Below are 57,671 nucleotides of genomic sequence, written 5' to 3'. Positions count from 1 at the left end.
GGGATACGACGTCGAGCTCCTCTCCTACGACCCGGGCGACGAGCTGCCCGGCGACGTCGACGTCCTCGTGGGCGGCGGCGGCCAGGACTCCGGTCAGGACCGCATCAAGGAGGACCTGGTCGAGGTCGGCCCCACGCTCAAGGCGTGGGCCGCCGACGGCGTCCCGATGCTGGCGATCTGCGGCCTCTACCAGCTCTTCGGGCACGGCTTCACCACCGCCAAGGGCCAGGAGATCCCCGGTATCAGCCTCATGGACGCCCACACGGTGGCCGGCGACACCCGCCTCATCGGGAACATCACCCTGGACACCGAGGACTTCGGCGCGGTGGTCGGCTACGAGAACCACTCCGGCCTGACCACCCTGGGGCCGGGCGCGCGCCCCTTCGGCACCGTGCGCGTGGGCGATGGCAACAACGGCAAGGACTCCACCGAGGGCGGGCGCGTCCACCACGTCATCGGCACCTACCTGCACGGCTCCCTGCTGCCCAAGAACCCGACCGTGGCCGACTGGCTGCTGGCCCGCGCCGCCGAGCACGCCGGCACCGCCTGGGAGCCCGAGCCGCTCGACGACGCCTGGGCCGAGCGCGCCCGCGCCGTGGCCATGTCCCGGCCCCGCTGATTCTCGGCGGCGAGGCGGGACCGGCAGAGGGTGACGAGCCCCCAGCACACCGGCCCGTCGTCACACCCCCTTATTTTCACAAGCGATAACGGACCTAATAGCCGAGAAGAGTACAGAGATTCATGTCACTCTTATTGGACATCGAGTATTTTCCAAGGTTCGTCTCATGGAACCAGAAGGAATCTGCGATCACCCCGCCATTGAAGGGCGTCGAAGTCTCACATTAGATATATCCACCACCCAGTCACCCACTGTTGGACACTGATTTATTCAGACTGAGACTCCAACGTGACACCAGCGCGTCGGGCATTGCAGAATATCTGCCATGACAGCACAGAATTCTTCTGGTTTCGATTGGCCCGCCCGTTCCGCCGACAAGATCTGGCTCGGAGTCTGCGGAGGTCTCGCCAACAAATGGAACGTCAACGCCTGGTTGGTTCGCATCGCCTTCTTCTTCTTCGTCGTGCCGCTCGGCTACGTGTACTACCTGGGCGCCCAGAACATGCCCGACCCCTCTGCCCGCTAACCCACCACCACCTCACCAGAAGGCCTGAGAGCCCTCAAGACTCTTGAGGGGAACAAAAAGCGGTGAAGCAGCTCCCCGCTTCAGACAGAAACATCCCCGCACAATCATCCCCACATATCGCCAACAAATCACTTCCTACTTCCACAAGAAAAGCATCTTGCGGAAGTAGGAAGTGATCGCACTATATTTTATACGGCTCGACACCATTGCCACCTCCTGCCGATAACAACCGCAGCCCCCGCTCTCAGGCTCCGATAAGGAATCGAGCCCCCTCCCCGTCGCGACTCCGGGCAGACGCGCCACACTGAAGCAGAACGGCCTCTGACCTGCTGCGAGATAGAGAAGCGTTGTCTTAGACTCATATCGACGAAGCCTCTTCATGTCGATCTGAGGACACCATGGATTTTGCTGTTCCACGACACCGCGCCCCCGAGGGCACCACATACTTACCCGAACCGGGCACTGCCACCTTCGCACTGTCGGACCTGAGCCCCGGCACCAGCGGACGCATCACCGGCCTGCTCGACGACGGCATCGGCGGGGTCCTCGTCAAGCGCCTGCGCAACCTGGGCTTCGTCCCCGGTCGGATCGCCACGCCACTGCGCCGCGCCCCCTTGGGAGACCCGGTGGTCTACCGCGTCTCCGACTACGAGGTGTGCCTGCGTCGCCAGGAGGCCCGTCTCATCCAGGTCACCACCGTGGAGGCCGAGAACCGCATCATCCTCCAGCCCAGGCCGGCCGGACGGCACGCGGCCGACGACCCCGCAGCACCGAACACGGGAGAGACTCTGTGAGCACCCACGACATCACACAGCACGCCACCGGGCAGTCGCAGCGCTGCGAGCACCCCTATGACGGCGCCGACTGCCACTGCGGCTCGGGCAGCTCCAAGACCCTGGTGTCCGGCGCCCCGCGCGTCGCCCTGGCGGGTGCCCCCAACGCCGGCAAGACCTCCATCTACAACGCCCTGACCGGTCTGCACGCCAAGACCGGCAACTACCCCGGCGTCACCGTCCAGCGGTCGCTGGGGACCTGCAAGGTCGGCGGCAAGACCCTGACGATCGAGGACCTGCCGGGCGCCTACTCCCTGGACCCGATCAGCCCCGACGAGCAGATCGTCCACGACGTCCTCACCGGGACCTCGACCACGGTCAGCGCCCCGGACGCCCTGGTCATCGTCGTCGACGCCACGACGCTGCAGCGCGGCATGAACTTCATCGCCGAGGCCCTCGCCCTGGAGCTGCCCACCTGCCTGGTGGTCACCATGACCGACGAGCTCAGCCGCCGTACGGGCCGACTCAACGTGGCCGCCCTCGGACAGGCCCTGGGGATCCCCGCCGTGCGAGTCATCGGGCACCGCGGCGTCGGCATGCCCGACCTGCGCGCCCAGCTCGCCCAGGTCGAGAACTGGCAGCGCACCCCGCTGCCGCCGCCCACCGACCCCGACGAGATCACCTCCTGGGCCGACTCGGTGCTGGCCGCCGCGGACTACCAGGCGCCCCAGAACGACCAGATCACCTCCGCGGTTGACAAGGTCCTGCTGCGGCCCATCCCCGGAACCATCGTGTTCTTCACGATCATGTTCCTCTTCTTCCAGGCGATCTTCACCTGGGCGGCCCCCTTCCAGGACGCCGTCGAGAACGGCTTCGGGTACCTGGGCGGGTTGGTGCACGGCTGGCTCGACGAGTCCCACCCGCTCATCGCCGGGCTCCTGGGAGACGGAATCATCGGGGGTGTGGGCTCGGTGCTCACCTTCATCCCCCAGATCATCATCATGTTCCTCATCATCGCCGTCCTGGAGGGCGTGGGGTACATGTCCCGAGCCGCCTTCCTCATGGACAAGGTCATGAGTATCGCCGGGCTTGAGGGGCGGGCCTTCGTGGCCCTGCTGTCCTCACTGGCCTGCGCGATCCCCGGGATCATGGCGACCCGCACGCTGCCCTCCACGAAGGACCGGGTGGCCACGATGCTGGCCGCCCCCCTCATGACCTGCTCGGCCCGCCTGCCCGTCTACGTCATCATGATCTCCTTGACTGTCGACGGCGACGCCAAGGTCGGCCCCTTCGGGACGCGCGGTGTGGTCATGTTCGCCCTCTACCTGCTGGGGGCGGTCTCCGCGATGGCGGCCGCCTGGGTGGTCAAGCAGCTCACCGACCGAGGCAACATCCTGCTGCCCTTCTACATGGAGATGCCGCCCTACCGCATGCCCCGCGTGCGCACGGTCCTCATCATGGTGTGGGACGCCTGCAAGGGCTTCCTGAAGAAGGCCGGTACGATCATCACCCTGACCACTGTCATCCTGTGGGTGCTGCTCAACGTCCCCATGCGCTCGGACGCCCAGTTCGAGGCCTTCTGCTCCTCCGACAAGCAGTGCGCCGCCATCTCGGCGGCCGTGGAGAACCCGGCGTCGTCCACCGTCAAGGGGGATGACGGACAGGTCATCACCGACGCCGAGGAGCTCGGCAAGCTGCTGGAGGCGCAGAAGACCTCCTACACGATGGACAACTCTTGGGCGGCCAAGGGGGGCAAGGTGGTCCAGCCGGTCTTCGAGCCCCTGGGCTTCGACTGGCGCATCAACGTCGCCACCCTGTCCTCGCTGGCGGCGCGCGAGACCTTCGTGGCCACCCTGGGACAGATCGCCGCCGCCGAGGACCCCGAGGACCCCGGCGCACACCTGGCCACGATGACCTACCAGGAGGACACCCTGACCAACAAGGCGGGTGACCAGCTGTTCAACCCGGCCACCGTCATCGCGATCCTCGTGTTCTTCGTCTACGCCCTGCAGTGCATGGCCACGGCCGGTGCGATGCGCCGCGAGACCGGCACCTGGAAGTGGCCGATCATCGCCTTCTCCTACATGTTCGTCACGGCCTGGGTCATGGCGGCGATCAGCCGCGCACTCGTGGCCGCCTTCATGTAGGTGGAGCAGCACGGACCAGTGACCCGGACGGCGCCCCACCGATGGCGGGACGCCCAGAGCAACAGGAGTAGGTGAGGCAGCAGTGCCCGTCGTTCCCACGCACCCGACAACCACGCCGGACCCCGACGTGCTGCGGTGGGTCGTTCCCGACGGCCTACTGCCCTTCACCGGGGAGGTCGCCCACGCCCCTGCGCTTCTTCAGAAGCTCATGGACGACGGCACCCTGCGCTCCGTGAGGGTCGACGGCGGCGGGGTGCTCACCCTCCTGGGTGCCGGCCACGACTGGCGCACGGAGGGAGCCCGGGTGCGATCCGCGCTGGTGGACGCCCTGGGCGCCCCGACGTCGTGGAAGGGCGCCTCCACCTCCCACGCCTCCGGTCCCGACGACGCCCTGGAGGCCGCCGCCCGGCAGATCGCCGACGGCTCACTGGGGACCTTCATCAACAGCCACGGCGGCGCGCTTGTGGTGCAGTCGGTGCGCGACGGCGTCGTCGAGATCGCCATGGAGGGCTCCTGCGACCACTGCCCGGCCGCGGAGATCACGATGCACGCGCGCTTCGAGCACCTGCTGCGGCGCCGTTGCCCCTGGATGGTCGAGGTTCGCAGGGTCGACGAGTAGCCCTTCACCGAGCAGACCCTCCCCGAGCCGGGCGTCTTTCGCGTAGCCCCACCATTTTCCCACCCGGCTACACGAGAGGCGCCCGGCTCAGCGCGTTGTGCGGCGTGGGCCTACCACCCCTGATCTGTGTCGGTGACGCCCCAAAAACCTGACGGTAGTTAAGCCTCACCTTAGACTGTCATGGTCGGTGCGCGAGCCCGCGCCGCGACCGAGCACAGACTTAAGGATCCGAGGAGCTCCGAGGGCAACATGGCGACTGCAGTCTCACACCACGGCACGACGACGCCGGCCGGCACCGGCGGCACCCCACCTTCCGCGCACAGGTCCCTGTCCGATCTGCGCCTGGGGACCAGCGGCCGAGTCATCGGCCTGCAGGAGGACGCGACCGACGACCCCATCGTCAAGCGGCTGAGCAACCTGGGCTTCGTGCCCGGCCGGACCGTGACGCCGTTGCGCCGCGCCCCGCTGGGCGATCCGGTGGTCTACCGCGTCGCCGACTACGAGCTGTGCCTGCGCCGCCAGGAGGCCCGCATGGTCCAGGTCGAGGTCCTCACCGAGGCCGACGTCGTCGTCGGGCCTCTCGCCGAGGAGCAGGCCGACACCCCCGAGCGTCAGGAGCAGCTCCCATGAGCGACCACTGCGCAGCCTCCGAGGTCGCCGGCGCCCCCGACTGCCACTGCGGGTCCTCCAGCTCCAAGACCCTGGTGTCCGGCGCCTTGCGCGTCGCCCTGGCGGGTGCCCCCAACGCGGGCAAGACCTCCATCTACAACGCCCTGACCGGTCTGCACGCCAAGACCGGCAACTACCCGGGTGTCACCGTGGCGCGGTCGCTGGGGACCTGCCGGATCGGCGAGACCAGCCTGACGATCGAGGACCTGCCGGGCGCCTACTCCCTGGACCCGATCAGCCCCGACGAGCAGGTGGTGCGCGACGTCCTCACCGACGCCTCGCAGAGCATCTCCGTCCCCGACGCCCTCGTGGTTGTCGTCGACGCCACGACGCTACGGCGAGGGCTGAACTTCGTCGCCGAGGCCCTCGCCCTGGAGCTGCCCACCTGCCTGGTGGTCACCATGACCGACGAGCTCACGCGGCGCGCCGGGCGGCTGGACGTGGCGGCCCTCGGGCAGGCCCTGGGGATCCCGGCCGTGCGGGTGGTCGGCAACCGGGGCATCGGCATACCCGAGCTGCGCGAGCACCTGACCGATATCTCCGACTGGCGGCGCCCGCCGCTGCCGGCGCCGACGTCGCCCAGCGAGGTGGCCTCCTGGGCCGACTCCATCCTGGATGCCGCCGACTACCAGGCGCCGCAGCAGGACCGCATCACGACCGCCGTCGACAGGGTCCTGCTCAACCCCGTCCTGGGGTCCCTGGTGTTCTTCGCCATCATGTACGTCTTCTTCCAGGCGATCTTCACCTGGGCGGCCCCTCTCCAGGACGCCGTCGAGGGCGGGTTCAGCGCCCTGGGGGAGCTGGTGCACGGCTGGCTCGACGAGTCCCATCCGCTGCTGGCCGGGCTCCTGGGTGACGGGCTCATCGGGGGTGTGGGCTCGGTGCTCACCTTCGTCCCCCAGATCATCATCATGTTCCTCATCATCGCCTTCCTCGAAGGCGTGGGGTACATGTCGCGCGCCGCCTTCCTCATGGACAGGATCATGAGCCGGGTCGGCCTGGAGGGGCGGGCCTTCGTGGCCCTGCTGTCGTCCTTCGCCTGTGCGATCCCCGGGATCATGGCGACCCGTACGCTGCCCAGTGCCAAGGACCGGGTGGCCACGATGCTGGCAGCCCCGCTCATGACCTGCTCGGCGCGGCTACCCGTCTACGTCCTGCTCACCTCCATCATGGTGCCCGCCGACGCGAAGATCGGGCCGCTGGGTGCACGTGGCACCGTCATGTTCGCCCTCTACCTGCTGGGAGCGGTCTCCGCGATGGCGGCCGCCTGGGTGGTCAAGCGTCTCACTGACCGAGGCGGGGTGCTGCTGCCCTTCTACATGGAGATGCCCCCTTACCGGCTGCCTCGACCGCGCACGGTCCTCATCATGGTGTGGGACGCCTGCAAGGGCTTTGTGAAGAAGGCCGGGACCGTCATCGCCCTGACCACGCTCGTCCTGTGGGTGCTGCTCAACGTGCCGATGCGCTCCGAGGAGCAGTTCGACGCCCACTGCTCCGCCAGCACCGAGTGCGCGGCCGTGTCCGCGGCGGCGGAGGACCCGGCGTCGTCCACCGTCAAGGGGGATGACGGGCAGGTCATCACCGATGCCGAGGAGCTCGGCAAGCTGCTGGAGGCTCAGAAGACCTCCTACACGATGGACAACTCCTGGGCGGCCGCCATCGGCAAGACGGTGCAGCCGGTCTTCGAGCCCCTGGGCTTCGAGTGGCGCATCAACGTGGCGATCCTGTCATCGCTGGCGGCGCGCGAGACCTTCGTGGCCACCCTGGGGCAGATCGCCGCCGCCGAGGACCCCGAGGACCCCGGCGCCCACCTGGCCACGATGACGTACCAGAAGGACACGCTCACCAACAAGGCCGGCGACCAGCTGTTCAACCCGGCCACGATTGCGGCGATCCTGGTGTTCTTCGTCTACGCCCTGCAGTGCATGGCCACGGCTGCGGCGATGCGACGCGAGACCGGCACCTGGAAGTGGCCGATCATCGCCTACACCTACATGTTCGTCACGGCCTGGGTCATGGCGGCTCTCACGAGGTTCGTCGTCGCCATGCTCATCTAGGCGCGAGGGCCGGGCCGGGGCGGGGCGGGCGCGCGGGCCGGGCTAGGCCGCACCCGCACACCCGATACTCACCACGCACCACACCTCCGCTCACTCACCCCCGAGCACTTCGACCGAATCTTCATAAATGACCCGGAGCCGCGTCGTTTATGAAGATTCGGTCGAAGTGTTGAGCGAGTGCCAGCGCTTGGCGGCCGTCTGCCCCAGCTGCCGCTTCCCACCTTCGCCTCCGCGGTAAGTGATCGTCTAGGCTCGCGGCATGGCGACTCCGGAGTTCATCGTCTCCCTGCGGCAGAAGATCGGGCACGACATGCTGTGGCTGCCGGGGGTGAGCATCGTCGTCGTCGACGCGGCCGGCCGGCTCCTGCTGGGGCGGCGCGCCGACAACGGGCGGTGGGCGGTGGTCTCCGGCATCCCCGAGCCCGGCGAGCAGCCGGCGGTGGCGATCAGGCGCGAGTGCCTGGAGGAGACCGGCGTCGACGTCGAGGTGCTGGCGCTCACGAGCGTGACCGCGGGCGAGCCCTTCGCCTTCCCCAACGGGGACAACTGCGTGTTCATGGACATCAACTTCGTGGGGCGGGCGCGGGCAGGCAGCGCGGATCGCGCCCATGTGGCCGACGACGAGTCCACGCAGGTGGGCTGGTTCGCGCCGGACGCACTGCCCGAGCCGCTGCTGAGCTCGACGCCAGGGCGCATCGAGGCGGCCCTGGCCTGGTTGGCCGACCCGACGTCGGGCGCGCGCTTCCACCCAGCGTCCTGACGCCGGCCGACGCCCTCCGGACGGGGACATCCGCGCGGCAGGGCGCCGTCTCTTCCAGCCTGGGACGGTGGGGTCAGGCCTCGGGAGCCTCGATGCCGATGCGCCGGAGGCCCTCGGCCTGCGCACTGTTCGGGTCCAGGGGCCTGGCGGCGGTGAGGATGACGTGTACGCCCTCGGGGGTGATGACCTCGACCTCGCGGGAGTTCCACGGGGTGATGCGCGGGCCGGTGACGCTGCCCGGCCGGCGCTGCTCGCAAGCCTCGGCTATCTCGTCGATCTGGGACAGGACGCAGGAGAAGCTGACACTCACCGAGGGGCCGTCAGCTGGAGCGGGTGCCTGCGGCGTCGGCACCAGGAGGACATCCTGGAAGGCCCAGCGGCGCAGGTGCACCAGCTGGCCGGGAATGCTGAACAGAGTGAAGAAGCCCAGCGCCTCGGTCCAGAAGTCGACCGAGGCGTCCAGGTCCGACGTCGGGACGGTGACGAACATCGGCATGCCGTAGATGCCGCGGAAGGGCTCGGGCGGTTGGGCGTCCTCGCTGGGCGCGGGCACGGGGCTCATCTCGAATGCGTTGAAGGTGCTCATGCGGAGCAGCCTCGTCCCTCACGCTACGTGAGGGTCAAGGCCGATCCGCGTTACTGCTGGCCGCACTGTCGGGGACATGCCACGCGGCGGGGTGCGGTCCCCTCCGGCCGGGGACATCCTGCGTGTACGGGAACGGGAATTCCGTCCCCCCCCCCCCCCCCGTACGCGTCGATGGCACCCGGCGGCGGCAGAAGGTCCCCGACGACCACCACCTCACCTTGGTATGATTCTGGTATGACTCAGAAGATCGCGGTGAGCCTCCCTGATGAGCAGGTCGTCTCGATTCGTCGCGCGGTCGCACAGGGCAGGGCGCCGTCGGTGTCGGGCTTCATCAGCGCGGCGGTCGCTCGCGTACAGCGGGAGGACGACCTCGCCCAGCTGCTGGACGACCTTGATCGCGAGCTCGGCCCCGTCGACGACACGGACCTGGCCTGGGCGGACAAGGCGCTGGGACTGGCGTGACCGCCACGGGCAGGAAGAGGGTCACGGGCCTGACTCTCGACACCGGCGCCCTGCTCGCACTTGAGCGCGGGGACTCTCGGGTCCGCGCGCTCCTTCGGCGGGCACTGGAGACGGGTCTGCCCCTGAGCGTTCCCGCCGGCGTCGTGGCGCAGGCCTGGCGGGGCGGCCCTCGGCAGGCCCGCGTCGCGCGCCTGCTGGCGGACCCCAGCGTGCACGTGGCGCCGCTGGACGACACGACCGCGCGAGCCGTCGGCCTGCTGTGCGGACGCAGCGGCCATCGGGACATCGTTGATGTTCACGTGGCCCTGCTGGCGGAGGAGCTCGGCCACACCGCGGTGACCTCCGACCCCGAAGACCTCAGCACCGTCCACCCCGGCCTCCCACTCATCACGGTGTAGACAGCCGTCGATGTCCCCACCGGTGCGAGGGTCCCTCACTCCACGGGCGGCTCGACGACGAGCGGCGCCTCACCGGGTGCACGCACCTCGGCGCGAGGCACCGGCTCCAGGCTGAGACTCACGTGCAGCCGTTGCCCTTCCTCACCGACGGCGTCGTAGGACAGCCGCGGATTGTCCAGCTCGGTGACCTCGGTGCGGGCGCGCACGAGCCAGGGGTGGCGGCGTCGCAGTCCGATGAGGTCCTGGTGGAGCCGCAGCATCCAGGCGCCCTGCGGCGCGAGCCCGGACGGCGCGGCCGGCAGGGCGGGGCGGACCTCGTCGTCGCCGCCGAGGGTCTCGGTCTTCACCCCGCGGAAGGCCTGCTCATCCCCGTAGTAGACGCTGGGCACACCGCCCACGGTCATGAGCAGGACGACGGCGAGCGCCGCCCCGCCGGCCCCGACCCTGCTGGCGATGCGGGTGACGTCGTGGTTGCCGACGAAGGTGGCCGGGACGAACCGGTCCAGCAGCTCGTTGTGGCGCTTGAGGCACCAGTCGAGCTCGTAGAAGTTGACGTCGGCCAGCGAGCTCCAGGTCGCCTTCCACAGCTCGTACTGGGTGACGGTGTCCACGGTGGAGGCCTTCACGAAGCCGGCGTAGTCGCCGTGGATGACCTCCCCCATGAACCAGGCCTCGGGGTGGTGCTCGCGCACGGCGGGCAGGACGCTCGCCCAGAAGGCGGGGTCGACGGCGTAGGCGGCGTCCAGGCGCCAGGCGCTCGCTCCGCGGTCGAGCCAGTGGGTGAGCACCCGCACGGCCAGGTCGCACACCTCGATGGAGTCGTGGTTGAGGGCGGCCAGGGACTCGTGGCCCTCGAAGGTGGCGTAGCCGGGGCCGGACTTCCCGGCGCCGTCGCCACCGTCCCCGCCGGCGGCGGCGTCGAAGCGGAAGAGGCTGCGCTCCTCTCCCCCGGCGCGGGCGGCCCGGAAGAGGGGGTGCTCGGTGCCGACGTGCCCGAGGACGCCGTCGAGCATGAGGGCCAGACCTCGGGCGCGGCAGGCCTCGGCGAGGCGGTCGAAGGCGGCGTCGTCACCCAGGCGGGGGTCGATGCGCAGGTGGTCGGTGGTGTCGTAGCCGTGGGTGGACGAGGCGAAGATCGGGCCGAGCGACAAGCCGTTGACGCCGAGCTCGACGGCGTAATCGAGCCAGGGCTCCAGGCGGTCCAGGCGCGCAGGGGCGCCGGGCTCGGTCAGCGGCGTGCCCGGTTCGGGGCGGATGGGGGCGCCGGTGGCGCCCAGGGGGTAGACCTGCCACCAGATGGCGTGGTCGATCCAGGCAGGGCTTGCAGGACGGCTTATTCCAGACGACTCACTAGTCATGCCTCCAAGGGTGCCGCCGCGCCCGTTAGCATGTCAAGGTGCCGTCCCGTACCGATAAGCGCCCACGCCTGCGCATGGACCCCGCCGAGCGCCGCGAGCTGATCCTGTCCGCGGCGAGGCGGGCGTTCGCGAGCCACCCGTATGAGGAGGTCTCGCTGGCTGAGGTCGCCCAGGAGGCTCAGGCCTCCGAGGCGCTGGTGCACAAGTACTTCGCGGGCAAGGCCGGCCTCTACGCCCAGGTCCTCCGGCACGCCGCTGACGAGCTCGCCGAGCGCACCCGGCGGGCCGACGACGCCCTGCCGGAGGGATCGTCGGCCCGGGACCGGGTGCGCACCTCGATCCTGGCCTATTTGGACTTCATCGCCGAGCGCTCCCCCGGCTGGGTGACCTACCAGGTGCTGGCCGGGCACGACCCGGGCGACGAAGCGGCCCGGGTGAGGCGGGCGGCGCGCGAGGCGGCGGTGACGGCCCTGGCCCAGGTGGTCGGCGGCCGTCGGGGGCACCGCGACGACTTCGCCCTCTGGGGCTACCTCGGCTTCCTCGACGACGCCTGCCTGCGCTGGGTGCACGCCGGCTGCCCCGATGACCAGCGCCACAGCCTGGTCGACGCGGCACTGGGCTGCCTGGAGGGGGCACTGGGCGACTGGCGGAAGTGAGATCTGGGACCGCCCCGGCGAGTACGACACCCCGGAGTCGGCAGTCCGGCCCGTAGACACGAATGTGGGGCCCACCTCGCAAGGAGGTGGGCCCCACGTGATGGAGTCAGCGCGTCGGCGCGAGCCTCGGGCTCAGCGGACGGGCTTGCGGACCTCGGAGGAGAGGAACCAGGCCTGCTGCTCGAGCTTGCCGATGAGGTCCTCGACGATGCCGGAGGAGGTGGGGTCCTCGGAGTCGACGTCCTCGTCCACGCCGCGCAGGGTGGCGACGACGGCCTCGATGGCGGAGACGATGTAGGCGACGCCCTCACCGGTGAGGATCTCGCCCTCGGGGGCGGCCGGGACGGTGGTGGCGGCGGAGACGGTGGCCGGGCGGCCGTCGGGGACGGCGTTGATGGCGCGCATGCGCTCGGCGACCTCGTCGGAGCCCTCGCGGGCGATGTCGACGACGTCGTCCAGGTTGAGGTGGACGTCGCGGAAGTTCGGGCCGACGATGTTCCAGTGGATCTGCTTGCCGACGAGCTCGAGGGCGATGAGGTCGGTCAGGACGCGCTGGAGGTTGTCGCTCAGGGCGGCAGAGGCGGTGAAGGCGAGGTTGATGGACGGTGTTGTCATGGTGTCTGCGTTCATGGCCATCACTTTACTACGTCGCAAGTCTCTGTGGGTGTTACTTATGATTCACAGGCAAGCCATGCCTCACCTGGAACCAAGGCTCACCTGCCTGGACGGGTTCTTCTGGCAGCCCACTCAGCCGACCTTGCAGGTGTTCGGCTCGCCGGTCTCCTCCTCCTCGGAGGCGAGCCAGTGCCCGCCGCTGCCGGGCACCATGGTGTTCTTCGCCGGGATCCGCGCCTTGTTGGTGGGTTCAGTGACGTCCTTGCCCTGTGCGTCGATGTAGGTCACCTGTGTCAGGTCCACGCAGTAGGTGACGGTGGCGCTCTGGCCGTCGGCGCTCATGGTGACCTCGGAGATCGCCACCTTGACGGGGGTCTTGGCCTTCTGCCCCTTGTTCTTCAGGTTGGCGGCGTCATCGAGGAGCTGTTGCTGGAGGTTGCCGGTGGTGACGGTGGGGACCTTGCTGGTGTCCTGCCCGCCACCGACCCACAGCTTCCAGGACATCTGGTCGTAGGCCACGAAGTCCTGGAGGATCGCGACCCGCTTGACGTCGAGGCCGGCAGGGATCGCGGTGACGGTGTACCCGAGCTGGGAGTCGGACAGGGAGGCCGCGGTGACGGTGCCAGCAGTGCTCGACGCCGTGGCGACAGCCGAAGGGGCCGATGTCGGCCGCCCCGTGGAGGTGGCCCTGCTGGCGGGCGCCTTGGCTCCGGGCTTGGAGTCCTTGGAGGAGCACCCGGCCAGGGCCAGTGAGCCGGCGAGCAGCAGGCAGCCCAGTGCGGCGGCTCGACGACGGGCTCCGGCTCGACTCGCGGGGCAGTTCTCGGCATGTGCCACGGGGGCTCCTGACTGTCGGCCGGATTCGACCCGGCGGAAACCAACCCGTTGACACTACCGCGAAGGTCACGGACGTGTCTCAGCCTTCGTCGCCCCCGTTCCGGCCGAGTCAGTTTTGTCGGGGGTTGTTTGCGTTGGTGGTGAGGGTCTGGACCTCGGCGACGGGGAGGTTGATGGTGCTGGTGGTGGTGATGGCGGGCAGGGTGCCGCTGTTGCCGTCGGTGGCGGTGTAGGAGGCCGAGTAGGCGACCTTGATCGTCAACGGCGTGCTACCACCCAGGTGGGCTGAGCTGCGGTTGAAGGAGATGGTGCAGGGGCTCGAGCCCTCAGGCATCCCCTGGTGCCAGGCAATACCGAACCCGGTGCAGGAGGCCTTCGCGTCAGGGGCCGACAGCTGCAGGCCGGAGGAGCCGGCCGTGATGGTGGCGGTGGTGCTGCCGGCGGTGGCTGTGGCGGTCACGCTGGTGGGGGTGTTGCCGGTGGCCCACACCCAGGTGTCCATGCCCACCAGGGTCGCGCCCTGGGTGCCGACCTTGGGGTTGGTCTCCACCGTCGGGGCCGGGATCTTCACCGCATCCCAGGCCACCTTGGCCAGGCGGGTCCCAGAGATGTAGGGCTTGGGGGCCTGCTGACCGGCCGGGACCCAGATGTTCTGATCAGGGTTAGCATCGAAGAACGCCTTGCGCTCCTTGGCGAGGTCCTCCTTGAAGGTCGGGTTGTTCTTCGGGTCCAGCCGGGACGCGTCGCAGTAGCGCCCGTACCAGCGGCCCTGCGCGTCATCCTTGTGGGACTCGTAGTCAGGGTAGTTCTTGTCCATCTGCTGCTTGACCTTGTCATGGCGCTCTTGGACTCTTTTGTTGTCACGCGCAGAGGCCTTCTTCGCGTCGGAATCGAGGTATTCCTTCACCTTCCCGATGCCCTGCGCCGTCTCCGCTCCCGTCCTACCGGGCTTGTAGTAGCACACCGGCGCCACCGTCACTTCCGTGCTGGACGACGACGAGGACGTCACCCCACCACCACTACCGTCGCCCCCGCCAGAGCCGGCCGTGGTCACACTCGACTCCACAGAGATAGTCACCTGACCACCACCATCACCAGTCCCCTCAGCAGAACCAGACACCTCAGACGGTGCGCTTTCACTTACTTCCGCCAACCCTTCCGGAGCAGGCGCAACAAGAGACAGCAGAAGCAAGCCTGCCAGCCCAGTTCTTACGATCCTGACACTCGACACAACGCCTCCCGACTTCCTTCTTCACTTCCCAGCTTCAGCAGTACACTCATTGTGGGATAAAATCGTTTCATTCTCAGCGATCCACTCACCTTGGCTATTTGACGCCATCTGGACAAGCAATTTAACTCGCCACTGCTTTTCCTTCTTGGTGACATCATTTCCTTGGAAGTCAGTGCGCGTCACTTGCGTCTTGTCGATACACGCCGTTACGTCCATGCTCTTCGTGTCTTTCGACACCTCAACGCTTCCGACACCAACCCTGATGGGAGGGTTGGCGCGATCGGTCATGGCATCATATCCATCCCGAAGCATCCCTTGCGCTGCCCCCGTTGTGCGATTCAGGGCATCGTCATACCCCTCACCGGTCGACCAAAGGCGCCAGGTGGCCTTGTCATAGGCGACGTAGTCCTGGAGGACCTTGGTCTTGGTGGCGTCCAGGCCGTCGGGGATGGAGACCACCGTGTACCCCAGGTCGGGGTCGGACAGGGACTCAGCAGTCACCGCACCAGCACTGGCAGCACCGCCCGCACTGGCCGACGTCCCACCGGAGGCCGTCGAGCCACCACCGGCACCCGCAGTATTGACGGGCGGGATCGTGCCTCCGCCCTTTGGGCTGCTCGATGAGCACCCCGCCAGAGCGAGCGAGCCGGCCAGCACGCCCACCCCCAGGGCACCTGCAACACGGCGGCGACCAGACAGACCAACAAGGGAACGAGCCATAAGGAAGCACCTCCACAATCAGGCCGAGCACAGTCGCCCGGCACGATAGGAACCACCCCGACCCTACCGGCCAGATCACAACAAAGTCACGGCCCGGACGAAGGCCACACTCCACCTCCAGCCGAGGCACACGTCGACCGCCGCAAGCAGCAGCGCGAGGGCGGTACAGGCTCCAACTCAGCAGAACCCGCCCGACAGCATGAATCACACCGGGTTTAATGGAGGCGGCGATGACACTGAAGGAGCACTGCCTTCATCAAACCCGGGGCGATTTACTGGGGTCAGCTCGCGGCGGCCATATCGATGGTCAGACGCAGATCCAGTGCGCGGGCGATACGCCAGAGAGTCGAGACGGAGGGAACCTGCCCACCGTTCTCGACGGCTGAGATGACCGACTGTTGGGTTCCCATGCGCCCAGCCAACTCGGTCTGGGTCAGCCCCGCACGCGTACGTGCGGCGTAGACGAGCTCAGCGAGCTGCAAGCGGGCCTCCTCCTCAGCCTCCGCGGCGTCGAATCGGGCACGCTCGTCCGGAGTCATAGCAGCCAGGGCCTCAGCCTCGGCCTGCCGGAACGGTGTGGTACTCATGATTACTTCCTCTTCTTTCGGGCGCCCTTGGTTGCTGCCTGAGTGGCCTGATAGGCCGCCTGGGCCCGCCGGGCTCGCAGGATCTCCCCACGCTCGTTCTGGCGCTGCTTGCGGAAGGTGGTCAGCGTGATGGCCTTCCGTTCGGGTTCGAGAACGTACGTGATCCGTCTTGCCACGCCCTCGCAGGTGAACCGCAGTTCGCGCAGGCCTCCGCCCACCTGTTTCGACAACGGCATACCGAGCATATGCCCGGCATCCTCCAGCCGCGTCAGCACGCGACGGGTCGCCGCCTTCCCCTCGGGGGTCAGGCCCTGATACCAGGCCAGAACCTCGTCGGAGAACTCAACCGTCCATCGCACAGCCCCATTATGTCATTCATGTGATATCGCGACAAGGCGATACTCTCATTCTTACTATGACTGGATTGCGGTCACGCCGCTTGCACCGCTTCAGTTCTGGCGGGGGTTCTTTTTGTTGGTGGTCAGGGTCTGGACCTCGGCGACGGGGAGGTTGATGGTGCTGGTGGTGGTGATGGCGGGCAGGGTGCCGCTGTTGCCGTCGGTGGCGGTGTAGGAGGCTGAGTAGGCGACCTTGATCGTCAACGGCGTGCTACCACCCAGGTGGGCTGAGCTGCGGTTGAAGGAGATGGTGCACGGACTGGAGCCCTCAGGCATCCCCTGGTGCCACGCAATACCAAACCCGGTGCAGGAGGCCTTCCCGTCAGGGGCCGACAGCTGCAGGCCGGAGGAGCCGGCCGTGATGGTGGCGGTGGTACTGCCGGCGGTGGCTGTGGCGGTCACGCTGGTGGGGGTGTTGCCGGTGGCCCACACCCAGGTGTCCATGCCCACCAGGGTCGCGCCCTGGGTGCCGACCTTGGGGTTGGTCTCCACCGTCGGGGCCGGGATCTTCACCGCATCCCAGGCCACCTTGGCCAGGCGGGTCCCAGAGATGTAGGGCCTGGGGGCCTGCTGACCGGCCGGGACCCAGATGTTCTGATCAGGGTTAGCCTCATAGAAAGCCTTGCGCTCCTTCTCGAAGTCCTCCTTGAAGGTCGGATTGTTCTTCGGGTCCAACCGGGACGCGTCGCAGTAGCGCCCGTACCAGCGGCCCTGCGCGTCATCCTTGTGGGACTCATAGTCAGGGAAGTTCTTGTCCATCTGCTGCGAGACAATGTCATTGACCCCTCGGACCAGAGGTCCGGTAACACCAGAGGCCCTCTTTGAGCTTTCGGCGAGCTCCTTCTTTGTGTAGTTGATTCCCTGGGCAGTCTGAGCCCCCGTGTCGCCGGGCTTGTAATAGCACACTGGGGCCACGGTCACCTCCGTGCCGGACGACGACGAGGACGTCACCCCACCGCCACTACCGTCGCCCCCGCCAGAGCCGGCCGTGGTCACACTCGACTCCACCGAGATAGTCACCTGACCACCACCATCACCAGTCCCCTCAGCAGAACCAGAAACTGCTGCCCCATCATCTTCTACACCGTCTGCGGCGAGCGCCTCGGAGGGGAGGAGGGTCAGGCATAAAAGTGCACACGACAGGGCTACGACTCGACTTCTCACCTTGTTCATCACTTTTGCTCCGTGCTGCACTCGTTGGAAGATAATGTTGTTTGGCTCTCGGCAAGCCAAACATCAGATTCACCGTCAACTAAACCGATGAGATACTCTATTTTATTCTGAGAGGAATCCTTGGTGACGTCATTTCCGTTCTCGTCGACCACCGTCATCTTCGTGCGATCGTAGCACACGGTCACGTTAGCGCTTTTCCCGTCGGCACCCACCTCGACGTCACTAACTCCGATTGAAATGGGAGGTCGAGCATAGCGCGTCGTTTTGTTGTAGTTGTTTCGAATATTTTCTCTGGTTGTGCCAGTTGAAAGCGCCAGGGCCTCGTCCAGTCCCTGTCGTGTTGACCAGAGGCGCCAGGTGGCTTTGTCGTAGGCGACGTAGTCCTGGAGGACCTTGGTCTTGGTGGCGTCCAGGCCGTCGGGGATGGAGACCACCGTGTACCCCAAGGAGGAGTCAGACAAAGACTCAGCAGTCACCGCACCAGCACTGGCAGCGCCACTGGCACTGGTCGACGTCCCGCCCGAGGCAGGCGCAGATGCCGTCGAGCCACCACCGGCACCCGCGGTGCTCAGCGGCGGGATCGTGCCGCCGCCCTTCGGGCTGCCCGACGAGCACCCCGCCAGGGCCAACGAGCCGGCCAGCACGCCCGCCCCCAGGGCGCTGGCGAGACGACGGCGACCAGGAAGGCTGACGCGGGAACGAGCCATGAGGAAGCACCTCCACAGTCAGGCCGAGTACAGTCGCTCGGCGCGGTAGGAACTACCCTGACCCTACCGGCCAGGTCACAACAAAGTCACGACACCCCGACGAAGGCCACACCCCACCTATCCGGCGGTGCAGACGTCAACCGCTACCGCCTCTGGCTGATGAAGCTTCCGCTGCTGGAGTTGCTCCGACCTAGAGTCTCAGGAAAGTGTGTTCGTGGGCGGGCTCAAGGCGTTGGCGGCGACGTCGGTGTCGCCGTGCCACTACGTGATGCCGGCGACGACTGCGCCGGCGCGGTCAGCTGGGCGGAGTCGATGCGGGCGTCGGCGCGGTGGAGCGCCTTGTTCAGCAGCCCGACGGCGTCTTGCGAGCCAGTCTTGCCTTCCGTTGCGGCAGTACGAATCATGAGGATGCCCAGCTGGTCTCCGCGTCTGACAGGGGCGTAGACCATGTCCACGACAACGACGCTGGCTCTCGTGGTGGCCCGCTGCCTGAAACCGAAGGCGCCCCTGGGCAGGGAGTCTGGTTCCAGCGCCGACATTGCCACACTCACTTGCTCCCCGGGGGCAGGGACGGGCTTGTCGGGCCAGGGACGATTCTCAGTCGACTCGACACCGTCGCAGGCCACGACATCCGCTTGCAGACCACGAACAGTTTCACCCTTTTTACTCTCTATGAGATTAAAGATCATCACCTGGGTAACGGACATCCCATCACCCTCGAAGCGTCCGACGCTCAACTGATTCTCAGGCTCTGACGACAACGTCAGATTGAGGCCATTATCCGCGGCAGCACAATTACTCTGATACCCAGAGATGTCCGACCACTTCACGTCAGTGGCTCCAGGAACGTCCTCACGAGTCAACATGACTGACCGCAATGGCGCGACCTTCTTAGGAGTCACCTCCCCTCCACCAACCACCGAGCACGACACATTCAGAAACACCATAGCGACACTCGCAACAACCAAGCACCAAGAACGAAACACCATGAAAACCTCACCTCAAAACCAGCTCGGAAAGTAGTCTTAACCGTTGCTCCAGGAAGACAAGCACCCCACCAGCGACAACGAACCGACCAGCAGCCTCACTCCCAGTGCGCTTGCAACACGACGACGAGCCCGTTACCTTGTTGATGGTCCTGGGGGCGGGCGCCCGATGATGGGAGCCGCTACACCACCCAACTGAGAGACTAGACTGCTGGGCGTATTTCGAACTAGCAGAGTGCTCCTCTCAGCCCAAGAACCAACACGCACCCCAGGCTTACTTAGAAGGTGTGTGCAACCAGTCAGGTTCGACGCTTTTCATTGTGACTCCATCGGTGCCCGGGATCGGTTGATCACCGCACATCCATGGAAGTGTCGACTGTATTAAATTAGTGAGCGCCTCCTGCGTGTCACCAACGCTGTGTTTGATGCCAGCATAACCATAGTCCAGAGCGATAAACCGTCGCCCGCACTCGTACGTCCCTTTACGAATCTTTCCATCAGAGCCTGGGTGTAGCTCGCCACTTCCAGCATATCCTGCATACTTCAACGTGACACGTGGTTTCAGTCCTGCCGTATGAACGAGCTCGTTCGGAGGGTAGTTGTCAGTATAGTATCCGTAATATATTTCGAGAGCCAATCCATCCTCGATCTTGTAACCACATCGAAGAGGTGCTTTGTTGCCATTAACGATGTCTCGTTTAATTTTAGATATGGACACATCGAACATCATCCTCACGGATGCATCCGGAATACCTGGACAGTAATATTTGTCCGCATCTGTCGACACAGCGGTGGGCACAGTACCTGCCGAAGCTTCCAGCCGTCCACCTTCTTTGCCCGCCGAGAATATAGCGCACGCCCCGGCGGTTGTCGCCACCAGAACGAACACCAGAAATGCACACATCTTCCTAGCATGACGCAATTGGGGTCTCCATCACTCATCGTTAACTGCACACAACGAGCGCCACGCCGTCGTTACGATATCCATCGATCCATCACTTTGGCTTGCTAACTCCAGGTTTGGCTATGCCAGAGTGTTTTCCCTTCGGATCTGGCAGGCTGCTGTACGGAGCTTTTCTCGGCTCGGGACGGTTAACGCCTCCATCCTTGGTGATGTTGCGATTAAGTTCCGTTTGAGGCTCAGTGCTACCATGGGTATCCGGGTTAGCTGCCCGGTAACCTCCATTGAAGGTTATTCAGGGGCGTGTATGGGGGTTTAGGGGTTCGGTGTGTTGAATGGGTGACGGCTCGTTGGTCTGAGAGAATCAGATTGCTACATGAAACCTCTCAGGAACGAGCCGTCATGGGTAAGGGTATCACGGGCCTGGACAGAACGCAGTTGAGCTGCCTGGTGGAAATGGTGCTGGGTGATACTGAGATCTCCTTGGCGCCAAGAATTCTTGGCCCACTGGCCGCGGTGCGGGCGACGTTGATGTATTTGCGCACCAACACCTCCCAGGAGGCGATCGCCGAGATCATGGGGGTGTCACAGCCGACGATCTCGCGGGCGATCTCGGTGGTCACCCGGATCATCGCCAGGGTCCTGGGGCCTGTGCTGACGACCGTCGAGGAGGTCCCCCATGGGGGCGTGCACATCATCGACGGTACGCTCCTGGCGTGCTGGAGCTGGAAGGATCGGACGGACCTGTGGTCGGGCAAGCACAAGCGCACCGGCCTGAGCCTGCAAGTGCTGGTCAGCCCCGCCGGGCGCCTGCGGTGGGCCTCAGACCCGCTACCGGGGGCCACCCACGACACCAAGGCCATCACCACCTCCGGTCTCTTGGAGGAGATCGACCCCTCCTGCTGCATCGCCGATAAAGGCGACATCGGAACCGGGGTTCTCACCCCCTACAAGAAACCTCCCAACAGTGAGCTCACCAAGGCCCAGAAGCAGGCCAACAAATCCCTAAATGAAATCCGGTATGTCGTGGAGAGAACCATCGCGCACATCAAATCCTGGAAGATCCTGGCCCACGACTACAGGCGCCCCCTGCACACCTTCAAAGAAACTATCACAGCCACCCTAACCCTCTACACCTACACCAACCCCTGAATAACCTTCATTGAGGCTTATTCATAGGGTGTAGGTGAATATGATTCCGAGGACTGCTGTGATGGTTGTCTTGAAGGTTTCTAGTGGTCTTTTGTATCCGGTGTGCAGGACTCTCCAGGTCTTGATGTTGGCGATGACTCTTTCGATCTTGTAGCGGACCTGGTTGACGGTGATGTTGTAGGCCTTGTCATCAGGGTGGAGCGGTAGGTTCGCGGGTTTTTTCTTTGGGGTGATCATGCCCAACCCGATGTAGCCCTTGTCGCCGATATGCCGCGGTGGTGATGCCCCTTCCGGGAGGTCGGCGGGTGGCACGTCAAGCAGGCCACGGCGGCGTAGGGCCTCGGTGTCGTGGACCCTTCCGTCGTGGGGGTCGGACACCCAGGCCAGGTGGCCCGTGAGGGTGCAGGCGACCTGGACGTTCAGTCCGGTGGTCCTGTGCTTGCCGGAGTACAGCTCAGGGTGTTCGGCCCAGGACCAGCACTGAAGGAGGGTGCCATCGACGATCAGCTGCACGGTGGGATCCAGATCCTCCACAGTCGGCACACTGATTTCCAAAGCCTGGGCAATCAGGGGTGTGTAGGCGGTGATGACTCGGGAGGCGGTGGCCTGGGAGACGCCGTAGAGCTCGGCGAGTAGCTCCTGGGGTAGGTTGTGCCTCAGGTATGTCAGTGTCAGACGCACGCACAGGTACAGCCCCAGCGCCCGGGCCCCGAACGCCGGCAGGTCGGGGTTCTCGGCGAAAATGGTCTCGCACAGGTCCACAACCTCGCCGCGAGTGATCCTCGTGCTACTATTCATCATGGCGGTTTGTTCTTGGTTGAGTTGGCTTAGACACCAAAACTCTCTCAAGAACAAGCCGCCACCTTACTCAGCGACACACCCCCCTCCTTTGAACACCCTAAACACCCCTATGAATAAGCCTCATTATACGAGTCGTCCACATCTCCATTCTTTTTCAAATCCAACTCATTCAGTTCAGGTTGTTTGGAGTTGCCCATGTGTTGGCCTATGTCACTCAATGCGCCACCTTTATTCTGCAAATCTGTAGCACTCACACCTGACGTCCCATTTGGCTTGGCCAGGTCCTTGAGGCTTATTCATAGGGGTGTTTGGGGTGTTTGTTGGTAATAGTGTGTCGCTGAGCGAGGCGACGGCCCGTTCCTGAGAGAATCTTTGGTGTTCAATCCAACTCAATCAGAAAACGAGCCGTCGTCATGAATAGTAGCACGAGACTCCCTCGCTGTGAGGTTGTAGGCCTGTGCGAGGCCATTTACGCTTCCGGCCGTCTGCCGGCCTTCGGGGCGAGGGTGCTGGGGGGTGTTCCTGTGCTGCGCCTGACCGACCTACCTGATGCACAACCTGCCCCAGGAGCTGCTCGCCGAGCTCTACTGCGTCTCGCAGGCCACCGTCTCCCGCGTCATCGGCGCCTACACGCCCCTGATCGCCCACGCCCTCAGTGACCAGGTGCCAGTCGTGGAGGACCTGGACCCCACCGCCCAGCCGATCATCGACGGCACCCTGCTTCAGTGCTGGTCCTGCAAGGGCCATCCCGAGCTGTACTCCGGTAGGCACAGGACCACGGGGCTGAACGTCCAGGTGGCCTGCCCCCTGTCAGGGACCCTGGCCTGGGTCTGCGACCCTCAGGACGGGTGCACGCACGACGCTCAGGCCCTGCGCCGCAGCGGCCTGCTCGACGTTCCCACTACCGACCTCCCAGACGGAGCCTCACCGCCCAAGCACATCGGCGACAAGGGATATATCGGACTGGGCATGATCACCCCGAAGAGAAAAGCCTCGAACCCGCCTCTTCACCCCGACGACAGGACCTACAACCGGGCCGTCAACCAGATCCGCTACAAGATCGAGAGAGTCATTGCGAACATCAAGACATGGAGAGTCCTGCACACCGGCTACAGAAGACCACCAGAAACCTTCCCGGAAACCATTACCGCCGTCCTCAGACTCATATTCACCTACACCCCATGAATAACCCTCCTTAACTTCCTGATCGGTTAATCGTGCGCTAATAGACTCCCAATCCTGCATCGCATGAGGCGGCCACCGAGGCGATCGTGCGGTCCTTCTCGATCACCTCGCGCACTACTTGGGTCTTGAACTCGTCTGAGTATTTCACTGCTGGCATGGTCTCCATCCTATCGACTCAGGGGATGAAAAGCTCCCCAGTCCGAGAAACACCACGCACTCCACTCCCATCCGGTTGGAGACGATAGGTGCCACGCACCCCGCCCCAGCCGGTTCCTGCGGTGAAGAACCTGCATCGTTCTCACTGCTCAGGCCCAGCAGGTCGAAGCTGAGCTGGCCGGCGTTGAGCCGTTGCCTGGCGACCTCTTTGAGCACCGCCAGCTCAGCGTCATCATGGGCCGAGTCAATGTGCTCGATGCTGCGCGCCCCCTTCCGAAAGGAGTGCACGATCTGGACCGCACGGGCCCCCGACGCCGTCCTGACCGTGCGAACGTACGGACTCATACCCCCCACGTTAGTGCGCACCCCAACCCACGCAACCCCTGTAATCCCAACAACAACCAGCCCCCAGAAACCCAACCGCCCCACAATGAGCCAAGTCAGGACATAGGCCCCCAGGCACCCCATGCCTACAACAGTAGACCGCCTCAACTGTCCATCAGAACTCAAACCTACGAAGGCTGACTTCCAGGTGATACAACCCCGGCTGGCGCAGCCCGGTTGACCGAATCCCACGACAATCCTTCCAGAGGAACCGACAACCCTGGTATATTCTGACCGTCACACACCCACGGCGTCATAGATTGAGCCAAGTTAATTAGATTATTTTTCAAATCCCCTTTCATTGAACTTCGAGGATATACCGACACCATCACGTAATACTGACCACCCGAACATGTCAACATCGCAGCCCCTCCTCCCTGTTCTTCAGAGTATCTAATCTCGCCTGCCCCACTGTCGTTATGAAAGTGTTCTACAGTCTCCCCTTCGTAATACCTTGAATCACCCCAAGGGTCGAGGCCAACGACCCATTTACCGAATGTTGTTTCAAGTCCTGCCGGACCAGTACCAGGGCCATTTACCGAACAATAGACTCTCGAAATGGAATGATTATCTCCAATATAATTCCTAGTAAACCTAGGCGAATCAAACATGGAACGTACAGACGAATCCGGAACCCCTGGACAGGTAAATGTAGTCCCGCCCGGAGAAATACTTTTAGGTACACTATGACCCGTCTCCGCGCTGCCTAGACCATCCACGTCACGTGAAGCAGAACATGCGCATAATAGAATGCATATCGGAACCACTAATAGACTTCCTTTTGAACGGAATCTCATTACACTTCTTCCTCAATTGATGTCCCTACTTGTGTTTGCGTGGGGCTGGCGACCCGCTAGCCGCAGTGTCGTGAGCCTTAGTGTACTCGGTATCCACGCTAGTAACTGGCCCCAAACCCGGCCTAGCTCCATTGGGAAGTTGATTCGACAGCCTTGCGACGCCGTCATATTGTTCGGCGCTAGGAGAAGAAGACAGAGTTAGATTACCGTTTTCGTCCACCACCGTACCCACCGTTTCTGGAAACTCCGCATCCGCGCGCATACGTTTCAACTCATCTTTAGTATATAGCCCACTCTTAAGAAGTGCCATTGTAGTGGTAACCTCGTTCTCATAGTATCCTTCCGCATAATCGTGATCATTCTGGCTATTTGCGCTGGCTTCGGCATCCGCCAAAGCTTTCTTCACAGACACCTTTCCAGCGTTTATCGATTGCGCTTTAAGGAAAGAATGTGATGCTTCAGCCACTTTACCCACATTAGATACAACTGGAATTGCCTGTATTGCTGCCGCTGCTGTATCAATATACGCGTTGGTGCGAGCATCTGCGTCCGCATTGATCTGTTTACTGGTTCGAGCGATAGCCCCCGCAAAGAATCCATTGGTTTGAGCCTGCTTGTTCAATACGGCCGCTAGCGGGGTGTACTCTCCTGTTGCCTTGCAAGCCTCGACCTGTTGGGCAATTTGTTGATTATTGTAGGCTGTTTGTGAAGCGATGAGTGGTGTCATCGATCTATCATCCTGTCCAATTTGTCCAAGCAAATTGGACAACGCGAGGTCAGACAAGAATGGTTGCGCACCATTCTCCGTTTTACCGGTGTAAAGGCCAGAGTTTCCAATCTTGGCCGAATCCGCCACTCCCGCAGGATACCGTTGGAGGGTTTTAGAGAACATCATTCTCGCAGTTTGAGACAAGGCGAGTTTGTCATCACTTTCTCCTACCGCATTTAGAATACCAGAAACGGCTGCAGCTGATCTTTCCCCATCTTTATCTGAAGAACTGCGGGTCCCCGACGTGCCATTGTCAGAAATGACCTCCGACAGAATCGCCCAGTCGTTGGTCCATGGATTATCTCCGACCGCCGATTTCCCTATAAGCCGACGCGTTCTGTCGGCAACCGACTCTGCGTCGACCTTACCGTCTGATGTTTGCGGCGCTACCCATTTCAATGCGGCATCAGGGTTTCCTGTCATTGCATGAACAACACCTTGAAGTGCATTAGCCTTATCAAGTGCGCTCTGTCTCCCATCAAACCCTCCCTTTGGTTTAAAATTCTCGAGTTTGTTAGCGAGTTCCAGCACAAAAGCATCATTGTAGTCTAGGCCTATTGTTTCTTTGCTGCCGTCACCATCTACATCTTGCTGACGAGATGCTGAGAGTATTTTGTTTAGCGATTCGATCCGTGCGCCTTTGTTTTTTTCCTCGGCATAAAACGCCAATCTATCTGCGTAATTCTTAGCTTCGTTGTCATCCCAGCCTTGGGAGCGTGTTGCTAAAAGGTGACCGAGGACGGTCGCCAACTCAGATTCCGCATCCCGAGTGTTCCCTGCAGCCTCCCTACTAGAGCTACTCGCAAAATTACTTTGGATATCAAGAGGGAGATCGAGGAGGCGGCCCGGACCAATTTCATCAAACACAGCGACCGCATACGATGGGTCACTTTGGTATTGCTTCATCCTTGCCAGAAGTGCATCATACTGTGCGGGGGTGCAACCCTCTTCAGAGTACTTTACTAGAAGTTTCGAGTCTAGCACCCCTCGACTCCACGTTTCAAAGCCTGCATATCCTGCATTCTCGACTGAATCCGGCACACCTTCTATAACAATGTCACCATTTACATGAGAGGTTCCTACTCCATTTTGGTTTAGCTCAAGAATTCGGCGCTTCATTGCCTTCAATGTATCTATTCGACCTTGAACAACCCCCATTTTTTCGTTTGCTTGCCTGTAAAATTCAGCAACGGACGGGGATGGATCTCCCTCCTCATGACTTTTATTGTTGATACTGTCCCTCACCTTTCTGCAATCGAGAAGTAAATTCTCGAGCATTCCGATAGACTTGTCGACGTTAACATGATTGAACTTTATCTCTACCACCCTAGTTCTCCTTACCTTATAGGATAATTCGTCATAGGTCGAATTACTGAGGTTTCTTCGCAGCAGCTTCCGCTTTTAGCGTTGCATGTACGCCCGTAAAGACAGCCACGAGCGCATCGACCTCCTTCTTCGTGTACTCAGCCTGATCGTCCGCTGCTTTCGATGTCCAAGTATCAGGTGCGTTAATTTTTTCGGATATAGTTTTTCCTCGGCCAGACTCAGGAGCATTTCCTGCATCATCGTAAAATCCGGCCGACTTGCACTGACTATAAGCGTGATTTGACAATCGGTTTAACTTTTCATACTCTTTTTCTTCTTGCGTTTTACTGTCAGCCATTCTATCTACTCCTTTAATTTCCTGCGCTCAGAGACGTTCATTAACTTGCAATGCCGCGTCGAGTTATGCGCCCCTACTGCACGGAGGACATTCCTTCGGCCTAATGACTCCTGAGTACATCTAACCCCGTCTGAATTAGCGCACTATAACTCTTGCCCTTAATGGCGCGGCACTTGTACCCAGGTCCATCCTGTGGTGGAGATCTGGACGGCTCTGCCTTTGGGGACGGGTCCTCCGATGGATCTTGGGAGTCGGGCTGAGAAGTGGGAGCCGTCGTCGGCTCCTCGGGGGGCGAGGATGAGCCCGGTCCGCGTCTTCCTGGCGGTGGCGACAACGCCGCGGTACATGCCTCCAACCTCGTCGATGCCGCAGGCCACCAGCACGCCCCCGTGGTGGTCGCGGCAGGTCTTGATGTGCTCCTCAATCCTCGGATTCATGTTGTGGTCGTTCGTCAGTGTATCGAAATCATCCACCACAATGACAGTGTTCTCCACATCCTCCTTGAGCAGCTCACTCAGATCATTCGGCCCTGCATCCATGCCCAGGACCCCCAGCACGCTCGGGTTGTTGGCGAGCTCCATGAGCGGGGACTTGCGGGGCAGCACCAGCACGATCCTCTGCCCATTCTCCAGCAGCCGGCTGGTAGCGAAGTGCAGCGCCGTCGACCGCCCAGAACGCCGCGGGCCCGTCACGAGGAAGGCGTTACCGATGTCCTCCAAGGACACCGGCAGCAGACGCAGATCATCGCCGCCCACGGCGAAGGCGATCTCACCCGGCTCCAGAGCGGGCTCGAGCCTGAGCGCCTCCTCGGCGGAGATCGCCACAGGCAGCTCATCGACGTGCCCCGGACGCAGAGCGCGATCAATGACACCCCACCTTGCGTTGGCCTGCTCAGCCGCCTGGTGAACCGCAGCCACCTGCGCCGTGCCGGCAGAGTCATCGGTCAGCATCACCAGCTGGACCTCACGGGGCCGCTCCCCCGAGCGAAAGGCCCGCCCCTGCGGCATGGACAGGGGAACATCCCGAGCACGCATAGCAATGAGATCGAAGTCGTCCGGGCTCGGCATACGCAGCACCAGACGATCCTCCAGCATCATCCCGAACCGCCCCCGGAACACAGTCCGGTCCCCAGCGATCACCACACGCAGCCCCACCGCCGGGCCCTCACGCATCAGCGTCTCCACCATCCCCGGGATCGCACCGGCGTCGGTGTTCTCAAAGGTCGCCATGAAGTTGTCCCACCGGTCAATGAGCAGCACCAGGTACGGCAGACGCTCAGACGGAGGGGTAGCGGCCCGCTGCTCAGCCACCGACGCGTAACCGTGCGTGGCCAGGTACTGCTGACGGTAGGCCACCTGGCCACCCAGCAGCGCCAGCACGCGACGGATCCGGTCCGCCTGATCACGCGTGACCACCGCCCCGAAGTTCGGCAGACCAACGCACGGGGCCAGCGCCCCATTCCCCGCGTCAATACCGTAGACGTGCACCTCAGCGGCCGAGGCCGTCTGCGCCAGAGCCACCGCGATCCCCCGCAGCACACTCGAACGCCCCGAGCGCGGGGCACCGGCGACCCCCAGGTGACCGGCACGCGTGTAGTCCCACGTCATGGGCCGCTGCGCCTGCTCGCCAGGCAGGTCCTCCAAGCCCAGCGGCAGCGCCGGCAGGAAACCGGCCGCCCGCGGATCAGACCCACCCAGACCACCCCCGCCCCCGGTGGCCTGTGCCGCCTCCATGCGCTCCTCAACCTGCGCCAGCGTGATGAGCTCCGGCAGCGGGGGCAGCCACGGGCTGTGCGGATCAGGCCGACCCGTGGCCGTGTGCGCCGCCCCCATCGCGGAGACCAGGGTGGCCAGGTCGGTGGGGATCGTCGCGTCCTCCTCCACCTCCGGCGGTTTCATCTCCGGGCGGGAGAGCTCATCCAGAGTCAGCGTCGCCGCCCGCACCGCCGCCTGCGGCAGCGCCCCACGGGGCCGTCCCCCCACCCGGGAGGACTGGAACTGGCGCAGGCTCGCATGCCCCAGCCGCGCGTAGGCGCGCCCCGGGATCGACGGTGGGATGTAAGCCGAGTTAGAGGCCTCGATAACGTCCTGGGAGTCGTTCTCATCAGTGACGCGCAGGGCGATGCGCAGGTTCGTGTTCGACTTGATCTCAGCCGACACCACACCCGCCGGCCGCTGAGTCGCCAGCACCAGGTGCACCCCCAACGAGCGCCCACGCCGAGCAATATCCACCAGCCCCGTCACGAAGTCCGGCAGCTCAGACACCAGGGCCGCGAACTCGTCAATGATGATCATGAGCCGCGGCATGGGCTCATCACCGGGCTGCATGGCGGCCACGTAGTCCTCAATGTCCTTCGCGTCCGCCCCCGCCAGCTGGTGCTCGCGGCGGCGCAGCTCGGCCCCCAGGGACTCCAGGGCCCGGGAGGTGAGGTGCCCGTCCAGGTCCGTCACCATGCCCACCGTGTGCGGCAGGCGCGCACAGTCCTTGAAGGCCGCGCCACCCTTGTAGTCCACCAGCACGAAGGTCATTGAGTCCGGCGTGTTGCCCACGCACAGGGAGGCGATGAGCGTCTGCAGCAGCTCGGACTTACCCGAACCGGTCGTCCCGGCCACCAGGGCGTGCGGCCCGTCAGCGCGCACATCCAGCCAGAAGTGCCCCTCGGCGTCCTCACCGATGACCGCCTTAGTCGTCCGGCTGCACCGGTCCCAGGCCGCCAGCACCGCCTCCGCATCCGGATCCGGCATCGGCAGGACGTCCAGGAGCCGTGAGGAGGTCGGGATCGTCGAGTCCGCCCCCGAGGCGGAGACGTCGTGGATCGGCGCCAGCGCCCGGGCCACCCGCTCGCACCAGCCGCTCGGCAGCAGGTCCAGGGTCACCCGCTCGACCTCGTCCACATCCGTCTGCGACACGCTCGCCGCCCCCACCTCAGCGGTGACCACGGCGCGGCACTCCTCTGGCAGGGCCGTACGATCCCGGTCGATGCACACCAGGCGCACCCCCGCGGCCGGCCCCCGGCGCAGCACGGAGATGAGGCCCGGGCGCAGACGCAGGCCCCGGGCGCCGTCGAGCACCACGAGGATCTGCTCCTGCGGTCCCGTGGAGGGGCCCCGCTTCTCCGGGTCCAGCCTGCGCTCCACCAGCTCGGAGATCTCGTTGATGCGCCGGGCGATCGTCTCATCGTCCAGCCCCACACGCGCCCGGGCGCCCATGCCCTCCAGGTTGCGCAGGTGGGGCAGCCACCTCGTCCAGGCCCAGCGCCCCGCGCGATTCTCGCCGCGCGCCGGCTCCACCAGGAGCACCATCTGCAGCTCGGCCGGCGAGTGCAGCACCGCTGCCTGGGCCGCCAGCCAGTCGGCGACGTCGTGGCGCCGCGTGCCGCACACGCCCACCACGCCCAGCTCACCCAGCGGCACCCGCACCGGCACGTCCGGTGCCGTCCACCGCAGTGGCTCCTCGTGCTTGGCGCGCTGGGAGTCCTCGATCTCCACGTCGCTGGGCAGGTCCGCCACCCCCACCCGCAGATCCAGCCAGTCCGGGTCGGTGGGCCGCCGCTCCCACAGCTGGGCCCGCGGTCCCGTGGCGCGCAGCAGCAGCTCTGCCGCGTTCGGGTGGTCCCCGCGGCGCACCCCCCGCTCCGCGGTCAGGGCCTTGAAGGCCGCCTCCTCGGTGGCCTCACGCTGCTCCTCGTACTTGCGCAGCCTGTCCCGGAAGTCCTTCTTCTGGTTTGAGCGCCCCTGGATCTGGTTGGCGATCATCATGATCGGGGAGAACACCATGAACATGAGCGAGTAGAGGCGCCCCGTCACGAAGTACATGCCCGCACCCATGACCAGCGGGGAGATGAGCATCGCGAAGGGGAAGGGCGGTTTACGCTGTTCGGCCGGCTTAGACGGCAGCGCGAACTTCGTCTCCCGCACCGGCCGGGCCAGACGCGGCGGCCGGTTGAAGTTCAGGGTCGGGGCGCCCGCCGTCGGCGAGACCACCGCATTGGCCTCCGGCACCGGCCCGATCGACAGGAGCGTCTCCCCCACCGTGAGCAGTGCGTCCGGGGACCAGGCGGAGGCGCCGACGCCCAGGGGCCGCCGATCCAGCTCGAGGTAGTGACGCACCCCGTCCGGCTCCAGCGTCTCGCGGCTGGAGAGGATCGCCTCGGAGTCCAGGCCCTTCTTCTTGGCGCGGCGGCGCTTGCGCGCCTCCTTGCGTCGACGGCGCCTGGCGGCTCGTCCCTTGGCCTCCTGCTCCTCGCCGCGCTCCGGGGCTGCCAGGACGAGGGGGCCCGGCAGGGGGCGGCGCCTCGGCAGGGGCATCGGCAGCTCGCGCTGGGCGACCTCCGGCACCGGGGTGATCGTCACGTGCCCCCCGACGGCGACGGCGAGGTCGGCGATCCTGCCCTCCACGCCCTCCAGGACCAAGTCGCAGCCGGGCCCGCCCAGGGTGTATCCGCCCAGGCTCAGGCGGTGGACGGCACCGGTCCCCTGGCCGGCCACCACGCGCAGCTCGACGACGCCCACCGGTTCGACGTCGTCGCGCACCGGTCCGCCCAGGCCCAGGAGCATGCCGTTGCGGACCACGTCGACCAGGTTGTCCGCGGGGGCCAGGCGACGCGGACCGTCCCACACGCCCATGGGGGGCGCGCCCACCTGCTCGCCGGCGTTGACGACGAGCCGCAGGGCGGACCCTGGGGCGCTGCCCTCAACGGCGGGCTCCAGGCCCGCCACCATGTCCCCGACCGTGGCGTCCTCGGGCGCGATGACCAGGAGGTCACGAGCGGCTGCATCGGCCTCACCGGGCCGCAGGACACTGATGAACAGCTGCACGCCTGCGCCTCCTTACGCGGGGCGTCGGGCCACGGACAGCCCCGGTGCCAGGTCCTCCACGAGGGCGGCCGTGGCCGGGTCGACCTGGGCCAGGTCGTCGGCACCGGCGGCCGACAGGAGCCCGTGCACCTCCCGCTCCAGCTCGCCGCGGCCGCGCCGGGCCGCCAGGCGCAGGCGGTCGCGCCACAGCCCCTGGTCCAGGTCCACGACCGCCAGGCCCGTGGCGATCGCCATCCCCGCGCCGTCGGGGTCGGTGTCCCCGATGAGCTCGACGACGCGGTGCGCGGCATCCACGACGAGGGCGTTGTACTGGTGGGCGGCGCGCACGCGCGCCATCCAGGTGTAGCGGCCCTCCTCGGCGCCGGCCACCATGGGGCCGCGCACCAGGCGCAGGGCCTCGATGAGCAGCTCGACCTCGCGCTGGGGCGGGCAGCCGCGGGAGGAGGCCAGCAGCGAGCGCAGCACGTCCCAGTCGACGACGACCCCCGGCCCCATGACGAGGCGCCCCTCGGCGTCCTCCCGCAGGTGGGGCAGCCCCTGGGCGTCATGGCCCAGCCAGGCGCGCAGCCGCTCCACGGTGCCGGCCACCACGTCCGCGGTGGCCCCCAGCGGCCAGAGCATGGTGCCGAGCACCGCCGGGCGGATGCCCTCGGGATGGAGGGCCACGCAGATGGCGGCCTCGGTGAGGATCGAGCGGCGCTCGGGATCGACCGCGCCGGCGGTCTCCACGAGCGTCTGCCCCAGCACCTGGACGCGCACGTCGGCGGTGCGCAGGGCCGCGGTCATCATCGGCGGCGTGGGCGGGTCGGGGATCGGCGGGCGCGTGCCGTCGTCGGTCACCTGGGCCGGGCCGAAGAGGTGCGCCAGCGCCAGGACCTCGTTCTCGGTGGCACGCGTGGCCCGCACCGCGATGCCCAGCTGGTCGATGCGTGCGGTGCCGGAGGCGTCGATGTCGATGGTCCAGCGCGCCCGGCCGTCCCCACCGGTGCGCACGACGGCGTAGTCGCCGCCGGGCGGCAGGCTCGGCGTGGCCTCGCCGTTGCCCACGAGGACGAAGGTGGTGGCCGCCCCGGGACGACGGCCGGTGATGACGTCGGCGCGACCCGGCAGCGGGTTGTCCGCCAGGAGGGCCTCCGGGGACTGGATGCGCCCGCCGGCCACCTCGCGCAGCGCGGTCGGCAGACCGGCGCCCACGACGACGGCCTCCTGGGACCAGGGGTTGGTGCACAGCTCCAGGGCGAGGGCGGTGACGACCTCGGCGGCCATGGCGGGGTCACCGGTGACGGCGACCTCACCGTCGGCGAAGGCCAGGTCGATGAGGATGTCGGCGCCGCTGGCGATGCGACCCACGGTCACCAGGCCCGGCAGTAGGGAGCCGTTCGGGGCGGGGGCCGGCTCCTGGCCGGCGCGCATCACCCACGTGAGGCCCTCCTCCTGAACGCGCCAGGGGGCGGGGGCCTCGGGCACGGCCTGTGCCAGGCGCAGGTAACAGGCGTCGTCGTCGATGGCGACGGCGTAGGGGCGGGGGCTGCCGGGGATGGAGTCCAGGGAGCGCAGGATGGCGTTGAGACGCTGGGCGCGGCGCTCGTCGGCGCCCACGCGCAGGAGCCGCTCGAGCTCGCCGGGCCCCTCGTCGAAGACCCCGCCGGAGAGCTGGCGCCGGCGACGCACGAGCACCGAGACGAGGGAGGCGGCCAGGAGCGCGCCGACCGCCGGCATCTGGACAGGCGGGACGTCCCGCAGGGTGGAGGCCAGGCCCTGGTCGATGCCGGCGCCGGAGCGGGCCTCCTCCGGGTTGGGTGTGGCCGGGGCGGGGGTGGCCGGCGCCGGTGCCACCGGGACGGCCTCGACCCGGGGCACGGAGGCGGCCTCCTCGGGCATGACCATGAGCCAGCCGGGCTGGATGAGGCGGGCCAGCTCCAGGGAGCCGCCGTCGGGCTGGACACGGCCTGCGTTGAGGTCGTAGATCTGGGTGTAGGCGCGTCCGTCACCGAGGTTGCGCTCGGCGATGTCCCAGAGGTTGTCGTGGTAGCGGCCCTCGGGCGGCTGGACCACGTAGACGCGCTGGCCCACGAGCTGGGAGCCGAGGGCGGGGTCGATCTCGACGCCGCCGACCATGTAACGCATCTGCTGGCTGCCGTCGGGGTTCTGGGCCACGGTCCCGGAGGTGACCGAGGCGCCCGAGGCGTCGGTAGTCCGGGTGGTGGCGCGGGCGGAGTCCTGGGCGGCGGCAACCGCGGGGGTGGGCTCCTCGACCACCGGGGCGGCCGCGGCGGCCAGCGGGCCGCTGACGGCGCCCAGCAGCAGCACGGAGGCCACGAGCCGGCGGGCCACGGCCTGCACCCCGCCGGAGAAGGGGACGTGCCCGGGGACGCTGCGGCCGCGAATCGCGGAGACGGTCTCCACCAGGGTGCAGAAGGTGAACTGCATCCAGGCCAGCCAGATCACCCAGATGAGGACGCCCAGAAGGGCATCGACGGAGATCGCCTGGGTGAGGGTGTCCAGCCCCAGCTCGGTGGGGATGGGGGGAAGGCCGACGGTGGCCAGCAGGAGCACCGGCAGGCCGATGATGACCAGCATGAGGAGAAGGGCGGCCAGGAGTGACTTCCACACCGGGGGGCGCGTGCTGCGCACCGGTGCGCGGAAACGTTCGGGTCCGGCGGCCTGGGCTCGTTGAGCGGCGCGGCTCACTGATCCTCCTCAAAGATACCGACGGCGTTACGGGCCTCGCCGGTGACGGTGACATGAATGGATGTGACGCCGACGAGTCGCAGCATCGTGGTGGGGACGTCGCGCTCGACGGTGACGGCGACCCCCCGCGAGGTGACGTCGACGGTGGAGCTCTGGGCCAGGCCGCCCTGGGCCAGGTAGGTGCGGGCGGCGGAGGTGGCGGCGGCACTGTCCACCGAGACGCTCGCGCCTCCGCGCACGTCGTCGGTGGACAGGTGCTGGGCGCCTGCGCGGGCGGCCTGCTCGGCCTGGTCGGCCAGGGTGGCGCGGGCGTTGAGGACGCGGCCGCCCTCGATGCACAGTCCGGCCATGAGCATGAGGACCGCGGCGATGATGACGGCGTAGACGGAGACGGCTCCGCGCTCGCCGTCGCGGCGGATCCGGCGGCGCACGGAGGTCATGATCCGGTTCATCGGGTTCCCCTCCAGGTGTCGACCGGTGCGGTGGAGCTCGCCGTGACGGTGGTGGCGCCGGGCAGGAAGACCAGGCCCAGGTCGGACAGCTCGACACGGCAGCTGACGGTGGCGGTGACGGTGCCGCCCCGGCCGAAGCCGCCGACGTCGACTCCCCCCGAGCACCGGGCGTTGGCGGTGTCGGCGGCGGCCAGGCTGCGGCGGGCGGCGGCGTCGGCCTCCCCGGCGGAGCGCTCGATGGAGGCGGCCCGGGCGGCGTCGCGGGCGGCGGCCTGGACCATGCCCTCGGCGGAGACCAGGCGGCCCCCGGCGACGGCGATCATGACGATGAGCAGGAGCACCGGGACCAGGACGATCATCTCGACGGACATGCTGCCCCGCTCGGCGGCGGTACCGGCGGCACCGGCGACTCGACGCAGGCGGGCGCGGAGCATTCTTGCAGCCGATGCGGCTCGGCCGCCGGTGATGGCCGGGGCGATGGTGGTCGGGGTGCGTGTCACGTGTCCCCCCGGAAGGTCTCGCGCTCGGAGGTGACCGAGGCCTGCACCTTGGGGGCGAAACCGGCGATGATGTCCATGGACTTGCCGGTCACCTGGACATTGACCTGGTTGCCGACCACGACGACGTCCACCGACACCTCGGTGAGCGCCTTGCCGCCGACCCGGTGGGCGTAGGCCTCGCCGTCGGCCTTGGCGGCGGCGACCGCGGAGGAGTCGGCCGAGCCGCTGCGGACCTCGCGGGCGACCTCCCGGGCGGTGGAGGTCGCCACCTCGTTGCCGTACCAGCTCAGTGCGACCTGCACGGTGAGCAGCACAATGAGCAGGAGCAACGGGAAGAAGACGAGCAGCTCGACGCTGGAGGCCCCGGCCTCCGAGCGCAAGCGCCTCGTCATTCCTCTCCACAGCGACTGCATGATGGTCATTCCTCTTATCAGGGGGCCCCGTCGCCGCCGCCGTTGCCGATCTCCGGCACCTTGAGGTTGGCGGAGGCGTCGTTGACCATGCTGTAGATGGCCTTACCGACGACGGCGGCCAGGACGATGAGGAAGCCGGTGATGATGACCCACTCGACGGTCGAGGCTCCCTTCTCCTCCGACAGGCGGTTACTGACCCGCTCGCGCAGGTCGCCGGCGAGCATCTGGAGTACGCACAGCATCTTGAGCATGATTTGTCCTTTCCTTGAGAGAAACTGGGTGGTGAAGGCGTGGACGGTGAATCGTCGCAGGCTCTCAGTCAAGCGACCGGTCGAAAGGCAGTCAACTGGTTCGTGGAGGTTCTCCGTTCACAGGGCGGGCAGGCGGGTCTGAGGGGCTACACGGATCCGATGATCCCGGTCAGGGCCGGGTAGACGAGGAAGACGATGAAGCCCATGGCGACGACGAGCTGGGCCACGAGCATGGACTCGGAGTTCTCCCCGGCCTTGCCCTCGGCGTCCGACAGGTCGCGGCGGCGCATGCTGGAGGCCCGGGCTCCCAGGGACTCGCGGATCTTGGCGCCGTCCTCGGCCACGAGCGCCAGGGCGGCGGACAGGTCGCGCAGCTCGTCGATGCGCAGCTGGGTGCCCAACCGGCCCAGGGCCGCCCAGGGCGTGTCCCCGCGCAGCCGGGCGACGTCGAGGGCGTCGCGGATGCGGAGCATGGCGGGATCGTCGGAGAGGCTTGAGGCGGCGTCGAGGGCCTCGGGGACACCGCGCCCCGCGGACAACGACATGGCCACCAGGTCCAGGTAGGAGCCGACGACGTGGCGGAAGTCCCGGCGCGCCTCGTCGGCATCGCTGCGCAGGCGCAGCGTGGGCAGCAGCAGGCCGACGACCCCCAGGGCAACGCTCAGCAGCAGGGGCACCGACCACCCCAGGGGCACCCCCATCACCTGCATGAGTGCGACGATGAGCAGTGGCGCGGCGAAGCCCCCTACCCCGAGGAAGACCGAGGTCACCATGTGGCGCTCCAGGGAGCGCCCCACGACGGCCAGGTCCCCGGTCAGGGAGGACAGGTCGATGCCGGTGCGCCGCACGAGGGAGGTGATGCGCAGGCTGAGGGTGTCCACCCACTCGGGGGTGTCCGCCTCGGAGGGGTTGAGGCGCCGCACGTCCTCGCGCATACGGCCCTCGTCGCGGCGGGTGTCCAGCTCGGCCAGGGCGGCGGCGGGCTGAGTGGCGGGGGGCGCCAGGATGAGGGTGAGGGCGAACAGGCCGGCACCGCTGAGCGCACCACCGATGAGGATCCAGGTGATCATGCGTTCTCACCTCCGGCCTGAGCGGAGACGGTCAGGAAGCGGCGCGGCAGCCGGACACCGGCCAGGCGCCGCATCCAGAGCATGCCGACGGCGAAGAGCGCCACGACGACGACCAGCACCAGCTGTCCCTGCACGCTGGAGTAGGGGGCGACGAAGCTCCGGTTGAAGACGGCCAGGCCCAGCATGACGACGATGGAGAAGATGACGACGATCTGGGCCGAGCGCCGGGTGCCGGCGCGGGAGGCGGAGACCCGCTGACGCATGTCGAGCTCGGAGCGGGCCGTGTCCGCCAGGGCGCCGAGCAGCTGGCGCAGACCGGGGCCGCGCAGGCGGGCGTTCATGATGAGGGCGGAGACGATGAGGTCCGCCGTGGGGTCGTCGAGGTCGTCGGCGAACTGGCGCAGCGCCGTCGGCAGGGGGACGCGCACACGCATGCGGTCCGCCAGGAGGGCCAGGTCCTCACGGAGGACCGGGGCGGCGGCGTAGACGGTGGCGGGGATGGCCTGCTCCAGGCCCACGGCGCCGGCAATGGTGTCCCGCAGCGACTCCGACCAGGTGGCCAGGGCCTCGATCTTGGCGGCGGCGAGCTTCTCCTGCTTGGCCCCGCCGAAGAGCAGCGGCCACACGAGGACGAGCACACCGGCGGCGACGGCCAGGACGATCCAGCGAGTGAGCAGCAGGACGCCCAGACCGACGACGAGGCAGGCGATGAGTCGGCCGGACAGGCCCTTGAGGCTGTCGCGCAGGGAGCCCGATGAGCCGGGGCGGTCGGGCAGCATGTCGACACCCATGAAGAAGCCGACCAGGAGGAAGAGCCCTCCCCCGACGAGTGCGCCGGCGAGGATGGCAACAGTGGCGGTGGTCTGGTTCATGCGTAACCACCCCGGTAGGCGGCGGCCGGGTCGTAGCCGGCGTTGATGAGGTCGTTGACGCAGGAGATCGGTGCGGCCGGTTGGGCGGTCCCGGTCCCGTCGTCGGCGAAGACCTCACTGGACAGGACCCGCCCGTCGACGCCGTTGACCTCACGCACGGAGGCGACGTAGCGGCGCAGCCCCCCGCCCTGGGAGAAGCGGTTCTCCCGGGTCAGGAAGATGACGAAGTCGACGGCGCCGGCGATGAGAAGGTTGGTGGCGTCCTGGGGCAGGTGCTCGGCCGACTGGATGGCGTAGGTGGCGATGCGGTTGAACACCTCGGAGGAGGAGTTCGCGTGGATGGTGGACAGCGAGCCGTCGTTGCCCTGGCTCATGGCGTTGAGCATGGTGACGATCTCGTCACCCAGGACCTCACCGACGATGACCCGTGAGGGGTTCATGCGCAGCGAGCGCCGCACGAGGTCCGCCATGGAGATCGCGCCGGAGCCCTCGGAGTTGGGCAGGCGCTCCTCGAAGGCGACGACGTTGGGGTGCAGGTCGGCGAACTCGCCCAGGCCCAGCTCCAGGGCGCGCTCGACGGTGATGAGGCGCTCCTCGGGCGGGATCTCGTTGGCCAGGGCGCGCAGGAAGGTGGTCTTCCCGGCGTTCGTGGCGCCGGCGATCATGATGTTCTTGCGGGCGCGCACGGCCGCCGAGCAGAAGGCGGCCAGCCGCGGGGTCAGGGAGCCGAGCCGGACCAGCTCCTCCAGGCCCACCCGGTCCAGTCGGGCGCGACGCACCGAGATCGAGGGCCGCGAGCAGACCTCCATGACGGCGGACAGGCGCGAGCCGTCCGGCAGGCGCAGGTCCAGCTGGGGGTTGGCGGAGTCGAAGGGGCGCGAGGCCAGGCCCGAGTAGGAGCCGAGGACCTGAACGAGCTCGATGAGCTCCTCGTCGGACTCGGCCACCGGGGCGCCGCGCTCCTCACGGCCGTCGGCGTACTGGATGAAGACGTTGTCATAGCCGTTGATGTCGATGTTCTCGACATCCTTATTGTCCAGCAGGGGCTGGAGGCGGCCGACACCGAAGAGCGCCGCGTGGATGCCCTGGGAGACCTCTTCCTCCTCCTGGGCGTTGAGCGGGCTGCGACCGGCGGCGATCTCAGTGCGGGCGTGCTGCTCGAGCACGCGGCCGATGAGGGCGCGGGCGAACTGGCGCTCGTCCTCCGGGGACATCGGGGGGATGCCGGAGGTGGCGTCGTCACGGCGCTGCTGGGCCAGGAGGTCGGCGACCTCCTCGCGCATGTCGCGGACGAGTCCCTGGTCGACACTCATGCGGCACCTCCCTTGATGACGGCGCCGGCGAGGGCGGTGGCAACGGTTCGGGCCGAACGCACCAGGAGGGTGCGGCCCAGGGGGCGGGCGCGGCGGCCCGCCAGGGAGTCCGCAGCGCTCTGGTCGAAGGCCAGGACGCCGACGACGGGGACCTCCAGGCCGCTGCCGCGCAGCAGGCGGGTGAGGTCATCGGCCTCGTGGCGGGCCTTCCAGGGCGCGATGAGGAGGACACCGAGGCGGACCCGCTCGGAGCGGCGGGAGGTCTCGGCGACGATCCAGGACAGGCGCTCGCGCAGGTGGCCGTAGTTCTCCACCCCGGGGCGCACCGCGACCAGGGTGATGTCGGAGGCCATGGCCACGCCCAGGCTCGGGGCGCCGGGAGACAGGCGGCCGACGTCGGCGATGATGTCCCCCTGGCGGTGCAGGCTGGTGGCCAGTCCGGACCAGCCGGCCCCGATGGCCGTGGCCTGATCGGGGCGCGACAGGCCCACGAGGACGGGCAGGTCGCCCTCGATGAGGGTGAGGTGATCGCGCAGGGGCGCGGCCGGGTCACGGCGGATGGCGGCGGCCAGGGAGACGACGCCCCGGTCACTGTCCAGGGGCATCCCCTCGCGGGAGTGGGCACGGTAGACCAGGTCGGACCCGGCAGGATCGAGCTCGGCCAGGACGGCCGGACGGGGCCAGACCGCGGCGAGCACGTGGGCGCTCGTCGAGGCGCCGGGCGACCCCTTCGCGGAGGCGATCGAGATGAGCATCAGCTCTCCTTGATCGGCTGCCCGGACGCGGTCAGGATGACGGCGATGGTTCCGTTGGCCGATGCGCTGGCGAGCTTGGCGGCGCCCTTCTTGTCGACGAGGACGGAGATGACGGCGCCGGAGGTCCAGTCGTCACTGGTTCCCGAGGAGGGCTTGGCGGCGAGCACCTGAGCATCGGAGACGATGACGTTCTGAGAACCGATGTCAACGACGTCGACCTTGTCGCCTGGCTGCAGGCCGCCGGCCGGGAAGCGCCCGGCATTGGCGGAGACACCGACGACCTGGAGGTCCCCGCCGGGGACCGGGTCGGTGGCGAGCTGGGAGGTGTCCAGCAGCTGGCCCTTGGAGATCTCCACGCGGGCGGTGCGGCCGACGACCTGGTCGATCTGGTCCGCACGCACCAGGGTGGTGAGGTCCGAGGAGACCGAGGCGCTCACCAGGTCCTCCTTGTCGATGACCTGGCCCGCCTTGATGGTGTCCTTGGCGGCCAGCATCTGGGCGCGCTGGTCCAGGCGCATGGCCAGCAGGCCCGCGAGCAGGGCGCCACCAACGATGAGCAGGACGGCGAGGGCGGCCAGGAGCGGCCTGCGCTCGCGCGGCGCGGAGGGCAGGTGACCACCGGCATCACGGGCCTGGCGGGTGGGCTGAGGTTGACCGGCGTCGTTCGTGCGACGCCGTGAGGAGCGTCCGTTCTGGGACAGTGCCATGGGGAGACCTCAAGTCGAATCGGATGGGACAGCGACAGCACCGTAGCCTATCCGTGACCATCATGGCGGGGTGAAGGGCCAGGATCCGGAAGAAAGTCACATGGGTTGTTATCCCCTTGCGATCCGATGCGGATCGTGGAAAGGTACTCGAAGCGACGGCCGTCACAGTCGCGATCACAAGAAGAGCCTTCGGCATTCTTCGAGTGACTCAATGAACCGACCAATGAGGAGGAACCTCAGTATGATTCAGGCAGACCTTGAGACCCTCAAGACCCTGTACCAGACCCTCAAGGACGACGTCCAGCGGTCCGACGACATTCAGAAGCTGACCGACACCGCTCTCCAGAACGCCGTCTGGGAGAGCACCAACGCCCAGCAGTTCCGGGACGCCTGGACCGAGTTCAAGCCGCAGCTCATCAAGTTCGAGCAGGCTTTCGCCACCGCCGCGACCGACGTTGCCAACAACTACAACAACAACGTTGACGCCAACGGTGAGAACCTCGAGCACCTCGCCCCCGTCGAGGCGATCGGCTGAGCGACCCTCACCTCCGAAAGGGTCTGGGGCAGCACGTGCTGCCCCAGACCCTTTCGGCATGCAGGGCGCGTCAGGCCGCCTGACCGAAGCGGCCGATGCAGGCTCGGCGAGTTATCTTCTCCTGGACACACCCCCGCGAGAGCATGCCCACCGCGCCCACAGGAAGCACTCGAGACTCGATTGAAGGAACACAACGACGTGTGCGTACCTCCACGATATAGCCTTTTCTTCGGTCGTGAGAAATCTCAAGCCATCCGGCCTCAGTTCACCACACCCACCCATTTAATCCGATTGCTTCCGTCGAATAAAGTCAAGCGCTCCGCGGATGGTCAGCCCCCTTCTGACACCACCACGGCCTCCCGTACGCGCCACCCAAGGCATGGCTCTGATGCAGGTAGCCCTCTCTCCATGAATTCTGCGCCGATGAGAGCAACCCACCGACGGCCTCCACACAAGAGGGCAGCCCTTGCCATGATCGAACGCCCCCTCACCAGGTAGGATCGCAGCAGCGGAGCTCACGCAACGCGCAACCCCGACCCCGAAACGAAGACACAATCATGGCGAATGCGAACAAGAAACACCAGGCCTTGCAGAGACTCAAGGAAGAAGTGAACAAGAAGAATACTGAACTCGCCTTTGTCGACGTCATGGGCAACGGGTTCATAGGGGACACGCTGTCCTCCGGAATCAACGCAGACGACACGTGGACCAGCAAGCTGGCTGACGACCAGGCCACCGAGGTGAAAACAGAAGTCAATCACTTAGCCGGCGTATTCAGATCTCTCATCACGCTGATCGATGACGCAATCCGAAATACCCCGGAAACCGATGACGCGAATGACTCACCTGGGAGCCCGGCACCGCAGTAGACCACATACACTCATACACCTAACGACCACAATCAATATTGAAGTAACACCCAGGATCCGCAGTGAAGATCAAACTGAACGCCAATAACCTTAGAAAAAAAATTAAGGACATTCGAGACCTTGCGGACAGGGCGGAGACCGCCAAAAAGAAGATCGACGAAGCCTTCGAAAGAGAATCAGATCCGGTCAGCCCAGACGACTTCCTGACGCAGTCAAACGACGGCATACAGCGCGTGAGAACGGTCGCGGACAGGGTTGAGAAGTCGATGAATACCATCATCTCCCTCAACGAGAACGGCGTGGGAAAGATGGAGGGCGATGATTATACGCTGGACATTCCAGATGATGCTCATGTTACTGACATGAAGGGCCTCGAGGACTGGGCGGGCAAGGAGCAAGCCGCTGCCGACGCAGAGGACTTACAAAGCTACACGAAAGGCACCACTAGACGCACAAGCCGATCATACGATGAGGTCATTCACTCGATCAATAAAAACAAAACCAACTCTCAATACGCAGTGACATTCATTGACTCGGTGGGTGCAGAAAACCTCACTCAAATCCCCCTGGGCGTCAAAACCAGCATGAGCCGAGAACAATGCCAGGACCCCATAAATGCGCCCGGAAATCTTGCTATTCTCCTCGGCGACGTACTGAGTTCCGCAAGTCGCGAGTGGGACGAGAGTAAATCATCAGACATCGCGAAAAAGATTGCGGGATCGATCAACGATACATCACAGGCGAACGGAGGGGAGAATTCTCAACGAATTAAGGTACTCAACGCCATGATGGGAGGTCATGACGCTGACGGCAACGGAGTCAATGACCTGAAGTTCGGCAAGAGCTTCCTCGTGAACCTGGCAACCGAGGCCGAAAAAATCGATTACAAGATGTCCATGTCACTTGGCATGGGGCGCGGACGAAACCTCTCACCTGAAGAGAAAATAATAAACGGGCAGTCAGCCGATCCCTTGGCCGGGGTACTTGACGCCATGGGGAATAACGCTGAGGCAGCCCTGGAGTTCTTGGCTCCGGCTAAGAGCGGAGAGCCAGGCATCGCTGACACGACACGTCTGGACAGGCTGACACATCGATGGGACCATCTCAAAGCAGATGGTATCCATTTCGAAAGAGACGGATTCTCCGGATTGACGGCCGCCATTGCGGCGGCCTCCCAAAAGCGGGCGAGCACTAATACCGCTGAACGCTCACGCGCCGATATGCTGTCAGACGACGCCATTCATTTCGTTGCAGGAAATGTCAACAAGGACCTCTATAGCGATTCCTCCAAGAAACGTCTCGCCGTGCTCCTCGCTAATTGCTCCGGCGAAGTGACAGCCTCATGGAGCACAACAGGTGGACAGCTGGCTGCCACCGACGAGTCCCAATTCAACAAAGCGACAGGGGATGACTTGAACAAACTTGCGTACCGCATAGTGGACAACCGAGACGCAGCATCCACGCTCAGCGCCGGACTAGCAGACTACGCCAAGAGAAAGTCACAAAATGACTTAAAGAATACCCAGGACCAACCGGAGGGTGAGCGCTTGGAGAAAGTTCAAGCTGCTTACGGCGACGGAATAAAGGCCATGTCACATCTCCAAGGACTGGGCGAGATTCGCGCCCAACAGCTGAAAGAAGACAAAGACGCCGCCGAGGCTGCTGCAAAGGAAAGCACCACCACAGCAGTCAATGTATTCTCGGCAGTTCTTTCCACGGGTCTAGGCGCAGTAGGGGGGCCTGCAGGCACCGCAGTCACGACAGCAGCTCCGGCCGTCACTGCATTCGTTAACCCTATCATTATCGACAATATCGCCGGAGACGCAGGAAAAGCGAAGAAGGTCATCTCATCAAATGTCCCCGACGGCAAAGAGGCGATCTGGGCCGCATCCGTGCAGGATGCCGCCAATGCCGGCCTCCTTCAGGAATCTGGCTTCTCCACGCCAGTGAAGCACAGAGATAAAGACGGAAATGACGTCGAGACCCCGGCTCACGATTACTACAAGTGGATCGTACCCAAGCCTGGTGGCGGATACACCATCGACTTGTCCAAGGGCGACGAAAATGCGGCCAAAGAGGTCGGAACCTGGGCGAAGGCCGCGCGTAACGCCACTGAGAATCGAAACGTGGGAGATGGCGAGCAGCCACCTATCGACAAGAATTTGTCCCTCCTCGAACCCGACGGTAAGACAGGGGATGGCAAGGCCGAAGGCGAGACCGCGGGACGATCACTTAAAAGCAACGGCGGGTGAACCCCACGGACCGACGCCCCCATGGCACCTCGACGTACGACCACTTGAGAGTCATTTTGACCTGACGTGGCTCATTGTGGGGTAGTTGGGTTGCTGGGAGCTGGTTGTTGTTGGGATTGTGCGGGTTGCGTGGGTTGGGTGCACACTAACCTGAGTTGGCTCATTTAGTGTCGTGGTGGATGTTGTGGAGGGCTCGAGTGAGATCGGGCCGTGACCGTCTGCCTTCGGCTGGGGCAAGCCGCCCGGCTTGCCCCAGCCGAAGAACGCATTCGCACCGACATCAGTCCTTGCCTTGACCGACTGAGCGCGCTGGTCGACGTGTGCGCTGGCAGGAGGTGGGGAGTATAGCCCTTGTCAGGGCCGTGACATTGTTGTGATCTGGCCGGTAGGGTCGGGGTGGTTCCTACCGTGCCGGGCGACTGTGCTCGGCCTGATTGTGGAGGTGCTTCCTCATGGCTTGTTCCCGCGTCGGTCTTCCTGGTTGCCGTCGTGTCGCAGGTGCACTGGGGGCGGGCGTGCTGGCCGGCTCGTTGGCCCTGGCGGGGTGCTCGTCGGGCAGTCCGAAGGGCGGGGGGACGATCCCGCCGCTGAGCACCGCGGGTGCCGGTGGTGGCTCGACGGCGTCGCCGGCGGCATCGGGCGGGGTGTCGACCGGTGCCAGTGGTGCTGCCAGTGCTGGTGCGGTGACTACTGAGTCCCTGTCAGATCCCGACCTGGGGTACACGGTGGTCTCCATCCCCGATGGCCTGGACGCCACCAAGACCAAAATCCTCCAGGACTACGTCGCCTACGACAAAGCCACCTGGCACCTCTGGTTCACACGGGAAGGACTGGACGAGGCCCTGGCTCGCTCAACCGGAACAACACGCGAAGACATTCAAAGAAGTTATGAAAAAATGACTGCTTATGACACCCCTCCTGTGAAGGTTGGTGTTGGGGGTGTTGACATTTCGCAGGACGAACAGAGTGCGGATGTAACAGTATGCTCTGATAGAACGCAAATGAAGGCTACAGACTTTCAAGGAAATGACGTAACTCAAAAGTCGACACAAAATCGAGTGGCGTTATTGGTGCGCATGGTTCCGCGCGGTGACGGTGTATGGGTCACACAAAGCGAGACAAAAATTTCCACGAATGAGTGTACTGCCGAAGCCGGGAAGTGATGGGGGTAGGGTTCGAATGTTGAGCAGGAACACTGCGAGAGTTGTATTTGCAGGCCTACTTCTAGTGGCTTTTAGTGCACCTAGTCCAATTGCATTTACAAGCGGGAATAATAATGCCTCTTCTGATGTGTCTGGTTCTGCTGAGGGGACTGGTGATGGTGGTGGTCAGGTGACTATCTCTGTGGAGTCCAGTGTGACCACGGCCGGCTCTGGTGGGGGTGACGGTAGTGGTGGTGGGGTGACGTCCTCGTCGTCTGGCACGGAGGTGACCGTGGCCCCGGTGTGCTACTACAAGCCCGGTAGGACGGGGGCCCAGACCGCCAAGGGCATCAACGACACAAAGAGGATACTCGACAACGCCGGGAAGACGGCCGCTGGGCCAGTCGGGACAAGATTCCGCGAGACCGCCGACGGCGTGTCGAAGCAGATGGACAAGAACTACCCTGACTACGAGTCCCACAAGGATGACGCGCAGGGCCGCTGGTACTACCGCTACTGCGACGCGTCCCGGCTGGACCCGAAGAACAACCCGACCTTCAAGGATGACCTCGAGAAGGAGCGTAAGGCCTTCGAGGAGGCCAACCCCGAGCGGAACATCTGGGTCCCGGCAGGCCAGCAGGCCCCCAAGCCCTACATCTCGGGGACCCGCCTGGCGAAGGTGGCCTGGGACGCGGTGAAGATTCCTTCTCCGACGGTGGAGACCAACCCCAAGGTCGGCACCCAGGGCGCGACCCTGGTGGGCATGGACACCTGGGTGTGGGCCACCGGTCAGACGCCGACTAGCGTGACCGCCACGGCCACTGCTGGTAGTACCACCGCCACCATCACCGCCGGGTCCTCCGGCCTGCAGCTGTCGGCCCCTGACGGGAAGGCCTCCTGCACCGGCTTCGGCATCGCCTGGCACCCCGGCATGCCTGAGGGCTCCAGCCCCTGCACCATCTCCTTCAACCGCAGCTCAGCCCACCTGGGTGGTAGCACGCCGTTGACGATCAAGGTCGCCTACTCGGCCTCCTACACCGCCACCGACGGCAACAGCGGCACCCTGCCGGCCATCACCACCACCAGCACCATCAACCTCCCCGTCGCCGAGGTCCAGACCCTCACCACCAACCACAACAACCCCCGCCAAAACTGACCCGACCACAGCGTCGAGAAAGCAGCCAGTCCCCGTCAGTGCACCCACGCACTGGCGGGGACATTCCTCAACCGCGACAAAGGGTCTTCGCTGGCGTCGCCTCCGACGCGGGTTTGTACTGACTGCCGGTACACCACTTTCGCCATCAGAGACGGCATGGATGCTGCCGCAACTTCTCCCGGAGCCGTGACATTGTTGTGATCTGGCGGGTATGGTCGGAGGGTTGCTGCTGCGCCGTGAGATTGTGCTCGGCCTGATCGTGGAGGTGCCTCTCTTATGGTTCGTTCTTTCGCCCACCTGCCTGGTCGCCGTCGTACCGCAATCGCACTGGGTGCGGGTGTGCTGGCCGGCTCGTTGGCCCTGGCGGGGTGCTCATCGAGCAGTCCGAAGGGCGGAGGCACGATCCCACCGGTCAACACTGCGGGCGCCAGCACCGCATCGACGACGTCTGCGTCTGCCTCGGGTGGGGCGTCACCGAAGGCCTCAGCAGCGCCGACAGCTCTGGATGCTCAGGCGCTGACGGATGAGTCCATCGGTTACTACGTGGACTTCGTCCCCCAGGGGCTGGACACCACCCAGACCCAGGCGCTCCAGGGATATCTCGCCTATGACAGGGCGACGTGGGAGGCATACCGTGATCTGGATGGCGACCTGTCGGCTGTCGAGGCATCCACTACCGGTACCGCCTTGGAGAACTACCGCAAGAGCTACCGTGAGGCCCAGGAATCAGGTGGGCGTGAGGTCGGAACGTCGCGGGTGACGGTTAATTCCGTGGAGATGCAGTCGGACAGCGAAGCCGCAGTCGACGTTTGCTCCGATCAGAGTCAGATAAAACAGGTAACAGAGTCAGGTAAAGACGTCACACAACCTGACTGGCGGCATACACATTCCTTTCTTGTGTCGGTGAAGTTGACTGACGGCGCATGGAAGGTTGCCTCGCTTGAGAAGAAGGGGACGGACATTTGCTGAAAAAGCGCCTCTTCAAGCTCATGGTGGCCGTGTCGCTTGCTGGCGCCTGCGTACTCACGCCAACGGGCCCAGCGTCAGCCACCACGCGCGAAGGCGGTGACGGTGGTGGTGTGACGCCGTCGGTGTCGGGGTCTGAGGGGACGGGGTATGAGGTGCAGATCTCGGTGACCTCGGAATCGGCGGCACCCGGGGGCGGGGGCGGTGGTGGTGGTAGTGAGTCGTGGTCCACGCAGGCCACCACGACGGTGCTGCCGGTGTGCTTCTACGACCACCCCGTCCCAGGGCACGCCGTGACCAAGCACATGGAGGACCGGTACAAGAATGCCCAAGGGAATGCTGAGAAGAAGAAGCGCGCTGACTACGTCGGGGCCAACGACTTTCCTGACTGGAAGAAGCACAGCCAGGAGGACGGCAACTGGTACTTCGTTAACTGCAAGAAGGACCGGGCTCCCGACAGTGAGACCTTCGGGTGGATCATGTACAACTTCTTCAAGGTGAACAACAATCCCAAGTCGATATTCGTGCCGGCCGGCCAGCAGCCGCCTCGAGTACCGGTGGACGGGGCCACTCTGGCCCGTGCCGCGTGGAACGCGATCAAGCTGCCGACCCCGACGGTGGAGACCAACCCCAAGGTCGGCACCCGGGGCGCGACCCTGGTGGGCATGGACACCTGGGTGTGGGCCATCGGCTCCACTCCCAAGACCGTGACGGCCACAGCCACCGCCGGCCCGACCACGGCCACAGTGACCGCATCATCAGCAGGTCTGCAGCTGTCGGCCCCCGACGCGAAGGCCTCCTGCCAAGGCTTTGGAGTCGCCTGGCACTCCGGCATGCCCGAGGGATCCAGCCCCTGCACCATCTCCTTCAACCGCAGCTCAGCCCACCTGGGCGGCACCACACCACTGACGGTATCAGTGGCCTACAGCGTGACCTACACCGGCAGCGACGGCGCCAACGGCACCCTACCGGCCATCACCACCACCAGCACCACCAACCTCCCCGTCGCCGAGGTCCAGACCCTCACCACCAACCACAACAACCCCCGACAGAACTGAGCCGATCACGGCATCAACACACACTCGGACCAGAATCCTCAACCACTAGAATTTCCGGAAGACATACATCCTACAATAGATGGTTAACAGCAAGTGAATGGACACGATCCCCGCTCCGGGACTGGCGACAATTCACTTGATGTGCGACGCCAGTCGCCCGCCCGCACCATACTTGCCGTTCTATTGGCTGCGACTCTTCTAGTGCTGATCGGAGTCTCTTGGAACCTTCTAGGGAACCACAACGACCACACTCGTAAGAAGATGCCCGACCTCACGGTTCCCAGCGTCATTCCGAGCGATTCCGCTCAAACATGCCGTGGCATACCCGACAAAAGCGTGCAGGCCTTACTGGGTTCCTATGGCGACGATTTGAGGCATCGTTCAGTACATCTCCAGAACTACACAACCTGCACCATTGCCAACTCGAACAAAAATATTCTCAGAATAATCTATGGTCGTGCAGATGGCGACAACTTCTCTTCCGACAAGATCGCGACCGAGAAAAACGGGGCGAAACCAGTTGTTCTGCAGTCCGCCCCACAAGGCCATGGACTCGTGAATTCCACGGATTCCGCCAATGCAGAACTTGTTTACCAGTGCGGGCAAGGGCAGTTCATCTCAATCACCATCCGAGGCTACGTCCTTGAAACCCCGGTCGAAAGCAACCTGATTAATATGGCGAATTCGATTTCCTCGCTGGCTTGCACCACATAGATAGCCACCTTCTGTTTCGACCTCCACCAACAGCGCCGGCAGATGCGTCGTCGCCCACCCTCACGGCCGGGGACATCTCGCGCCGGCGGGTGCTGTTTGCGCGTCCGGGGACAGGATTCCTGTCCCCGGACGCGCGGGATGTCACCGGCCGGAAGAGAGTGTCCCCGACGGCGTCGAATGTCCCCGCGGGCAGGGAGTCAGGCCCAGGGCTGACGCTGGGCCCACTCCTGCGGGCTGACGCGGCGCCCGGTGTAGAAGGGCGTGTCCACGCGCACGTGCATGCGCGCATCCGTGTAGCGCTGGTGGTGCAGGACCCCCTCGAGCCGGTCGAGGCTGTCGGCCTCGAAGCCGAGGATCCACTCGTAGTCGCTCAGGCCGAAGGTGGACAGGGTCGACCCCTTGACGTCGGGGTACTTGGAGAAGCCGTGGCGCCCGTGCTGGGCCATCATGCGCGAGCGCTCCTCGGGGGCGAGCAGGTACCACTCGTAGGAGCGCACGAAGGGGTAGACCATGACCCAGTCGCGCGGCGCCACCCCAGCCAGGCAGGCCGGCACGTGGCGGGGGTTGAACTCGGCGGGCGTGTGCAGCCCCATGCAGGACCACACCGGCTCCAGGTAACGCCCCAGCGCGCTGCCGCGCAGGCGGTGGTAAGCGTCCTGAAGGACATCGGGGTCGTCGTCGAGCCACCACACGAGCAGGTCGGCGTCGGCGCGCAGCCCCCCGACGTCGTACCAGCCGCGCGTCGTCACGCCGCCGGCCTCAACGAAGTTGGCGCTCTCCCCCAGGAGCTGCTCGCGCTCGGGCTGGGAGGCGGGCAGCGGGCGGCTCAGGCGGAAGACGCTGTAGAGGGTGTAGTGGTACTGGTTGTTGATGGCCTCCAGGTCGACGTCGGTGGCGTCGCGCGGGTCGCGGTGGGGGCGGCGCTCCTCGTCCTCGAAGCGGTGCAGGCCGCCCTCGCCGGGGTGGCCACCGGGGTGACCGTGCTGGCCGTGGGTGTCGGTGCTCAATTTCTTCTCCTGATTCTTTCGGAGCTGCTGGGATGGGGGCTATCGAGGGCCGTCGCCGTCGGTCCCGTGGTGACCGTGCTGATTGGGATGGCTGGGCGGGCCGGGGTGGCGGGTCCCGGGCCGGCAGCACGAGTCCGGGCACACCGTGTGGAAGGGGCCGACGCCGGTGGTCGAGTCGGGCCGGACGTCCTCGCCTCGGGCGGCGGCGGCCCGCTCGAGGAGGATGTCGACGAGGGAGTCGACGAAGGCCGGGTGGGTGCCGACGGTGGCGGCGCGCGCATACGGCATCCCCAGGTCGCGGGCGGTCTGGGCGGCCTCGGTGTCGAGGTCGAAGACGACCTCCATGTGGTCGGAGATGAAGCCGAAGGGCGCCACGACGACGCCCCCGGGCCTGCCCACGGGGTTGCCGTCGGTCAGGTGCCCGGCGGCCAGGGCCTCAAGGTGGTCGTTGACATCCGGTTCGAGCCAGCGGGCCTGCGGCGGGCCCGAGCGCGAGCAGTAGACGAGGTCGGTCTCCACCGTCTCCAGGCCGAGGCGGCGGGCGACCTCGGGCACGAGGACGGCGGCCAGCGCCTCATGCTGGGCGACGTAGGAGACCTCCGTGGACAGGTCGGTGGCCACGCCCGGCTCTCGCTGCCCGGTTCCGGTCGGACCGTCGACATCGGAGGGGCCGGGAGCGGCCTCAGAGCCCTCCCCCGGGGCGGAGCCGGCCTCCATGCCCAGGGGGATGGAGTGGGTGACGAGCACGAGGCGCGCGTCCGAGGCCGCCACCCCCTGCTCGGCGAGGGCGCTGTAGGCCTCGACGATGGCGTCGACGTTGGCCTGCAGCAGGCCGGGGGTGTTGTAGTAGGGACGCGTCTTGTCCACGACGAGCTCCACGGGGCCGCCCCCGTCCCCGCCGACCCGGGCGGCGGCATCGGCCTCGAATCCCTCACCGGTGGAGCCGTCCGCACCGTCGGCGAGCAGGGCGACGGCACCGGCCAGGTCCTCGCGATACTGGCGGCACCCGGAGTAGGAGCCGAAGGCCGCGGTGGGCAGGGCCAGGACGCGGCGGGCTCCAGCGTCGGCCAGCTCGCGCAGGGCCTGGCTGACGAAGGGGTGCCAGTTGCGGTTGCCGACGACGATCGGCAGCGTCGAGCCGCGCTCGGCCAGGCGGGCCTGGAGGGCGTCGCGCAGCTCGGCGTTGCACGCGTTGATCGGGGAGGCGCCGCCGACGCTCTGGTAGTGGCCGGAGACCTCCACGAGGCGAGAGTCGGGCACGCCGCGGCCGGAGGTGGCGTTGCGCATGAAGGGCAGGACGTCCTCGGGGCGGCGGGGCCCGCCGTAGGACTGCAGGAGGACGGCGTCGTAGGGGGCCAGCGGGTCGACGGCCGGGACACTGGCCGGGACTCCAGCGAGCTCGGCGCCCGGGCGGGCGGGCGGGTGAGCCGCCGGGCGGGCGGCCGACTCCTGGGCGGGCCCGAGCCTGGACACGACGGTGTCAGTCATGGTTCTCTCCTGTGCTCTCCAGGCCCCAGACGAGCTCGAGGGCCTGACGGTAGGCCTCCTCGCGGCCCTCCTGGCCGGCGCGGCGGGCCATGACGGTGGGCTGGTGGAGGAGGCGGGCGGCCAGATGGTGGAGGGCGCGCTCGGCCTGCGCCAGGGACACCATCGGCTCGCCGTCGATCTCGCCTGCGGCCTCGAGGCCGGGCTCGGCATGGACGTCACGGTGGGGGCAGGCCCCCGCGGCGGCGTCGGCGCTGTTGACCCCGTTCACGCCGGTCCCGGCGCGCCCGTCGATGGCGGGAACGGCCAGGGCGAGCCGGCGGGCGGGCTGCGGGCGCAGGCGGGCGGCCTCCTCGGCGACGACGCGGCCCACCTGGGCGCGCAGGGCGGTGATGAGGGGGTCCATGGCCCGGCCAGCCAGGGTCCGCTCGAAGTCGGCGGCCTCGGCCTCGACGATGGCGCGGGCGGCGGTCACCTGCTGGGCCTCGGCGTCGGGGACGGCGTCGCGCACGCGGGCCAGGTCGAGGTGGACGACGCCGGGCAGGTCACCGACGGCCTCGTCGACGTCGCGGGTCAGGGCCAGGTCGAGGATGACGAGCGGGCGACCAGTCCCCCCGGCCGGGCCGAGGCGCTCTGCGGCGACGGGGGCGACGACGTCGGCGGTGAGGATCGGCCCGCCCGTGCCGCGGCAGGTGACGACGAGGTCGGCGCGGCTCATGGCCTCACTCAAAGCGCCAGTGGGGACGGCGCGCAGGCCGTGGCCGGCGGCGAAGGCCTCGGCGCGGTTGGAGGCGGAGTAGACGGCGATGTCGCTCAGGCCCCGGGCGCGCAGGTCGGCGACGGTGGCGCCGGCGTAGGAGCCGGTGCCGACAATGAGGGCGCGGCAGCCCTCCAGCGACGGCAGGTGGCCGGCGGCCTGATCCACGCCGACGGCGACGACGCTGCGCCCCTGACCGGACAGCTCGGTCTCGTGGGCCACCCGACGGGCGGTGGCCGAGGCACGCTCGACGACCCGCACGAGCTCGGGGCTGAGCGTGCCCTCGGCAGCGGCGGTCTCAGCGGCGCGGCGGACCTGGCCGACGATCTGGGCCTCGCCGACCACCATCGAGCTCAGGCCCGCGGCGATGGCAAGCATCTCGCGGCGGGCGCTCGCCCCGACCAGGTGGGACAGCAGGAGGCTGCTCGGGGGGAGCCCGGCGCGCTCGGCGAGGAAGGCGCAGATGGTCTCACCCAGGTCAGACGACGCCGCGGACTGACTGCCAGTCGGAGCGAGGTTCGGGTGCAGGGCCGCAGGGCAGCCGGTGTCGGCCCAGGAGTCGGCGTCGATGAGGAGGGCCAGGCGGTTGCAGGTGGACAGGACCACGACCCCGCGCAGCGCGGGGACCGCCTCCAGGAGATCCGGCCCCAGCCCCGGGGCGACCGCGCCGAGCCGGGCCACGACGTCGAGGCCCGGCAGTCGATGGTCGGCTGAGAGAAGATGAGTAGTCACAACGGGCGCTATTGAAACATCACCGCGAGGTGCGGGCACAATAGCGGCATGGTGACGCACACCCAACATCGCGACAATGTGTCACCACCATATTCCTGACACCATGTCAGCACCTGATCGACGCCTGGAACACCGCATCACCACGCGAAATAAACCCCCTTTGACCACTGCCTACAGGAGGCAACCGGATATGTCTCGCATTCAGTTCCCCTATCGCAGGGAAAGCACACGGCGTCAGCATTCTTCACCCGATAACGGCGATTTCGTCACCAGAAGTTCACACAATTATTCAATGGAGTCCGAGCAGGCGGCGCAGGACCGCGCCCCGGCCGGCAGCGGGGCCGCGACGGGACCGGCGCTCCTGGAGGCCCTGGCGGGGCGGAGGCCCGCACGCACGCCCGTGTGGTTCATGCGCCAGGCGGGACGGTCCCTGCCGGAGTACCGGGCGCTGCGGGCGCGCGCCGGCGTGCCGATGCTGGAGGCCTGCCTGGATCCCGCGCTCGCGGCGGAGGTGACGCTGCAGCCGGTGCGGCGCCACGGCGTCGACGCCGCCGTCTTCTTCTCCGACATCATGGTGCCGCTGCGCCTGGCGGGCGTCGGGGTGCGGATCGAGGAGGGTGTCGGACCGGTTCTCGATGCCCCGGTGCGCAGCGGCCGTGAGGTGAGCGAGCTGGTCGCCCGCCGCTTCGGTGACGGTTCCGGCACCGAGGGGGTTGGGGCGATCGGGGAGGCGGTGCGGCGCGTCGTTATCGAGCTGGGCAGTCCGCAGGCGCCGGGCGTGCGCGAGGGGCTGAGCGAGCGGGCGCGCGCCGGGCTGGAGCACAGCGCCGGGGCGGCGGGCTGGACGCCGGTGCTCGCCTTCGGCGGGGCGCCCTTCACGCTGGCGGCCTACCTGGTGGAGGGCCGGCCCAGTCGCGACCACCTGGCGGCGCGCACGCTCATGCGCGCCGACCCCGACTCCTGGGACCGCCTCATGACGTGGTGCGCGCGCCTGACCGGCGAGTTCATCGCCACCCAGGTGCGCGCCGGGGCGGTCGCGGCCCAGCTCTTCGACTCCTGGGCGGGCTCGCTGTCGCCGCGCGCCTACCGCGAGCGCGTGGTCCCCTACTCGGCGCTCGCGCTGGATGCGGCCCGGGGCGCCCTGTCCCCCACCACCGGCCGGGCTGCGCCGCTCATCCACTTCGGGACCGGCACCGCCCGGCTGCTGGGGCTCATGCGTCAGGCGGGGGCCGACGCCGTCGGCGTGGACGAGCGCATCGAGCTGGGTGAGGCGATTGAGGCGCTGGCCGGGGCCGACCCGCAGGCGGGGGCCTGCCCGGTCCAGGGCAACCTCGACCCGGCGCTGCTGGCGGCGCCGTGGCCGATCCTGGCTGAGGAGGTCGACGCGGTGCTGGCCGCCGGGCGCGCGGCGCCGGGGCACGTGGTCAACCTGGGGCACGGGGTGCCGCCGGCCACCGACGCGGACGTCCTCACCCGGATCGTGGCACGGGTGCACGGCTCGACCGACTGGGAGTCCGTGGCGCTGGCCGGGTGGGAGGCGTGAGCGGGGAGGCCGTCGGGGAGCGGCGGTGGGACGCGCTCGTCATCGGCGGTGGGATCGCGGGGCTGACAGCGGCCTGGGACCTGGTGCGTGCCGGGCTGCGGCCGATGCTCATCGAGGCGCGCGGCTACACCGGCGGGCTCGTCGCGGCCGGAAGCATCGGCGGGGCGCGGATGGACCTGGGCGCCGAGGGCTTCGTCGTGCGAGGCCAGGCGGCCACCTCGATGCTCGCCGAGCTGGGGCTGCGCACCGCCGCCCCGCACGGCCGACCCAGGCTTTTCCTGCCGCCGCTCACGTCGGGCGCCGGTGGAGGATCGCCTCAGTGGGTGCTGCACCGGTTTCCTGGCAACGCCTACCTGGGGATCCCGGCGGACCCGCTGGCGGCCGACGTCGTCGCCATGATCGGGCAGGGGGCCGCGCACCGGGCCGCGCAGGACGCCGACCTGCCCGGCGCCGTGGGAACCGGCCCCGAGGACCCGGCCGACCTGGCCTCCTTCGTGACCGCGCGGATGGGGGCCGGCGTCCTGGAGCGCCTCGTGCGGCCCATCGTCGCGGGCATCCACTCGGCCGACCCCGCGGACCTGGCGGCCGACGTCGTCATGCCCGGGCTGCGGCGGGCCGCAGCGGAGCTGGGGTCCTTGAGTGCCGCTGTGGCGGCGGTGCTGGAGCGACGTCGGGCCCGCCGGGACGGGGTGGGCGGTCGGAGCGTGGACGCGGCCGTCGAGGGCGGGCTGTTCCGGCTCACTGACGCGCTGCGCGAGGCCATCGAGGCCGGCGGCGGGAGCGTGCGCACCCGCACCGGCGCCCAGTGGCTACGGCCGGGCGACATCGAGGACAGCGCGGGCGGGGAGACACCGGCCATCTGGAGGGTGGGAATCGCCCCGACGCGTCGGGGGCCGACGCCGTCGGCTGAGCCGGTGCCCGATGGTGCGCAGGAGGTCGTGGTGACCGACCGCGTCGTCGTGGCCTGCTCGGCAGGGGCCGCGCTGCGGCTGCTGCGGGGGGTTCCCGGCCTGCCCGCGAGCGCGACGGAGCTGACCGTGCCGGTGGGGGCGCCGATTGCCCGCTTCACGCTGGTGGCGCGGGCGCCGGAGCTCAGTGGCGAGCCGGTGGGCTCGGGGCTGCTCGTGGCGCCTGCTGACCCTGCTGACCCTGCTGAGCCCGCCGCTGTAGCGGCGTCGGCCGGCACCGTGGCGCCTGATGGGGCGGAACCCGGTGGGGGATCGGCGAGCGTGGTGGCCTGCCCGGTGCGGGCCAAGGCGCTGTCGCACCTGAGTGCCAAGTGGCCGTGGGTCGGCGCCGAGCTGCGGGCGCTGCACGGCCCGGACGTCCACGCGCTGCGCCTGTCCTACGGTCGGCCCGGTCAGCCGCGCCCGCAGGTGGATCTGCAGGTGGCGCTGGATGACGTGGCGGCCCTGACCGGGGTGAGGATCGAGCCGGAGGCGGTGATCGACCACATGCTGGTGCGCTGGGACGGGACGCTGCCGCCGGTGACGCCCGCCTACCGGGAGCGCACGACGCGTCTGGAGGAGCAGCTGGCGCCGGTGTCGGGGCTGGAGGTCACCGGGGCGTGGGTGGCGGGGACCGGGATCGCGGCCGTCGTCGGGCACGCCCGCACCGCGGCCGGGCGCCTGGTGGGTTCCCATGGCGGGTGAGGCACCGCGCCAAGGCGGAAGCGGCCGTCGCGTTCGTATATTAGGTCGCGAGTTCGTACCCCCAAGGTACGGCGAGCCCTACGGTACGAACGCGACGATTGAGAACCGCGCACGAGGAGGGGATGCATGACTACGACGGGGACGGAATCCAGGCGGCTTCGCCTGGGCACGCGCGGCTCGCGCCTGGCGCTGACCCAGTCCGGGCAGGTCGCCGAGGCGCTGCGTCAGGCCGCCGCGGCCGGCGCTCTCGGCGAGGGCTCTGGCGGCCTGGGCATCGACCTGGTCACCGTGCGCACGGATGGCGACGGCGACCGCACGCCCCTGAGGCAGCTCGGCGGGGTGGGGGTCTTCGCCGCCCGGCTGCGCCACGCGCTCCTGGACGGCGAGGTGGACCTGGTGGTCCACTCCTTCAAGGATCTGCCGACGCATCCGGTCGAGGGGCTGGAGGTCGTCTGTGTGCCGCCGCGCGAGGACCCGCGCGACGCCCTGTGCGCCCGCGACGGGCTGACCCTGGCCACCCTGCCTGAGGGGGCCCGTGTGGGTACGGGATCGCCGCGCCGGGCCGCTCAGCTGCTGGCCGCTCGCCCCGACCTGGAGGTGGTGGATCTGCGCGGCAACGTGCCCACGCGCCTGGCGCGGGTGCGGGGGCTGGAGGCGGTCGGCGTCGGGACCGATGAGCCGGTGGCACCTGCGCGGGCCGATGCCGCCGGCGACCTGGACGCGGTGGTCCTGGCCCTGTCGGGGCTGCGGCGCCTGGGGTTGGAGCACTGCGCGAGCGAGGTCCTGGATCTTGAGACGATGCTGCCCGCGCCGGCTCAGGGGGCCCTGGCCGTGGAGGCGCGAGCCGGTGAGGACTCTGTGGAGCTGGCCCGGGCGGTAGCGGTGCTCGACGACGAGCCGACGCGCCTGGCGGTGACGGCGGAGCGGGCGCTCATGGCCCGGCTCGGTGCGGGCTGCGCGGCGCCGGTGGGGGCCTGGGCGCACCTACGGGGCGGCGAGCAGGAGCAGCGGGTGCTCGTGCTGCGGGCGGTGGTCACCTCGCTCGATGGTGGCCAGGAGGTCGGCTGTGAGCTGAGCACTGAGCTGCCCGAGGCCTCTGGGGGGCCGGGGGCTCCCGGGAATACGGCGGCGGTTCGTGCGGCTGAGGCGCTGGGGGCCAGGGCGGCCGAGGTCCTGTTGGAGGACGGTGCCGCCCAGATCGTCGACCTGCACGCCAGCAAGCCCCGGCGGGACTGAGGCCATGGAGGACTCCACCGCACGCAATGACTCG

The 57,671-nt window shown here is 66.5% G+C and carries 56 protein-coding genes (2 of these 56 running past the window's edge); 25 read left to right on the top strand and 31 right to left on the bottom strand.

What is annotated here, in order from left to right:
• The 8 genes from FBF36_RS01285 to FBF36_RS01250 form a co-directional block, all read left to right on the top strand.
• Nucleotides 1-619: the 3' portion of a type 1 glutamine amidotransferase gene (locus FBF36_RS01285; RefSeq protein ID WP_009398305.1), read on the top strand. It extends 137 nt beyond the left edge of the window; 619 of the gene's 756 nt are visible here — the last part of the coding sequence; its start codon lies beyond the left edge, outside the window; its stop codon occupies nt 617-619.
• Between the two features lie 325 nt (nt 620-944).
• Nucleotides 945-1,145 (top strand): PspC domain-containing protein, encoded by a 201-nt coding sequence (locus FBF36_RS01280; protein ID WP_009398301.1) that lies wholly within the window; start codon nt 945-947, stop codon nt 1,143-1,145.
• 398 nt (nt 1,146-1,543) lie between these two features.
• Nucleotides 1,544-1,939, top strand: coding sequence for a FeoA family protein (locus tag FBF36_RS01275; protein WP_009398299.1), 396 nt, complete (start codon nt 1,544-1,546; stop codon nt 1,937-1,939).
• The gene (feoB, locus tag FBF36_RS01270) at nt 1,936-4,065 is read left to right on the top strand and encodes a ferrous iron transporter B (RefSeq protein WP_138137043.1); all 2,130 of its coding nucleotides are present in this window, start codon (nt 1,936-1,938) and stop codon (nt 4,063-4,065) included. The genes FBF36_RS01275 and feoB (FBF36_RS01270) overlap by 4 nt, the downstream gene beginning before the upstream one ends.
• An 82-nt stretch (nt 4,066-4,147) precedes the next feature.
• Entirely contained in the window at nt 4,148-4,684 is a 537-nt protein-coding gene (locus tag FBF36_RS01265) for a NifU family protein (RefSeq protein ID WP_009398294.1), read from the top strand.
• Between the two features lie 249 nt (nt 4,685-4,933).
• Nucleotides 4,934-5,314, top strand: coding sequence for a FeoA family protein (locus FBF36_RS01260; RefSeq protein WP_034493452.1), 381 nt, complete (start codon nt 4,934-4,936; stop codon nt 5,312-5,314).
• A complete protein-coding gene (gene feoB / locus FBF36_RS01255) occupies nt 5,311-7,410 on the top strand; it encodes a ferrous iron transporter B (RefSeq protein ID WP_138137040.1) in 2,100 nt (699 codons plus the stop codon). The genes FBF36_RS01260 and feoB (FBF36_RS01255) overlap by 4 nt, the downstream gene beginning before the upstream one ends.
• 259 nt (nt 7,411-7,669) lie before the next feature.
• Nucleotides 7,670-8,170, top strand: coding sequence for an NUDIX hydrolase (locus FBF36_RS01250; protein ID WP_009397243.1), 501 nt, complete (start codon nt 7,670-7,672; stop codon nt 8,168-8,170).
• A gap of 73 nt (nt 8,171-8,243) precedes the next feature.
• On the opposite strand, the gene FBF36_RS01245 is transcribed toward FBF36_RS01250, so the two are convergent.
• Entirely contained in the window at nt 8,244-8,756 is a 513-nt protein-coding gene (locus FBF36_RS01245) for a VOC family protein (protein ID WP_009397244.1), read from the bottom strand.
• A gap of 234 nt (nt 8,757-8,990) precedes the next feature.
• Here FBF36_RS01245 and FBF36_RS01240 point away from each other — a divergent pair, with 234 nt between their 5' ends.
• Together FBF36_RS01240 and FBF36_RS01235 are read left to right on the top strand one after the other, a co-directional pair.
• Nucleotides 8,991-9,218 carry a toxin-antitoxin system antitoxin subunit gene (locus FBF36_RS01240; RefSeq protein WP_009397245.1) on the top strand — a complete coding sequence of 76 codons (228 nt, stop codon included), beginning with the start codon at nt 8,991-8,993 and terminating at the stop codon, nt 9,216-9,218.
• The gene (locus FBF36_RS01235; protein ID WP_138137038.1) at nt 9,215-9,616 is read left to right on the top strand and encodes a PIN domain-containing protein; all 402 of its coding nucleotides are present in this window, start codon (nt 9,215-9,217) and stop codon (nt 9,614-9,616) included. The genes FBF36_RS01240 and FBF36_RS01235 overlap by 4 nt, the downstream gene beginning before the upstream one ends.
• Nucleotides 9,617-9,651: 35 nt before the next feature.
• On the opposite strand, the gene FBF36_RS01230 is transcribed toward FBF36_RS01235, so the two are convergent.
• Complete coding sequence (locus FBF36_RS01230; protein WP_138137036.1) at nt 9,652-10,974, bottom strand: alpha-amylase family protein; 1,323 nt, start codon at nt 10,972-10,974, stop codon at nt 9,652-9,654.
• A gap of 38 nt (nt 10,975-11,012) precedes the next feature.
• Between FBF36_RS01230 and FBF36_RS01225 the strand changes: the two genes are divergently transcribed.
• Entirely contained in the window at nt 11,013-11,630 is a 618-nt protein-coding gene (locus FBF36_RS01225; RefSeq protein ID WP_138137034.1) for a TetR/AcrR family transcriptional regulator, read from the top strand.
• Between the two features lie 132 nt (nt 11,631-11,762).
• Here FBF36_RS01225 and FBF36_RS01220 read toward each other — a convergent pair whose 3' ends face one another.
• From FBF36_RS01220 to FBF36_RS01175, 10 genes are all read right to left on the bottom strand, one after another.
• Nucleotides 11,763-12,260 carry a Dps family protein gene (locus tag FBF36_RS01220; protein WP_178387556.1) on the bottom strand — a complete coding sequence of 166 codons (498 nt, stop codon included), beginning with the start codon at nt 12,258-12,260 and terminating at the stop codon, nt 11,763-11,765.
• Nucleotides 12,261-12,377: 117 nt separating this feature from the next.
• Nucleotides 12,378-13,082 carry a hypothetical protein gene (locus tag FBF36_RS01215; RefSeq protein WP_009397594.1) on the bottom strand — a complete coding sequence of 235 codons (705 nt, stop codon included), beginning with the start codon at nt 13,080-13,082 and terminating at the stop codon, nt 12,378-12,380.
• 109 nt (nt 13,083-13,191) lie between these two features.
• A complete protein-coding gene (locus FBF36_RS01210; RefSeq protein WP_138137032.1) occupies nt 13,192-14,160 on the bottom strand; it encodes a hypothetical protein in 969 nt (322 codons plus the stop codon).
• A gap of 174 nt (nt 14,161-14,334) precedes the next feature.
• Nucleotides 14,335-15,033, bottom strand: coding sequence for a hypothetical protein (locus FBF36_RS01205; protein ID WP_138137030.1), 699 nt, complete (start codon nt 15,031-15,033; stop codon nt 14,335-14,337).
• Nucleotides 15,034-15,314: 281 nt separating this feature from the next.
• Nucleotides 15,315-15,620 carry a helix-turn-helix domain-containing protein gene (locus FBF36_RS01200; protein WP_009397588.1) on the bottom strand — a complete coding sequence of 102 codons (306 nt, stop codon included), beginning with the start codon at nt 15,618-15,620 and terminating at the stop codon, nt 15,315-15,317.
• 2 nt (nt 15,621-15,622) lie between these two features.
• Nucleotides 15,623-15,979 carry a type II toxin-antitoxin system RelE/ParE family toxin gene (locus FBF36_RS01195; protein ID WP_009397586.1) on the bottom strand — a complete coding sequence of 119 codons (357 nt, stop codon included), beginning with the start codon at nt 15,977-15,979 and terminating at the stop codon, nt 15,623-15,625.
• 90 nt (nt 15,980-16,069) lie between these two features.
• Entirely contained in the window at nt 16,070-16,969 is a 900-nt protein-coding gene (locus FBF36_RS01190; RefSeq protein WP_034493061.1) for a hypothetical protein, read from the bottom strand.
• 221 nt (nt 16,970-17,190) lie between these two features.
• Nucleotides 17,191-17,898 carry a hypothetical protein gene (locus FBF36_RS01185; protein WP_225792419.1) on the bottom strand — a complete coding sequence of 236 codons (708 nt, stop codon included), beginning with the start codon at nt 17,896-17,898 and terminating at the stop codon, nt 17,191-17,193.
• Between the two features lie 224 nt (nt 17,899-18,122).
• Nucleotides 18,123-18,449 carry a hypothetical protein gene (locus FBF36_RS01180; protein ID WP_138137026.1) on the bottom strand — a complete coding sequence of 109 codons (327 nt, stop codon included), beginning with the start codon at nt 18,447-18,449 and terminating at the stop codon, nt 18,123-18,125.
• A 709-nt stretch (nt 18,450-19,158) separates the two neighbouring features.
• Nucleotides 19,159-19,788 (bottom strand): hypothetical protein, encoded by a 630-nt coding sequence (locus FBF36_RS01175; protein ID WP_138137024.1) that lies wholly within the window; start codon nt 19,786-19,788, stop codon nt 19,159-19,161.
• Between the two features lie 399 nt (nt 19,789-20,187).
• Here FBF36_RS01175 and FBF36_RS01170 point away from each other — a divergent pair, with 399 nt between their 5' ends.
• Entirely contained in the window at nt 20,188-20,937 is a 750-nt protein-coding gene (locus FBF36_RS01170) for a transposase family protein (protein WP_192574983.1), read from the top strand.
• Between the two features lie 21 nt (nt 20,938-20,958).
• Here FBF36_RS01170 and FBF36_RS01165 read toward each other — a convergent pair whose 3' ends face one another.
• Nucleotides 20,959-21,738, bottom strand: a complete 780-nt coding sequence (locus FBF36_RS01165) for a transposase (RefSeq protein WP_225792418.1) — start codon at nt 21,736-21,738, stop codon at nt 20,959-20,961.
• Nucleotides 21,739-22,287: 549 nt separating this feature from the next.
• Between FBF36_RS01165 and FBF36_RS01160 the strand changes: the two genes are divergently transcribed.
• A complete protein-coding gene (locus tag FBF36_RS01160; RefSeq protein ID WP_009393326.1) occupies nt 22,288-22,923 on the top strand; it encodes a transposase in 636 nt (211 codons plus the stop codon).
• Between the two features lie 37 nt (nt 22,924-22,960).
• Here the strand turns inward: FBF36_RS01160 and FBF36_RS01155 are convergent, their stop codons facing one another.
• The 15 genes from FBF36_RS01155 to FBF36_RS01085 form a co-directional block, all read right to left on the bottom strand.
• On the bottom strand, nt 22,961-23,071 hold the full coding sequence (locus FBF36_RS01155) for a transposase (protein WP_157184097.1): 111 nt from the start codon (nt 23,069-23,071) through the stop codon (nt 22,961-22,963).
• Nucleotides 23,068-23,424 (bottom strand): hypothetical protein, encoded by a 357-nt coding sequence (locus FBF36_RS13760; protein ID WP_198282986.1) that lies wholly within the window; start codon nt 23,422-23,424, stop codon nt 23,068-23,070. The genes FBF36_RS01155 and FBF36_RS13760 overlap by 4 nt, the downstream gene beginning before the upstream one ends.
• Nucleotides 23,425-24,285: 861 nt before the next feature.
• On the bottom strand, nt 24,286-26,355 hold the full coding sequence (locus FBF36_RS01145; RefSeq protein WP_009393323.1) for a DUF6571 family protein: 2,070 nt from the start codon (nt 26,353-26,355) through the stop codon (nt 24,286-24,288).
• A 43-nt stretch (nt 26,356-26,398) separates the two neighbouring features.
• On the bottom strand, nt 26,399-26,692 hold the full coding sequence (locus FBF36_RS01140) for a hypothetical protein (protein ID WP_138137020.1): 294 nt from the start codon (nt 26,690-26,692) through the stop codon (nt 26,399-26,401).
• Nucleotides 26,693-26,850: 158 nt separating this feature from the next.
• On the bottom strand, nt 26,851-31,509 hold the full coding sequence (locus tag FBF36_RS01135) for an FtsK/SpoIIIE domain-containing protein (protein WP_138137018.1): 4,659 nt from the start codon (nt 31,507-31,509) through the stop codon (nt 26,851-26,853).
• 12 nt (nt 31,510-31,521) lie between these two features.
• On the bottom strand, nt 31,522-34,200 hold the full coding sequence (locus FBF36_RS01130) for a LysM peptidoglycan-binding domain-containing protein (protein ID WP_138137016.1): 2,679 nt from the start codon (nt 34,198-34,200) through the stop codon (nt 31,522-31,524).
• Nucleotides 34,197-34,652, bottom strand: coding sequence for a TadE/TadG family type IV pilus assembly protein (locus FBF36_RS01125; protein WP_075375925.1), 456 nt, complete (start codon nt 34,650-34,652; stop codon nt 34,197-34,199). The genes FBF36_RS01130 and FBF36_RS01125 overlap by 4 nt, the downstream gene beginning before the upstream one ends.
• Nucleotides 34,649-35,152 (bottom strand): TadE/TadG family type IV pilus assembly protein, encoded by a 504-nt coding sequence (locus FBF36_RS13645; protein WP_081379153.1) that lies wholly within the window; start codon nt 35,150-35,152, stop codon nt 34,649-34,651. The genes FBF36_RS01125 and FBF36_RS13645 overlap by 4 nt, the downstream gene beginning before the upstream one ends.
• Entirely contained in the window at nt 35,149-35,574 is a 426-nt protein-coding gene (locus FBF36_RS01115; RefSeq protein WP_225792417.1) for a TadE/TadG family type IV pilus assembly protein, read from the bottom strand. The genes FBF36_RS13645 and FBF36_RS01115 overlap by 4 nt, the downstream gene beginning before the upstream one ends.
• 8 nt (nt 35,575-35,582) lie before the next feature.
• Nucleotides 35,583-35,816: a hypothetical protein gene (locus FBF36_RS01110; RefSeq protein ID WP_009397559.1), complete on the bottom strand. Its 234-nt coding sequence runs from the start codon at nt 35,814-35,816 to the stop codon at nt 35,583-35,585.
• Nucleotides 35,817-35,962: 146 nt separating this feature from the next.
• Entirely contained in the window at nt 35,963-36,886 is a 924-nt protein-coding gene (locus tag FBF36_RS01105) for a type II secretion system F family protein (RefSeq protein ID WP_075375927.1), read from the bottom strand.
• Nucleotides 36,883-37,758 (bottom strand): type II secretion system F family protein, encoded by an 876-nt coding sequence (locus tag FBF36_RS01100; protein ID WP_009397561.1) that lies wholly within the window; start codon nt 37,756-37,758, stop codon nt 36,883-36,885. Before FBF36_RS01100 ends, FBF36_RS01105 begins: the two co-directional genes overlap by 4 nt.
• Entirely contained in the window at nt 37,755-39,071 is a 1,317-nt protein-coding gene (locus FBF36_RS01095; RefSeq protein ID WP_009397562.1) for a CpaF family protein, read from the bottom strand. Before FBF36_RS01095 ends, FBF36_RS01100 begins: the two co-directional genes overlap by 4 nt.
• Nucleotides 39,068-39,826, bottom strand: a complete 759-nt coding sequence (locus FBF36_RS01090; protein WP_009397563.1) for a hypothetical protein — start codon at nt 39,824-39,826, stop codon at nt 39,068-39,070. Before FBF36_RS01090 ends, FBF36_RS01095 begins: the two co-directional genes overlap by 4 nt.
• Nucleotides 39,826-40,533 carry an SAF domain-containing protein gene (locus FBF36_RS01085; RefSeq protein ID WP_009397564.1) on the bottom strand — a complete coding sequence of 236 codons (708 nt, stop codon included), beginning with the start codon at nt 40,531-40,533 and terminating at the stop codon, nt 39,826-39,828. The genes FBF36_RS01090 and FBF36_RS01085 overlap by 1 nt, the downstream gene beginning before the upstream one ends.
• 241 nt (nt 40,534-40,774) lie before the next feature.
• Between FBF36_RS01085 and FBF36_RS01080 the strand changes: the two genes are divergently transcribed.
• The 8 genes from FBF36_RS01080 to FBF36_RS01045 all read left to right on the top strand — a co-directional run bounded on the left by FBF36_RS01080 (nt 40,775) and on the right by FBF36_RS01045 (nt 49,225).
• Nucleotides 40,775-41,068: a hypothetical protein gene (locus FBF36_RS01080; protein ID WP_138137014.1), complete on the top strand. Its 294-nt coding sequence runs from the start codon at nt 40,775-40,777 to the stop codon at nt 41,066-41,068.
• A 557-nt stretch (nt 41,069-41,625) separates the two neighbouring features.
• The gene (locus FBF36_RS01075) at nt 41,626-41,937 is read left to right on the top strand and encodes a hypothetical protein (RefSeq protein ID WP_009397577.1); all 312 of its coding nucleotides are present in this window, start codon (nt 41,626-41,628) and stop codon (nt 41,935-41,937) included.
• A 62-nt stretch (nt 41,938-41,999) separates the two neighbouring features.
• Nucleotides 42,000-44,189 (top strand): DUF6571 family protein, encoded by a 2,190-nt coding sequence (locus tag FBF36_RS01070; RefSeq protein WP_009397579.1) that lies wholly within the window; start codon nt 42,000-42,002, stop codon nt 44,187-44,189.
• A 725-nt stretch (nt 44,190-44,914) separates the two neighbouring features.
• A complete protein-coding gene (locus tag FBF36_RS13345) occupies nt 44,915-45,352 on the top strand; it encodes a hypothetical protein (RefSeq protein ID WP_225792416.1) in 438 nt (145 codons plus the stop codon).
• Nucleotides 45,353-45,521: 169 nt separating this feature from the next.
• Nucleotides 45,522-46,487, top strand: a complete 966-nt coding sequence (locus tag FBF36_RS01060) for a hypothetical protein (protein ID WP_225792415.1) — start codon at nt 45,522-45,524, stop codon at nt 46,485-46,487.
• Between the two features lie 276 nt (nt 46,488-46,763).
• The gene (locus FBF36_RS01055; RefSeq protein WP_138137010.1) at nt 46,764-47,456 is read left to right on the top strand and encodes a hypothetical protein; all 693 of its coding nucleotides are present in this window, start codon (nt 46,764-46,766) and stop codon (nt 47,454-47,456) included.
• A 110-nt stretch (nt 47,457-47,566) separates the two neighbouring features.
• Nucleotides 47,567-48,511: a hypothetical protein gene (locus tag FBF36_RS01050; protein ID WP_138137008.1), complete on the top strand. Its 945-nt coding sequence runs from the start codon at nt 47,567-47,569 to the stop codon at nt 48,509-48,511.
• Nucleotides 48,512-48,772: 261 nt separating this feature from the next.
• A complete protein-coding gene (locus FBF36_RS01045; RefSeq protein WP_138137006.1) occupies nt 48,773-49,225 on the top strand; it encodes a hypothetical protein in 453 nt (150 codons plus the stop codon).
• 197 nt (nt 49,226-49,422) lie between these two features.
• Here FBF36_RS01045 and hemQ read toward each other — a convergent pair whose 3' ends face one another.
• Genes hemQ through FBF36_RS01030 form a run of 3 tightly spaced genes read right to left on the bottom strand, consistent with a single transcriptional unit; the run spans nt 49,423 to nt 53,206 of the window.
• Nucleotides 49,423-50,232: a hydrogen peroxide-dependent heme synthase gene (gene hemQ / locus FBF36_RS01040; RefSeq protein ID WP_009395326.1), complete on the bottom strand. Its 810-nt coding sequence runs from the start codon at nt 50,230-50,232 to the stop codon at nt 49,423-49,425.
• A 39-nt stretch (nt 50,233-50,271) separates the two neighbouring features.
• Nucleotides 50,272-51,720 (bottom strand): ferrochelatase, encoded by a 1,449-nt coding sequence (locus FBF36_RS01035; protein ID WP_225792414.1) that lies wholly within the window; start codon nt 51,718-51,720, stop codon nt 50,272-50,274.
• Entirely contained in the window at nt 51,713-53,206 is a 1,494-nt protein-coding gene (locus FBF36_RS01030; RefSeq protein ID WP_192574982.1) for a glutamyl-tRNA reductase, read from the bottom strand. Before FBF36_RS01030 ends, FBF36_RS01035 begins: the two co-directional genes overlap by 8 nt.
• 292 nt (nt 53,207-53,498) lie before the next feature.
• On the opposite strand from FBF36_RS01030, the gene FBF36_RS01025 reads away from it, so the two are divergent.
• The 4 genes from FBF36_RS01025 to FBF36_RS01010 all read left to right on the top strand — a co-directional run.
• Nucleotides 53,499-54,749 (top strand): uroporphyrinogen decarboxylase, encoded by a 1,251-nt coding sequence (locus FBF36_RS01025; protein WP_138137003.1) that lies wholly within the window; start codon nt 53,499-53,501, stop codon nt 54,747-54,749.
• Entirely contained in the window at nt 54,746-56,401 is a 1,656-nt protein-coding gene (locus FBF36_RS01020) for a protoporphyrinogen/coproporphyrinogen oxidase (RefSeq protein WP_138137001.1), read from the top strand. Before FBF36_RS01025 ends, FBF36_RS01020 begins: the two co-directional genes overlap by 4 nt.
• Nucleotides 56,402-56,527: 126 nt before the next feature.
• Entirely contained in the window at nt 56,528-57,637 is a 1,110-nt protein-coding gene (gene hemC / locus FBF36_RS01015; protein WP_138136999.1) for a hydroxymethylbilane synthase, read from the top strand.
• 4 nt (nt 57,638-57,641) lie between these two features.
• Nucleotides 57,642-57,671 carry the 5' portion of a uroporphyrinogen-III synthase gene (locus FBF36_RS01010; RefSeq protein ID WP_138136997.1) on the top strand. It continues 840 nt past the right edge of the window, so the window shows 30 of its 870 coding nt (coding positions 1-30); its start codon is at nt 57,642-57,644; its stop codon lies beyond the right edge, outside the window.

It is taken from the genome of Actinomyces sp. oral taxon 171 str. F0337, assembly GCF_005696555.1.
Taxonomy (GTDB): Bacteria; Actinomycetota; Actinomycetes; order Actinomycetales; family Actinomycetaceae; genus Actinomyces; species Actinomyces oris_E.
The sequence above is the reverse complement of the archived record's forward strand: the minus strand, read 5'-3'. Positions and strand labels throughout refer to the sequence as shown.

Excerpts from the sequence above, each read along its gene's own strand:
- FBF36_RS01260 (WP_034493452.1), top strand. The coding sequence starts at position 4,934 with ATGGCGACTGCAGTCTCACACCACGGCACGACGACGCCGGCCGGCACC.
- FBF36_RS01275 (WP_009398299.1), top strand. The coding sequence starts at position 1,544 with ATGGATTTTGCTGTTCCACGACACCGCGCCCCCGAGGGCACCACATAC.
- FBF36_RS01095 (WP_009397562.1), bottom strand. The coding sequence starts at position 39,071 with ATGAGTGTCGACCAGGGACTCGTCCGCGACATGCGCGAGGAGGTCGCC.
- FBF36_RS01230 (WP_138137036.1), bottom strand. The coding sequence starts at position 10,974 with ATGACTAGTGAGTCGTCTGGAATAAGCCGTCCTGCAAGCCCTGCCTGG.
- FBF36_RS01165 (WP_225792418.1), bottom strand. The coding sequence starts at position 21,738 with ATGATGAATAGTAGCACGAGGATCACTCGCGGCGAGGTTGTGGACCTG.
- FBF36_RS01175 (WP_138137024.1), bottom strand. The coding sequence starts at position 19,788 with ATGTGTGCATTTCTGGTGTTCGTTCTGGTGGCGACAACCGCCGGGGCG.
- feoB (WP_138137040.1), top strand. The coding sequence starts at position 5,311 with ATGAGCGACCACTGCGCAGCCTCCGAGGTCGCCGGCGCCCCCGACTGC.
- FBF36_RS01185 (WP_225792419.1), bottom strand. The coding sequence starts at position 17,898 with ATGGCTCGTTCCCGCGTCAGCCTTCCTGGTCGCCGTCGTCTCGCCAGC.
- FBF36_RS01245 (WP_009397244.1), bottom strand. The coding sequence starts at position 8,756 with ATGAGCACCTTCAACGCATTCGAGATGAGCCCCGTGCCCGCGCCCAGC.
- FBF36_RS01250 (WP_009397243.1), top strand. The coding sequence starts at position 7,670 with ATGGCGACTCCGGAGTTCATCGTCTCCCTGCGGCAGAAGATCGGGCAC.
- FBF36_RS01090 (WP_009397563.1), bottom strand. The coding sequence starts at position 39,826 with ATGCTCATCTCGATCGCCTCCGCGAAGGGGTCGCCCGGCGCCTCGACG.
- FBF36_RS01100 (WP_009397561.1), bottom strand. The coding sequence starts at position 37,758 with ATGAACCAGACCACCGCCACTGTTGCCATCCTCGCCGGCGCACTCGTC.
- FBF36_RS01170 (WP_192574983.1), top strand. The coding sequence starts at position 20,188 with ATGGGTAAGGGTATCACGGGCCTGGACAGAACGCAGTTGAGCTGCCTG.
- FBF36_RS01045 (WP_138137006.1), top strand. The coding sequence starts at position 48,773 with ATGCCCGACCTCACGGTTCCCAGCGTCATTCCGAGCGATTCCGCTCAA.
- FBF36_RS01105 (WP_075375927.1), bottom strand. The coding sequence starts at position 36,886 with ATGATCACCTGGATCCTCATCGGTGGTGCGCTCAGCGGTGCCGGCCTG.
- FBF36_RS01110 (WP_009397559.1), bottom strand. The coding sequence starts at position 35,816 with ATGCTCAAGATGCTGTGCGTACTCCAGATGCTCGCCGGCGACCTGCGC.
- FBF36_RS01085 (WP_009397564.1), bottom strand. The coding sequence starts at position 40,533 with ATGGCACTGTCCCAGAACGGACGCTCCTCACGGCGTCGCACGAACGAC.
- hemC (WP_138136999.1), top strand. The coding sequence starts at position 56,528 with ATGACTACGACGGGGACGGAATCCAGGCGGCTTCGCCTGGGCACGCGC.
- FBF36_RS01125 (WP_075375925.1), bottom strand. The coding sequence starts at position 34,652 with ATGAACCGGATCATGACCTCCGTGCGCCGCCGGATCCGCCGCGACGGC.
- FBF36_RS01055 (WP_138137010.1), top strand. The coding sequence starts at position 46,764 with ATGGTTCGTTCTTTCGCCCACCTGCCTGGTCGCCGTCGTACCGCAATC.
- FBF36_RS01200 (WP_009397588.1), bottom strand. The coding sequence starts at position 15,620 with ATGAGTACCACACCGTTCCGGCAGGCCGAGGCTGAGGCCCTGGCTGCT.
- FBF36_RS01280 (WP_009398301.1), top strand. The coding sequence starts at position 945 with ATGACAGCACAGAATTCTTCTGGTTTCGATTGGCCCGCCCGTTCCGCC.
- FBF36_RS01115 (WP_225792417.1), bottom strand. The coding sequence starts at position 35,574 with ATGACCATCATGCAGTCGCTGTGGAGAGGAATGACGAGGCGCTTGCGC.
- FBF36_RS01220 (WP_178387556.1), bottom strand. The coding sequence starts at position 12,260 with ATGAACGCAGACACCATGACAACACCGTCCATCAACCTCGCCTTCACC.
- FBF36_RS01080 (WP_138137014.1), top strand. The coding sequence starts at position 40,775 with ATGATTCAGGCAGACCTTGAGACCCTCAAGACCCTGTACCAGACCCTC.
- FBF36_RS01035 (WP_225792414.1), bottom strand. The coding sequence starts at position 51,720 with ATGACTGACACCGTCGTGTCCAGGCTCGGGCCCGCCCAGGAGTCGGCC.
- FBF36_RS01075 (WP_009397577.1), top strand. The coding sequence starts at position 41,626 with ATGGCGAATGCGAACAAGAAACACCAGGCCTTGCAGAGACTCAAGGAA.
- FBF36_RS01240 (WP_009397245.1), top strand. The coding sequence starts at position 8,991 with ATGACTCAGAAGATCGCGGTGAGCCTCCCTGATGAGCAGGTCGTCTCG.
- FBF36_RS01205 (WP_138137030.1), bottom strand. The coding sequence starts at position 15,033 with ATGGCTCGTTCCCTTGTTGGTCTGTCTGGTCGCCGCCGTGTTGCAGGT.
- FBF36_RS01160 (WP_009393326.1), top strand. The coding sequence starts at position 22,288 with ATGCACAACCTGCCCCAGGAGCTGCTCGCCGAGCTCTACTGCGTCTCG.
- FBF36_RS13760 (WP_198282986.1), bottom strand. The coding sequence starts at position 23,424 with ATGAGTCCGTACGTTCGCACGGTCAGGACGGCGTCGGGGGCCCGTGCG.
- FBF36_RS01140 (WP_138137020.1), bottom strand. The coding sequence starts at position 26,692 with ATGGCTGACAGTAAAACGCAAGAAGAAAAAGAGTATGAAAAGTTAAAC.
- FBF36_RS01025 (WP_138137003.1), top strand. The coding sequence starts at position 53,499 with ATGGAGTCCGAGCAGGCGGCGCAGGACCGCGCCCCGGCCGGCAGCGGG.